This is a genomic window from Fictibacillus fluitans, from assembly GCF_030418125.1.
Classification (GTDB): Bacteria; Bacillota; Bacilli; order Bacillales; family Fictibacillaceae; genus Fictibacillus_C; species Fictibacillus_C fluitans.
This window is the reverse complement of record NZ_JAUHTR010000011.1, coordinates 1-57,671: the sequence shown is the minus strand read 5'-3', so window position 1 is coordinate 57,671 and position 57,671 is coordinate 1. Positions and strand designations below refer to the sequence as shown.

Here is a 57,671-nt window from a genome sequence, read left to right as displayed (position 1 = left end):
ACGTACATATCCACCCTGCTGTTGGCACCCGTATCACCTGAAGAACCTATAATCATGGGAACACCCTGCTCCCGTGCGGCCAGCAGCATGAGCTCCAAATCATGCTTTTGCCACTTATACATACTGACTGAGCGATCATCTCCAAGAGCTGAAGCTCCAATATCATCACTGCCGGAATCGCAGCAATAGTAATCAGGCTTAGTAGCCGCTGCAATCCGGAAGCTTTCTTCTTTAGTTGGCGCGAAGCCAAGATGGCCGTTCGGACAAAGAATTCTTAATTGTTTTTTCATAGAACCATTTCCTCCCCTTTATGTTATAACGTGTTATAACCAGTATAGGCACAGTGTACCCTCCACTTATTTTTTTGTCAATTCAGAAAATAAGATATATTTATAGAGGATATAAAAAATACCCGGCATCCACCGCAGGAACGGTTACATATGCCGGGTAATGAAAAACTTATATTTATCTCCTCGATAATAGGTTTCTTTATATTCAATAGGCGTTTTATCTTCATAAACAATGGAGGTAACACGGAACAAAGGAAACCCTTCCTGAACCTCAAGGATATTTGTCAGCGGATAGTGGGCTGCCTGCGCCTCGAAGGTCTGTTCCACGTGTGTGGGGTGCAAACCGATTTGCGGATCGAGTTTGTATAAGTCCAGCGTGGAAAAGGGTTTTTCCATCTGCAGAGCTTGTTCGGCGGCCTGCTTCATCTTTTCTCCTGCGGCAAACGGGAAGTAACTGTTATAGTAAACCACCGGGACACGATCCCCATACCCGATCAGCTCCAGCTTCCTTACTCTCTCCACTACATTAATATCCAGCAATCTTGATAATTGAAAATCACTGGTTATGATCTCTGACCCATACAATTTCGTCGAGGCAATCATCCCTTGCTGCTGCAGGGTGGATTGAAAGTCGTTAAAGGAACTGAGCTCCTGTTTAATTTTAGGATGGTTCACAAACGTTCCCACCCCATGCACCCGTTTGACAAGCCCTTCTTTTTCAGCCAGGTTGATGGCCTGCCGGACGGTAATGCGGCTTACTTTATACTGCTCGACCAACTCTCTTTCGGAAGGTATCTGGTCATCGGGCCGGAGTTCGCCTGCTTTTATTTTTTTATGGATTTCATTTTTTAACTGCTCATAAAGGGGAGCAGAATGATTTCTGTCCAGCATAAACAATCACCTTCTTCACTTGTTATGACCTATTATATCCATACGGCGTTCAGAAGAAAAGAATTAAAAATTCTGTACGTTATAGTCACTGTAATTAGGTGGATGTTATTTTCTGACACGGTATTTAGTATTATTCCTTCAGAAAGTATTTGATAATTGTAAAAACTTTGTTATACTCGATTCAAGTGTTATAACCAGTTGAATAAATGGTAATGACAATAAGTTGGAGGTGGTGTTATATGCTGGGAATTCCCGTTCCTATTCTTTATCTGATTGCTTTGCTGTTAGTTATAACTGTTCTGTTTGTATTTCTTAAGCGTCCGATGTATGAAGTCATGACAGTGGCATTTGTCTTTATCATCGCTATATCGGGCTCGTTTGGAATGTTCTGGGATGCTCTTCTTTTCCCCTCAACAAGTACGTTGTTCTATGCAATCTTTGCTTTTATGGTAGTTGCAGTCATTTTTGATTCCACAAAAGTGGTCAACAGTATAATTAAACTAATGCTCGCTCTCGTTGGAAGGTTCAGAGGTGGCGCAGGGTATGTAGCCTTGCTGGCAAGCACCTTTATGGCCTCCCTGTCCGGGACAGGCCCAGGTAACGTTGCGACAACAGGTGTATTTACCATTCCTATGATGAAACGCTCCAATTATCCCAAAGCCCTGGCTGCGACAACTGAAATGTCGGCAAGCATGCTTGGAAATATCATTCCTCCCTCAGGGATCGTCATTTTAACGTTTGGTATTTTAAACAACATATACCCAGATAAAATCTCACTAAGCAGTTGGATGGTCGCGGCCTACGGCATAGGTCTCTGGTTCTTCATCCAGCGCTGGCTGACCCTTTGGGCGCTCTGTAAGTATTACAAAGTACAACCGGTTCAAAAAGAAGAGCTTCCTACGTTTAAGAAAAGCTTCATCTCCGGCTGGCCGGCCTTGATTTTGCCGGCATTAATCTTCGTTCCGTTATTGGCGGATGCACAATTCAAAGAGTTTATCGTTGGGCGGATTGGTGAAACCGGCGCAGCCGCCTACTCCTCCTCCGTCTTAATGTTTACTCCTGCTTTGGCAGGAGCGTATGCCCTTGGGATCGGCCGAAAAGCACTTCCATCCAAGCGCATTAACTTTGATAACCTTTTTGCGATGTTCCGTTCTTCTCTCGTAAAAGTGGTTCCGATCGGCGTAACCATCTATATGGCCTATGCTATCTCACAGGTCTTTGTGGAACTGAAGATGGATTCCGTTGTCAGAGACTGGTTTGTGTCGTTTAATTTAAGTACAACCGCCCTGATCATCATCCTGCCGCTTTTCTTCATGGTACTCGGCATGGTTTTACCAGGATCAGCGCAAGTCGCCATTCTGGGCGGAGCAATGATTACAGTGTTCGGTACACTCGGCGGAAATCCGGTTTTGCTGGCAGCCATGCTGCCCGCCATGACAGGCGCGTTGGAAGGTATGACTCCTCCTCTAGCGCTTGGATTGTTTGTCGCAATGGGCATCGCCGGCTCGTCCTTTAGAGAAACCACAAAACTCGCAGTCATATGGGTTGTCCTTCATGTACTGCTCAGCATGATATTGCTGACGGGCATCTTGCCAATAATAGGTTTGTAAAAAAGGAGGCTTACTATGCTTACAAAGCTGATGGAAAAAATATATACGTGGTTAGCTTTTGCCACCATGCTAATGGGGATTGTCGCCGCAGCCATGTTTATCCTTTCATTGATCGTTGGAGGCGGATTCGGAGAAAGTGTTTCGGTATTTGCCGGTAAGTTCATGACTTGGGGAATCAGAATTGCTGCTTTGGCCATGGTGGCTGGCATCGTACAAATCTATGCCAACAAGCAGCATACGCTGACCATGAATGCAGAAAATACAGAAGAACCGGAAAAACAAGAGAAAACGGTAAATATAAAGCCGATAGGCAGAAAGGTGCTATAAAAGTGAATCAGGTCCGGCTTATTGGCATAACTGTTCATGCCGACGAGGGAAGAGACAACGACATTTATCCCGGCCATCCCCTCTTGTATGTTGAACGCGATACCATTGAATTATTAAGACGTGTCGGTCTGGAGCCTTATCTCATTCCCATCTATCGGGATGGGTCCTTGCCTTCGTTGAATTTTTTGGATGCGCTTTTATTCACAGGCGGGGGATTCCTTTCATTGCGCAAAGCCAACTCACGGCTCGCCTGTTTGCAATCCACCGGCTCCAGCCGTTATGAAGCGGATAAAAAATTAATTGAGTATGGTTTGGAACGAGGTTTGCCCATGATTGGTATTTGCAGAGGAGCACAAATGATCAATGAAGTTTTGGGAGGCACATTAGAAAATATTCCAGATGAAGGAACTGAACATCATCAGGAACGAAAGAAAGTTCCTCCTGAAGATCCTGTTCACAAGATCGAACTGCATGATGACAGCCGGTTCTATTCGCTCCTCCATCAAAAAACACTTTCTGTTAATTCGTTTCACCGCCAGCACATCAATCAGCTGGGCCGTGATTTAAAGATTTCCGCCCGATCACAGCCTGACCAGCTGATAGAAGTGTTCGAAGGCACGAATCATCCTTTTTTATTCGGGTTCCAATTCCATCCGGAAAAACTTTGGACAAAGCAGCCGATATGGATCAAATTTTTCGAAGAATTTGCCCAGGCCGCTTCAAGGACCGGCGATTATTGCATGAAGAACTAAAAAGCAGGACAGAGAAACCAGTTGTTTCTCTGTCCTGCTTTTCTATTACAATCACAACAAAAAATATCATTTCACTATTTTCTAAAACGTCACAGGTGGATATAATAGATTAGTGGGAAATACCAACTAATAACGAGTATTCGTTCAACGAAAGAGGTTAGGATTGTGAGTACTGCAGCAGTAAGAGCGACTAGAACAAGAGCATTAGTCATCAACGCACTTTTCATCGGTTTGACCTATGTGGCAACCGTGTTTATTAACATAAAGCTCCCCATCATGGGGAACGGTGGATTAATCCACCTGGGCAACGTACCGCTGTTTATCGCCGCCTTCGTGTTTGGCAGAAAAACAGGCGCCGTTGCGGGCGCCTTCGGAATGGGCTTATACGATTTGCTATCCCCTTGGACCATCTGGGCACCGTTCACCTTCGTGATTGTCGGAGCGATGGGCTATGTCGCGGGACTCATCTCTGAAAAGGTCCCCGGCAACAAAGTGCTGGTCAACACACTGGCAGTCGTCACCGCCCTTGTCATCAAAATCGTCGGCTACTATTTTGCCGAAGTCATTCTTTATCACAACTGGATCCAGCCGTTCGGCTCCATTCCAGGGAACTTCCTGCAGGTTGTGGTTGCCGGTATTATCGTGGTGCCGCTTGTAGCGAGAATTAAACAGAGATTGATATAGGATTTCGACGTAAATGAAACCCTGATGAACAATATCTTTAAAAACTGTTCATCAGGTTTTTTTTCTAAAATGGCTATATTATATTCTTTCGTTTACCTCATAAGCCGCACGTATTCCTGATTCAATGGCTCCCTCGATCCATCCATGAAAGGAAGATGTGTGTTCCCCTGCAAAATGTAATCTGCCTTCATGCTGATATATAAAGTCACCGAAATCATCTCTTTGACCTGGGGAAAACAGTGTAAAAGCACCAGCAGAGAATGGATTTTTACTCCAATTAAATGAAACAGCCTGCAAAAAATCTTTATAAACTACGTTGCCATAAACTTTTGCCAAATCCTTCAGCACATAATAAATGACATCATCCTTAGACAAGCTACTCCATAACATTGAATCATGTCCCCAGCTATAGCTGGCTAAAAGAACCGCCGGCCCCTCTCTTCCGATTCCGTGACTCGGTGTATAACTAAAGCGAGTCGTACGATCAGATACTGCATTCCCGACCTGGAGCTTCTCCCAAAAACGGTGTTTGTATTCAATCCCGACTTTTACCGCAGGAACACTTATGATTTCCCGAATGGCTTGCCACTTCTTAAAGGATATGGAATGGTACGGTTCAACGTCTATGAACTGGAATGCAGTGAAAGGAATCGTTGTAACCGCATAATCTCCTGAGAGAGTACCCCGCTCTCCCGTTACTAGATTTCTCGTTTGAAAACGAATGCTTCTATCGTCCTGTATAATCCTCTCTACTTTTTGATCATATACGATATGGGGACCAAGTTGATTGTAGAAAGAGGAAGGAAGATGGTCATTCCCCCCATCAATTTCATAAAAGACAGTATTTCCACTAAAAATCGGTAAAATAACATTAACAAAAATATCAACAAAAGATAATTCTTTAAATCCTTCGATACCAAGCATGATACTAATTAAGCGAATGGCATTCAGCGACAAAGAAGGGCCGATCGGATTATTTTTTAAATAGTCATCCATAGAGTATCTTCCAAATTTGTCTTTTAATATCTCTTGTTGTTTTGGTGAACTGCTTTTATAAAGGTCAATAAAAGGCTGGACTGCCGTTCGAAATAATTCGATCGCCGTCTTTCCTTTTTCCTCTTCTAAAACTGGAAAACCTAATATATCTGGATGTTGATCATAATATTCACGTGTAGTCCGTACGTTGTTAACAAAGATTATATCCCTCTTGGTCCTGTTTATAAACTTCGTTGTCCGGAGTTTGAAGCGACGTATGTATTCAAACACCAGAACATGTGTATCTGGGATTCGCATCGCTCCTACATCTAAATAATTCCCCTCGGTAAATGGCTTCCGAACCGTAAAAACACGTCCGCCTATCCGTTGATTCGCTTCAAGTACAGTCACTCGATGTCCTGCCTGTTTTAATAATGACGCGGTTACCAGACCTGACATCCCAGCTCCCGCGATTAGTATATCCTTTTGAGAGGCACTTTGTTTTAACCCATTTCTAATAATGGCGAGCATATCATCCGGATACTTAAGCGAAGAAAAATTCGTGGGAAATCGGCTCAAATCATTCTCCCCCTTTTTTTGATTTTATGAAAATCATTGGGAAGAAATGCAGATGGCTAAATCCGCTTGTAACGCGTATTGAGCAGAGAGTAATATTAGATAGATAGTAGTGAAAACACTAGAGCGGTACCTTTTGATGCCATTGATTCGTTTTAATTCAGCAAAGACCTGATGATCCATATATGCTTCCTTTTTATCTTAAAACAGCAAGGGCTTCCGCTGCTTTTTGCGCAAACGTCAGAGGCGGTTCAACTGATTGAAAGTGAATATAAAGGATGGTTGGTTTGGTAAACAGCCAATGATTGTGCAGCGCGCTGATGAAAATTCCTTTATTAACAAGCTGCTTTGTAAACTCCGTAATTTCTTCTTCCAAAACCACAACTTCTCCCAGGTTTAAAGCATTTCCTTCAAGATCTAGTGACTCAAATGAGAACCCGGCATGCAGCTCTCCCCTGCTTGGTCTTCCTTGAATGGTTACATGCAGATTTCTGGCTATGGAAACAGAACATATCCCGTTTTTCACCTTGGCTTTTTCATTAAATATTTTCCCATATTCGTTACAGAGACCATTGAAGTTCAGCATAGGGATAAAATCACCCTTTTTGATTTTACTTTATGCCCTGAATGATTCACACATGCTTCCTTCAAGCGTTATTTATATGACCTGCACAGTAGGCTAGTGTCATTCATATGGTGCTAAAAAGGTCTTTTTCTGAAAAGAGGTATATTTCATGAATTCGTGCTGTAGTTGTATCTGCTCCCAATTTGAAAAAGCACATAAAGGTCATACCTATCTGATCATATTGGAAGGAGCTCTTCTTCCTTTAAGCATTTTTCCCAACACCCCTCCAACCATCTTCACGTTTGTAAAGTTCCATCCTGGTTCCTGTTGTGTAGAACTTTCGTTCCCTTTACCTTCGGGTGACCAACGTCTGATCATTATAGACTGTAATGAGATTGCAGCTATCGTCACTTTTACTGGAACGTTTGGAGGTTAATAAAATGAAGCATAGCGCAAACGGATGTCTTTGCAGCTTTTTTGAAAAAGCGAAATTCGGTGATCTTTTTGTCCCCATTTTAAAAAGCCAATCGGTACCTGCTGGCTCTGTCCTTACATTTCTTTCATTTGATGAAAAAACACATTGTGTTTCCTTTAATTTCGATATAAGCGGATTAATACAGTTAGGGGTTCTTGATTGCAGTAAAATAGCAGGTGTCATTACTGGAGTAGCCCTTTCGGATTTCGCTTCAAGCAGATGGTTTTAGACCTCACTTTAAAGAATCCTATAAATCAGTTCCTGCTAGCTCAAAAAGAAGTTCTTACCTGAACTTCTTTTTTTATTTGTCACAAACACTGAGGTTGTTTCGTCTTGTAAGTGTAAAACAAAAAAGATTTATGGAGGGAACAACAATGGAAGAAAGAATTAGAATGGAAGACGTGGAGCCTGGCGCCTATCAGGCAATGTTTGCCTTAGAGAAATATATGGCCCGCACGAGCATTGACAAGAGCCTAAAAGAACTGATTAAAATCCGGGCATCCCAAATTAACGGCTGCGCATTCTGCCTGAACATGCATACAAAGGAAGCGCGCGAACTAGGTGAAACTGAACAGCGCATTTATGCATTAAATGCGTGGCGCGAAACTCCCTATTTTACGCCAGAAGAACGGGCAGTTCTTGCATTGACAGAAGCGGTCACCCTTGTCGCGGAATCTCATGTTCCAGATAATGTCTATGACGAAGCTGCACAATACTTTGATAAAAAACAACTGTCCGAAATCATTATGCAGATCGTCGTGATCAATTCATGGAACAGGCTCGCTGTTACGGCACGGAAAATGCCTGAATAAAAACAGGCTCGATGGGAATTGGTTTCGGGTTTGGCGCCGTTTAGACATCAACCATCCGAGTAAAAGTTGCTATAGAGGGTAATATACCACTATTAAACTTTTACGAGGTGATGGAAATGGCTAACATGGAACAAAAAGAAGCAGAAAAGGTAAGAGAGTTAATCAAAGACATAGACACAGCCATGCTGACCACGATAACGGAAGAAGGGCTTGTTTCCCGCCCCATGAAAACTCAAGAAGTAGAGTTTGACGGCGACCTGTGGTTTTTCACTAAAAAGGATACGAATAAATACGATGAAATTTTGCGCAATCCAGAGGTTAATGTGGCGTATGTGGATGATTCCTATCTTTCCATCCGGGGAAGAGCGGAAATCGTTGAGGACTTACACAAGAAAAAGGAATTGTGGGGCATCGCCTATGACAAAATTATGCAAACCACTTATGATGACCCCAACATTGTCTTAATCAAGATAAATGCCGAAGCCGCCGAGTATTGGGAAACCGGCAGTTTTACAAAGAGAGTAGCGTTTATGTTTAAACGGGTGACAGGACAAGATGCTGAATCGGCAGCTGTGAATGAAACGGTTGAATTGGATAAGTAGCAACAAAAAGAATGCCTGATTATGAGGCGATCCTTTTTGCTGTGTTGGGTGATATTGGCCCTGTAGAAAGGATTAGCGAATATTTACTCTGAGAAATCTTTGAGTTCTGTAAGGAGAATTAAAATAAAACACCCTCGAAATGTATTCGAGGGTGCTTTTGCATAGAAAGATAATTTAATAAGATTCCTATTAAAAACGGTCTATTTACTAGTACATTATTTAAGCACTCGACCCGCTGCAGGCCTCAAAATACTGGCACCTTTATATATTTGAACAGGTGCAAGAGAGTAGACAGGAAATTCAGCCAGTGTTTTGACAATATCATAATAATTGAATATACGATATCTAAAATCCTCACTCAATTTTATCCATGAGAAATTACCTTTGCCCATCCAAGCGCCATAAAGCTTCATACCTTGGGGATAAAGGATAGGTTGACTTAATTCGGCACCAGGACCACCAACTTTGGGAATATAGCGCCAGCCAAAGACATTGGAGTTAACAGAAGAGGACTTTATTTGCTCAAATTGCTGTTGACTAACTGGTTGTGGGTTAAACATTTCAAGATGCAAAAAAGTGTTTCCTTGAAGGCAGGCATTGGTGAAATACTTTCCTTGATAAATGTTTAGGTCTTCTATATCTGCGTAAATTTTAGGCTGACCACTTTGTTCTCTCCCACTAATAATTGGTTCAGCATTATTTTCCCAAATAACTAGAGGGAAAACTCCTTCTAGTTGGTCATGAGTACCACTAAAGCGGACGGGCACCTCAATTTGGATTAGGTTATAGCTGCCCCCAGTTAGGAAATCAACCTCCCGTAACTGAACGAATTTAATGTTAATTTCTGGTCTTAATGGTTGGAAACCCGCAGGTAAAAAGTTAGACAAGAGGTTTCCATTTGTAGTCAGAGTAAATACCATCGTTGTAACATCATTCGCAACAGCTATGGCATTTGGGTTATACTCACCCACACCGAAAAATGCAGGCATGAGATAGGATTTACTCTCTTCAAACACAAACATATTCACCCCTCCTAATTTTATGCAGTTTTATTTTTGTGGTACATCACCACACAACCTTAAAATGGGCGGTAAACACTTTATCCGGATCGTCCGTCTCTTCTACGTTGGGGATTTTAAAGCCATTTAAGACTCCGTATCCACGTGGTACATATAGAATAAAACCTAGAAGCCTTTTACCCATAGAAAGATCGTTAAAATAATTATTAATAGAATGAAGATTGCTTGTTTCATTACTGTTATTTGTATCTATTAAATCATGACCATATGGAATAGATGGTTGACCCGCATTCTCTTGATGATTATTTCCTATATAAGCTCCTGAATTTAACACTTTATCAGCATACTGAAAGGCGCTCCCATACAGAGATCCCGAGCTAATCGTTTTCAGGGATTGAGAACCATAGATGATATCTGTAATTGTTATATAAGTAGTTGTCTGCCAACTGGGCCACATCCCATTTCCATACATCATTCCTTGAATAAAGAGGTCATCTTTAACCGTTTCTGATTGTGATAATATAAACGCCTTACTCAATCTGCCATCAAGAAATGACTCTTTGTTAAAATCGTGACCTTGGGCATTCCAATCCCTGGTGTAATATTTGGTTTGAAGAGAACTTGCTAAAAAATTAGATTTAAATAGACCGTTTGTTTCATTAACAGCATTAAGGGAAAGAGCTTGCAACCACATTCTTGCCGTTTCATATCCTCTCCCTTTCTCATCGTAATCTAGAACTCCATCACGATTTTCATCAAAAGTATCCATTATTTTTTTAAAAATTGTAGAGCCAGTCAGTATATCGTTAGCTTTTGCATAACTTAGTGCAGCATTTTGTAAATCATGAAGAATTGTAGAGCGATTATAATAAAGAGTATCTGTGATTAACTCAAGGAAGTTTCCCTTATCTATTCTCCCGAGATGCCCTTTTAAAGAAGCCAATGGAGTTTTTGTTATGGTATCCCAGCCCACAACATAGTATCTTTGCTGGCCCACTCCTCTTGCCTCGGCATAACGGTATAGATCATATCTAAATAAAGGAGAATCGAATCCTATTTTGGTCTTTATATTTCTCCCCTTTATTTTAACTACAGGGGAGTATTGGACAAATTCAGTAGGCCAGTTATTTTCCTGCTGGAGTTTCAGTGCCCGATCCATATGGACCATTTTGAAACAGTATCTGGCACAAAAGAGATCTAATGCCACGCAATCCAAAGAAGTCCATATATAGCCTTCGGGTACTCGTACAGCGGTAGTATCATTATGGCTAAAATTAATCATATTGATTGCATCAACTATATGGAGCATAAAGACATGCTGGCTTTGCACTGTTCGAATAACGTCAGACTGGGTTCCAGAAAATCCATCAGTTTTTATAGCAATATATTTACCATTTTCGTCTTTGACGGGTAGGTAGGTCTTATCATCCATTTTCATAATCCATCGTGAATGCGGCAGTTTTACCTTTATACTCGGATTAGGAGTGTGGGGATTAGCATATTTTTGAGCAGAATAAAGACCAATACCAAGGTTTTTAATCGCATTGGTCATAAGATCTTGATTATGCATTTTAGGTTTAGGGATATTTACCAGAACGCAGCCAGGATAATCAATGCGATCGTGATGATTAGCTGGATCTCCACCAATGATTACTTTATGAAGTGAAATCTCATTAAAATTTCTTCCGCCAGGAACTGCTACCGTTCTATCTCTGACCTCGCCATTGTGAGTCTTGTTTAAGTCATAGACCATCAGTCGATCATCTGCTCTGCCTGGGGGGATAAACCTTCCAGCCACACTCTCTTCATACCCTTTCATAGGGTCATCCTTATGTGAAGGAGGATGATGGTGTGATAAATACTTACGAACAAAGAAAAAACCCCAGCCACCGTAGAAATCTCCACTTCTTCCTTCAATAGTGGCCTCGGTTGTAACCTTTTTTCCATAGGCAAGGGTAGATGCCTCAGCTTGTATAAAAGTACAAGTAGAAGCCTCACCAATAGCCATCTGGTAATAGTTTATGGGAAGATTATCGTGAAACCACCTCATTAATGCAGCTACGAGAGGCCATTCCGTAGTAATAGCTCCACCTGCCCCCTCACCATGCGTTTCATGATGTATGGCCGACGGATCGACTATGTTCGGTTTGAACAATAATTTTTTACCAGAAGATACTTCCTGTTGTAATACGCTGCTAAAAGATGTCTCTTTTTCCAGCCCTGCTAATGCATAATTAAGGTTGGTATAGATATAATCTATTTTTTCTACTATTTTTCCCCATGCTGAATAATCGTTTTGATTAATGAACTTTTGGAGTAAAATTGGGATTCCTCCATAAGCTCGAGTTACATCCATTCTCACACCTGAAATCGCGGATCCCTTAAAATCAACATTTTTAATTCCCAAGGGCGAGCCTACAATCGGAACTCTAGAGGTTACCATATGACTGACTTTCCCCTCCTTTTGAGCCATAATTTGAAGATGGACTAATTTTTACTTTCATCCGTCAAAAGCGTTTTACTACAAACCCTACTATTTTTGTTTTGATTTCTAAGTTCCCATATAAAATTCCCGTTAGAAATCACAATGAATTTTCCTTATTTACTAAGTACATATTATTTGGAATCGGTGTATTTAATTCCATTTAACGGAAATTTCAGTTAGTTATTTAAATATTAAATTGAATATCAATTATAGATAAAAATAAAAGCTTTATATCAAATATATACAAATTAAAAGTAGCGTTTCTGCAAGTTACAGAGACACTACTTTTGAATGTGGCAATTGATTTCTTCTTTACTCTTTATCCCCCTGCCTGTTACCGGCAAGCTGTTTGACCGTTTCGGTGCCAAGTGGCTTTCCGTAATAGGAATGGTAATTACGATCATCACCACCATTGGGTTTATTGATCTTTCGGGCTCCACGAGCTATACCTATCTGGTGCTCATGTTTACCGGCCGCCGAATTGGAATGGCACTGCTGTTAATGCCAATTCAAACAGCAGGACTCAATCAGCTTCCTGCCAAGTTACATGCCCACGGTACCGCGATCTCGAATACCATTAAACAAGTCGCCGGAGCGATCGGTACATCGTTGCTTGTTACGGTCATGACCAACCGTACGAAAACCCATTTTATAGAAATGGCAGCAGCCAGGCGCTGCAAAAGGAGAAACCCAGCAGCATATGATTATGGAAGCCTCCATTCAAGGAATTAATGATGCTTATCTTGTTATTGTAGGGATTGGCATTCTCGGACTGCTGCTTTCGTTCTTTATTAGAAGAACAGATCAGGTATCTGGGGAGAAAAGGAAGGTTGCTTTGAAGAAGGCTGTTGTGAAGGAAGCGTAATATATGTGAAAAAACAGGACTGCTCGTCCACCATGGTGCACAGTCCTGTTTCTGTTTAAGCCTTACTTTACAAGTAGATTGTAAGTGGAAACATAAGTCATTCTCCTCTTCTATCTTTCAAAACTAAATCTTGTGTAAAATATACCCACCTACCACTAGGTAACTTTAATCGATCTTCGTCATAACCAATCATATATTCAGCAACAGATTTATTTTTTCTTAAGTCTTTTTCCGAAATCGTTGCCAATTCCATTAATAAATTCGTTAGTGAATCCTTAGCATCATCATCCTCGATATATAAATAATTAAATAGTGCTCCATCATTTTCAAACAGTTTGATTGATTCCCAATCCTCTACATTAAGTTTGCATGAAAAACGGTTTAAAATCGTTTCAATTTCTTCTTTTGTAAAACCTAATGACTCAACGTTAAGATTTACCATGCAACTTCACCCTCAATATTATAATATTTATATACTTCAAAAAACTCTTTATTAAAGTGTTAACTTCATACTACTATTTCTTTGCGCAAATCGTTGAAGGATTTCATCATCTGTACTCTCTCGTTTCGGATCTTCTGAGAAACAAAAACTTATTGTATTATCCTTTATCAATTTGAATAATTGGGGTTTTAGTAATGCTGCCTTTTGGTTATTTTCAGAACTTCTTTGCTTTGCCGTTCCATCCTTTTTAATCCCATTTCTCTTTAAACCAAAACAGTAAGTACCCTTAGAGGAATCTGAATCTGTTTTATTTAAGTACTCAGTTATAGCATTCATTAATAATGCCGCTTTATTGCCAGTTAGTTTATTCGGAATAAAAGTAGAAAAATATTGTGTGAATTGTTGAATGATATCTCCCAAATTATCTGCATACTCAATTCCAAAAAATTCTCTAAATAATTTCATGTTAGGTATATAAATTTTATACAAATCCGCATATGTACAAAAACTTTCTTTCCTATCTCCTCTTTTTATAAACTCAAGCTTAACAATTGCATATTTACTTTCTTTCTTTTCTTCATCTGAATAAACTTTTACTAAAACTATGAATTCTTGCTTTTTATACTGGAATAGAAAGGCCTCAACAGCCCAATTCCTTTGCTTTAACTCATCTCTAAGGATTTTTAAGTTTTCTAAGGGAGCTTTTTGTCTACTCATAAATAACTTCCTTTCGAATCTTAAATTTTATAAATACTCAAGCGGGTAAAGAAACCGTTATATCGTTTATACGATTGATTCACCTTTTTCAAAGTCATAAAATAAAATCCCTTTATTTAACTAATATTCTGTATTATTATACCAAATATTTCATATGATAACAGTTTATCTCTCGTCTTACTGACGAATGTATTTTAATAAACTTTAAATTGCAAAAACCACCTCCTTAGCGGAAGTGGTTTAGTTTGCTATTAATTTAGTGGCTTTCAATCATTTTTATTTAGTCACCGGAGACACTGTAGATATTGTTCCCGCATCAGCCGGATGTACGCCATGGCGATAGAAATCGGCATGGATTGGATCCAGCGGCTTGCGTCCGAGGATGAGGTCGGCTGCCTTTTCGGCGAGCATCAATACCGGCGCATGGATATTGCCGTTTGTTACGTAAGGCATAGCGGATGCATCGACGACTCGCACGTTTTCGAGTCCGTGAACCTTCATCGTATTCGGATCAACTACTGCCATAGGATCTGAAGCTGGTCCCATTTTAGCTGTACAAGACGGGTGAAGAGCCGTTTCTGCATCTTCTCTTACCCAGTCCAAAATTTCCTCGTCTGTTTCGACACTAGGTCCAGGTGAGATTTCTCCTGTGTTGTAAGGCTTCATCGCTGGCTGCGACAAGATGTTACGCGTTACTCTTATGGCTTCTACCCACTCGCGCTTATCCTGGTCGGTAGAAAGATAGTTGTAAACCATGCTTGGATGCTCTTTCGGATCTGTTGAGCGAATCTTTAATGATCCGCGGGCATCCGAGTACATTGGTCCGACATGAACCTGGAATCCGTGGGCAGTTGCTGCTTTTTGTCCATCGTACCGTACTGCGACCGGAAGGAAGTGATACATTAAGTTCGGGTATTTGACGTCCTCGTTTGAACGGACAAATCCTCCGCCTTCGAAGTGGTTGGTCGCTGCCGGGCCTGTACGGTTAAGCATCCACTGCAATCCGATCCAAGGCATGCGCATTTTACTTAAGTTCGGCTGTTCGGAAACCGGAAGCGGACACGCGTGCTGAACATAAACTTCAAGGTGATCCTGAAGGTTTTCTCCCACTCCTGGAAGATTGACAACCGGTTTGATGCCAAGTGAGCTAAGGTGTTCGGCATTACCTACACCTGAGAGTTGAAGAAGCTGCGGCGTGTTGATCGCACCGCCTGAAAGGATAACTTCTCCTGCTTTCACTTGGTGCGTCTGACCGTTTCGCTGATAGGTTAAGCCTTTCGCTTTCCTGCCTTCGAAGTCAATGTTCTTAACGAAAGCCCGAGTCAATACGGTGAGGTTTTCACGCTTCATGGCCGGGTGAAGATAGGCGCGTGAAGCGGACAAGCGCTGGCCTTTGTACACATGCTTATCAAACGGTCCGAACCCCTCCTGGCGGAATCCGTTCACATCAGGCGTTCTTGAATAACCCGCTTCTACGGCTGAGTTAAAGAAGGCCTGGAATAAAGGGTTGGTGGCCGGACCGCGTTCCAATTTAATCGGACCATCGTGGCCGCGAAGATCATCGTCTGGTGATCCTAACGCATTTTCCAGCCGTTTGAAGTACGGAAGGCAGTGGGCAAAATCCCACGTGTCCATTCCTTCGTCGGCTCCCCAGCGCTCATAGTCCAGCGGATTTCCGCGCTGATAAATCATACCGTTGATAGAACTGGAACCTCCGAGCACTTTCCCCCGGGCATGCTTGATCCGCCGGCCGCCCATATGAGGCTCAGGGTCAGATTCATATTTCCAGTCGTACAGGCTTTTGCCTGCAGGAAACGGCAAGGCTGCCGGCATTTGAATTAACAGGTCCCATGAATAGTCACTGCGTCCTGCTTCTAAAACAAGTACTTTTTTTGTTCCATCTGCACTGAGACGGTCGCCGAGTACGGAACCCGCACTGCCGCCGCCAACAATTACAATGTCATATGTGTCAGTCATCGTTCGTTTCCTCCTTCATGTTTGAAATGGTTTCTTCTTCCTTTAACCGATTCAGTCGCTTAGAACCAGTTGATGGGTTCAGGCTTAAGATTTTGGAAGATATGCTTTGTTTCTGTATATTCTTCGATACCTAATTTACCGAGCTCGCGTCCAATACCGGACTGCTTATATCCACCCCATGGGGCGTGCGGGAAATACAGGTTGAAATCATTGATCCAAACGGTTCCCATGCGCATCTTGGCTGCACAGCGTTCCGCTTTTGCGATGTCTTTTGTCCAAACACCGCCGGCCAGTCCGTAGATGGAGTCATTCGAAAGCTTAACGGCTTCTTTTTCTGAAGAGAATTTCTCAACGGTAATGACCGGGCCAAATGCTTCTTCTTGAACAATCGTCATGTCTGTCGTACAGTCGGTGAAAATTGTAGGCAGATAGAAAAATCCTTTTTGCAGTTCTGGATCTTCCGGACGTTTGCCGCCAACGGCCAGTGTCGCGCCTTCGTTGATCCCTGTTTCTACATATTTTTCTACCTTCGCACGGTGTTCAGCTGAAATTAGCGGTCCCATTTGGGTACCTTCATTAAATCCGCTTCCGAGCTTGAATTTTTTCACTCGCTCTACAAGCGCTTGTACGAACTCATCGTGAATGCTTTCTTCTACAATCAGCCTTGTTCCCGCGGAACAGATTTGTCCTGCGTGGAAGAAAACTCCGTTTAACGCCTGGTCAACCGCAATGTCAAAATCAGCATCCGCAAAGATGATGTTCGGGTTTTTCCCGCCAAGCTCAAGTGCAAGCTTCTTCACATTCGAGCTTGCTGCCTGCATGATCTTCTTCCCGGTCACAATGCCGCCGGTAAATGAAATCAGGTCAACATCCTCGTTACTGGACAGCTCTGCACCAATCGTAGCGCCGGAACCAAGAACAAGGTTAACAACACCCGCAGGCACTCCCGCTTCTTCCATGAGTTGAAATGCCTTGATCGTCGTAAGCGGCGTAATTTCACTTGGCTTCATGATTAGGGTGTTTCCTGTGGCAAGCGCCGGAGCAAGCTTCCATGACGCTTGAAGCAAAGGATAGTTCCAAGGCGTGATTTGTCCGCACACACCCACTGGTTCGCGAACCACTCTGCTGATGGAGTTCGATACCGGAGAATCGATGAGCTCCCCGCCGTCTTTATCTGCAAGCTCTGCATAGTAACGGAATACGCCAGCGATGTCATCCATGTCTCCGCGGCTTTCTTCCATTGTTTTGCCCGTATCCAATGATTCCAGATAGGCAAGTTCTTCTTTATCTCTTTCAATCAATTCAGCAATCTTACGTACGACAGCCCCACGCTCTGTTGCCGGGGTGTCAGCCCATTCTCCGTTATCAAAGGCTTCCCGAGCCGCAGCGATCGCTGCTTTTGCGTCGGATTCGTCACCTTCTGGAACCGTTGCTATGATTTCCTGGTTATATGGATTCACAATATCCCGTGTATTTTCTGAGTCTTTGCCCACCCATTTACCATTAATGTAATGTTGTAGTTGTAGTTTCAAATCCAATCCTATCAACTCCGTTTTTAATTTATATTAATTTCGTTCAGAATTTATTTAACGTTCTTAACGTAACATGACTTTTTAGAGATGTCAAAGCCATCACAAGCATTACTTTTCTTACTAGTAAAAAGTAATTAAAAAGCTGACAGTGAGCGGGAAAGTAGACATTTAGAAGCTGGACACTGTACCATTAACTAGGTAAAAAAGATTTGATAAAGATTTAACTGAGTTATTTTTTATCGAAGGAGCGTTCCTATGAGTAAAGCCACCGAGAGACCCGACGTTAAAATAGAAGAAGCAAAAGATAAAGTGATTGGGGCCATTGCAGAAACAATGGATTTATACGGGGTGACACCCGCTGCCGCAAATCTATACGCAACGATGTACTTTGAAGATCAAATGACGCTTGACGAGATGCGTACGGAACTCGGCATGAGTAAACCGAGTATGAGCACCAGCGTCCGCCGGCTTCAGGAAATCGATATGGTCAAAAAAACATATACACGCGGTTCACGGAAACATACGTATACAGCGGAAAAGAATTTCTTCCGTTCCTTTATGGCGTTTTACTGCCAAATGTGGGAGCGCGAAGTGAAAATCAACTTGGATGCCATAAGAGAAGCACAGGAAGATTTCATAGAAGTCATTAAAGATTCCCACAGTACACCTGAGATTGTGGCAAAAGCAAAGAAATACTATGACCAGCTGGAAGAATCCAAAACCTACTATCACTGGCTGGATGACCTGGTTGAAAATATAAGAAGCGGTAAAATTTTCGAGTTCTTGCCGAAAGAGAAATAAAAAAGATGGCGAGCATTTGCTCACCATCTTTTCTTCTTTTAAACGAACGTTTAATTCGCCTTCTGCTGCAGCACCGGGCTCTTTTTCGTGTACCAGATAAATTTCCCCGTATATCCATAAATGATCGCAAGTGCAATAGAGACAAAGCTTAGCCACATGAATGGAAGATAGGAAAAGGTCGATATGCCGAGAATCCCAGCCATGAAAATTCCGTTGTCGGACCAGGGAATCATTCCGGAGGTTAACGTTCCACCCACCTCCGAATTTCGGGCTAATACCCTTCGGTCTATGTAAAACTTATCATAGTTCTCCTGCATGATCTTGGGCGTTAAGATTAACGATACATACATCGCACAGCCGAATACATTCGCCAGAAAAGCAACAATCAGGGTGGACAAAGTAATATTCCCCGCTGAAGTCAGCTTTTTCTGGAATTTTGACACAATCACTTTCAATACACCCAAGTGCTCTAGCAGCCCGCCAAATCCCAAGCCGAAAATAATAACAACGATCGAGCCAAGCATGCCTTCGATTCCCCCGCGGTTTAAAAGGCTGTCCATGAATTTAATGCCTGTATCAATGGAAAAACCACTGTATGCCGTGCCAAGTGCCTTTGAGAAATCCATTCCCTGGAAGACGGTAGCCCAAATGGTTCCCAGGAGCGCACCTGACGCAATAGTTGGCATGGAAGGCTGCTTCAGTGCGAGCATGAGAATGACCACAATCGCAGGAATCAGCATCCAAATGTGAATATCAAAGTTTTCAAGCAGTGCTTTCTTCAAGAATTCCACTTTTTCCAAGTCGGTATTTCTTCCGCCATAGATGAACCCTGAGATGGTAAAAAGAATGGCGGTGATGATGTAAGCCGGAATGTCTAAAACGAGCATGGCACGCACGTGTGCAATCACATCCACCTTCGACATGGAGGCGGCGAGCACCGTGCTGTCAGACAGCGGAGAAAGCTTGTCTCCGAAATAAGCACCAGAAAGTACAGCGCCTGCTACAAGCGGTAGAGGGAGTCCCATTCCTTCTCCAATCGCCATCATCGCAATTCCGGCCGTCCCGACTGTCCCCCATGACGTGCCTGTCGCCAATGAAGTCAACGAGCAAATAACAAGAGTCGCCAACAAGAAAATGCTTGGGTGAATAAATTCCAGGCCGTAGAAAATAATGGTCGGCACGATGCCTCCCGCAATCCACGTCCCGATCAGGGCACCCACAACAATCAGAATCAAAACGGCCTCAAGGCCATTCGAAATCCCTTTTGTAATGGCTCCCTGCAGCTGCTTATAGTCATATCCAAGTCTTGTTCCAAGGACAATAAAGATGAACCAGGAAATAAAGAGTGCCAGCTGTATCGGTAAATCAAACTTGACGGTAAAAGAAAAAACAATGGCCAAAAATAGTCCCAAAGTAAATATAATCTCTGTCATCGTTGGTAATCGTACATGCTTCACTCTTATGTCCTCCTTCAAATTAAAACGCTTACAAATTTGTGTAAACCACTTGTTTATCAAGTGATTTTATCAAGAAGAGCACCCCCGGCAATACCAGGATTGGTCATTTCATACGGATTTAAAATCAAGTCGAGCTCTTCCTCAGTCAGAACATCATACAGAAGGCAAAGCTCTCGTACCGATTTCCCTTTTAAAATGGCTTCCCGTGCAATTCGCGCACAAGCTTCGTATCCCAAATGCGGATTGACGGCGGTAATGATTCCCACGCTTTTTTCCACATATTCCTTCATCCGGTCTTCATTTGCCTCAATTCCGGACAGGCAATAATCGGTAAAGCTTCGGAATGCATTGTTCATAATGCTGATGGATTGAAGAAGGTTAAAGACCAGTACTGGCTCCATGACGTTTAATTCAAGCTGCCCCGCTTCTGATGCCGAGCAAATGGTAAGGTCGTTGCCGATCACCTGAAAGGCGACCTGATTAATCAGTTCCGGCATGACCGGGTTCACTTTTCCAGGCATAATGGATGATCCCGGCTGTCGCGACGGCAGGATCAATTCCCCAAGTCCCGCACGCGGACCGGAGGCCATCAACCGGATGTCATTTGCGATTTTGGACATGTTCATCATGCAGACCTTCAATGCCGCAGAAACTTCTGTGTAAGCATCTGTGTTCTGTGTCGCATCCACAAGATGATCCGCTCCGACAAGCGGCAATCCGCTGATTTCTGAAAGGTGGCCCACCACTTGTTTGATATACTGCGGGTCGGCATTTAGACCGGTCCCTACGGCGGTCGCTCCCATATTGACTTCGTAAAGATGCTCGCGCGTCTGTTTGATCCGCTTAATGTCGCGTTCCAACACGCGGCTGTAAGCTTCAAATTCCTGGCCAAGACGAATCGGAACGGCATCCTGCAGATGGGTTCGTCCCATTTTAATCACATGATCAAACTGTAACGCCTTCTTCCTGAAGACCTCCAGCATGTCATCCATTGTATACAGCAGCTTCTCCAGCAACTTGAGGGTTGAAATATGAATCGCTGTCGGAAATACATCGTTCGTTGACTGCGACATGTTCACATGAGTGTTCGGGCTGAGCTTTATATATTCACCCTTATCGTGGCCAAGCAGTTCAAGCGCTCGGTTGGCGATGACTTCATTTGCATTCATGTTCATGGAGGTACCGGCGCCGCCCTGGATCGGATCGACGATAAAGTACTCGTGCCATTGTCCTTCGAGAATTTCATCAGCCGCTTGAACAATCGGCTCACCCAGTCCTTTATAGAGACGGTGTACATCCATATTGGCCATTGCGGCAGCTTTTTTCACGATGGCCAGCGCATGAATCATCTCTTTATGAATTCTGTATCCGGTGATTTGAAAATTGTCTACAGCACGCAGCGTCTGTATTCCATAATATACGTCCGCAGGAATTTCCTTCTCACCGAGAAAGTCTTTTTCAATGCGGTATTCAATCTCGCTTTTAATCATTTTCCCTGCTCCTTATTGGTTCAAAGTGTAATATCGTCTGCGATGGGGGTTTCCATCAATTCTTTCACCTTTTGCGGATCCTGAGTCTTGCCCAATACCCACATCAGCTTGGGAACGATGGCCTCTGTATTCATATTCCGGGAACGGATAATAACATCCTGATTGACTTTACGCCCTACTTCATAAAGCTCCATGTCCTCCCCTTCTTCTAAACATTGTGTCGTGATAACAATGGGGATTCCACACGCAATCAGCTCGTTCAGTTTTTCCAGGATATTTCTTCCCTGAAACGGAATGCCACCGCTTCCATAACTTTCAATCACAATGCCCTGACACTGGTCTTTCAGGCAGTCAAAGAATTCCGGCTTAATTCCCGGGAATAACTTCACTAGCGAAACATCCGTGCAAAGAGAGGTATCCAGCTTCATTTTCTTGTTCTCTACTAAATAGAGAGGCTTGCTGTATTCAACATGTTCTTTATAAATAGAAGCGATATAAGGATAATTGATACTTTCAAACGAATCATAGCTCTTCGTTCTCAGCTTGATGGCCCTTGTCCCCTGTATGACCCTGCCGTCAAAAACGACATATACGCCGCCGATCTCCTCACAAGCAAAGCGAACCGCGTCCGCAATGTTTCGTTTGGCATCGGTTTTCTTAAAGGAAATAGGGATTTGAGAACCTGTAACGACCACTGGTTTTTCAAGATCCTGCAGCATATAGGAGAGCGCAGCTGATGTGTACGCCATGGTGTCTGTTCCGTGTGTGATCACAAAACCGTCGTACTCCTCGTAATGCTCATAGACCGCATTCGCCATTTCAACCCAATATTCCGGCTGCATATTCGTACTATCAATATTGATCAAAGCCTTACTATCAATCTGGCAGAGTAAATTGAATCCCGGCAGATGACGTAAAATGTCGTCGGCGTTCATCTCAGGAACCAGCCCATTCTCCCCTTCGAGCGAGGCAATCGTCCCGCCGGTCGTAAGCAGCATCAACTTCTTCAATATAACCCCTCCTATAACGCTTTCTTAATATCATAAAATTACAATTATCATAAAACTAATATACGCGTATCGCGTACTACATACGCAATTATAGTGCTGTTACCACTGTAAATCAAGCACAAATTACGCAATACGCGTACATTTTAATTTTATTTATGATATAATCAACATAGATCAAAGGGGAGTTAAAAGATGATATTAAATCGATTAACGACATTACGGAAGAGCAAAGGATGGTCGCTGCAATATGCGGCTGACCGGCTCGGGATTGCCAAAAGTACATATGCTGGCTACGAATCGGGGCATCGCCGCCCTTCATTGGAAGCCATTGCACAGATCGCTGATTTATTCGACACATCCACCGATTACATTCTGGGCAGAGTGAATCACCAGGATCCCCAGTCGGATGTGGATCCGTCTGTGCCTTTCATGGAATTAACGGATCTGTCTTATTTAAATCTGTCTGTCGATGGCCTTTCCCTTTCCAAGGAAGAAATGCAGCAGTTTATTGCGTTTATCAGGGCGAAGCGGCAATTAGAAGATAAGGCGACGTAAAAAACCACCTCCTAAAATTAGGAAGTGGTTTTTTGCTGTTTATATATATGAGTAAAAGCGTCTCTGATGCTTCGCTTAAATACTCCTCATTTGATAATGGCTCTAACTATTCGGCAGTCCTTACAGTGACTACTGCCAATTTTTAAATACTTTACTACTTAAGAACACGTGACTCGGCACTCTTCATTATCAGTGAGCCTGCTGACATGGAAACAGGCTTGGTTTCATATACAGGCAATGTAGCAAGCTGCTTAATGATGTTGTAATAATCAATATCATTCGTTAGCTGAGTCCGATATACCTGTGGAAGCAATGTCCACTGAAAATTCCCTTCCCCTATCCAGACCCCTGTCAGTTTCATACTCATTGGATATACAGTGGATTGGATGAGATCAGCTCCGGGACCCCCTACTTTGGGAATATAACGATATCCGAATTTATTTGCATTTTTCGCAGCTTCTTTTGCTTGCTCTAATTGCTGTTGACTTACTGGCTTGGGATTATTCATTTGTAAGCGTAGAAATGTGTTTCCCTGGTAGCTGGCATTAGTAAAATACGTATTTTCCGAGAAGTGAAGGTCTTGTATGTCAGCATAAATTTTAGGCTGACCATCTACTTCTCTTCCCCCAAGGATGGGGATTGTGTTATTTTCCCAAATGATAAGAGGAAACTGTGCTTCCAGTTGATCCTGTCTTCCACGAAAACGTGCGGGCACATTTACGCTTATTAAGTTATAACTCCCCCCGTATAAAAAATTGTCAATTCGCAACTGGTTGAAGGCAATGGATACTTCCGGCCTTACCAATTCGAATCCTTCCGGAAGAAAATCAGCTAACCACTTTCCGTCAGAGGTAAAACTGAAATCAAGACTTATACAATCGTTAATATAAGCATACGTTGTTTCAGGATCAATCCCCCCAAACCACGGGGGCATCCGATATGTTTTATTAGGATCCGGTCTGAACATGGCAACCTCCTTAGATTTCCATATCATTTATAGCCCAATGATGATCAATGTTACCATTCAAACCTAAATTGGACAGTTAAAATCTTAGCTGGGTCGTTCGTCTCCTCTACGTTAGGTATTTTTACTCCTTCCAACCTCCCATACCCGATTGGAACAAAAAATGTAAAGCCGAGGGGAGCAGCCCCCTTACTGACAGCTTGAAAATATTTATTGATGGACTCCGGTGGGCTAGTATGATAGCCAGAACCGGGATCAGGAACTTTGTTACCATACTCAATATCACTGGCGTCAAAAGTGTCTTGAGAGATACTTCCTGTATACGTACCTGCGTGCAGTACTTTATCTGCATATTGGAATATATTTCCGTATAATGAACCGAGACTAATGTTCTGAGGAGATTGAGAACCGTATATTGTATTTGTGTTTCTTATATAAACAACTGTCTGCCAGCTGGGCCACATCCCATTACCATAACTCATCCCCGAAATGAAGAGGTCTGCTTTTACGTCTTCAGACTTTGACAATAGATAGGCCTGCCCCAATCCCCCTTTGAGAGCTGACTCTCTCATAAAGTCATGACCCTGTCGGTTCCAGTTAACATTAGAATATTTCAACGATAGGCTGTTTTGAGTAAATCCCATTCGCAGGTCGCCATATGCCTGAGTTACAAAAAGATCGAGAGCATAAGCCTGTATGGCTAAGCTAGCTGTTTCATCTCCCCTTCCTTTCTCATCGTAATCTATTACCCCGTCAAAATTCTCGTCAAAGGTGTCAATCAGCTCTTTAAAAAGGGAAGTACCGGTCAGTTGATCACTGGCTTTAGCATAACTAAAAATACCCTTTTGAAAATCCTGTAGAATGGTATTTAGATTGTAATACATATTATCAGTTATGAGTTCAATGAATTTCGTATTATGAATTCTCCCCAGATGCCCTTGAACAGAAGCCATTGGCGTCCGTGTCAAGGTATCCCAGCCTACGACGTAGTACTTCTGCTGTCCAACCCCCCGTTTTTCAGCAAACCGGTACAAGTCATACCTGAACAGAGGTGAATCAAGTCCTGATTGTGTTACTATATTTTTTCCACTAATATGAGCTTCAGGAGAATGATGGATAAATTCCGTTGGCCACCGATTTTCATCCTGAAGCTTCCGGGCTTGATCCATGGGTACTGTTTTAAAACAGTATCTGGCACAGAAAAGATCGAGGGCTACACAGTCAAGAGAAGACCATACATAACCTTCAGGTACTCTGGTTGCTAAAGAATTAGCATTATGGCTTACATTCGTAATATTTAAACCATCAACGATATGAATCATCAGCACACCCTGGTTTTGTACTGCTCGAATTAGGTCAGACTGAACTCCTGAAAGTCCATCGGTATTAATAGCGACATATTTACCATTCTCGTCTCTGAAAGGTAAATTAGTATCAGGATCCATCTCTAATACCCAGGGTGAATGAGGTAATTTTTCCTTTAAACTCGGAACGGCAGTATACCAGGAATATTTCTGGGTTGGGTATAAGCCTATGCCAAGGTTCTTAATTGCATTTGTGATTAAATCTTGATCGTGCAATTTTGTTTTGGGAACATTTATCAAAACACATCCTGGATAGTCACTTAAATCTTGATTATCTTGAGGATCTCCACCCGCAATTATTTTATTCAGGGTAATTTCTTTAAAAACTGTCCCACCTGGTACCCGTACCGCTCTTCCTCTATTGGTCCCGTCATGAAGCTTGTTTAGATCATACACCATTAGCAGGCCTTGCGTTCTTCCAGGTGGAATAAATCTTCCTTCAACACTTTCCTCATAGCCCTTCATAGGGTCATCTTCGTGAGAAGCGGGATGACGCTCGGCAAGATACTTACGGACAAAGAAGAAGCCCCATCCACCAAAGAAATCTCCACTGCGTCCTTCGATAATGGCCTCAGTTGTAATCTTTTTGTTTTCAGCTTTGCTTAAAAAAGAAGATGAGACAAAAGTGCTTGTAGAACCTTCACCAATAGCCATCTGATGATAACTGATATGTAGGTTATCATGGAACCATCTCATTAAAGCAGCTATTAAAGTCCATTCTGTAACAATCTTTGCAGCAGGACCTTCACCATGTGTCTTGAAATCTATGACTATTGGATTGACTATATTGGGCTTAAACAATAATTTCTTTCCTGACCTAACCTGTGACTGTACCTTGTTACTAAAATCAGTTTCACTATTTAAGCCCCTCAAGGCGTAATTGAGATTAGAATAGATATAATCAATTTTATATGTGATCTGTTTCCAAGCCTCATTATCCTTGTCGTTTATAAATTTCTGAAGGAGTATCGGAATATCGCCGTAGGCTTGGAATACATCCATCCTCACACCTGAAATGGGAGAGCCATTAAAATCAACACTATTTATACCCAAGGGAGAACTGACAACTGGAACTCTTGCATATTTTCTGACCATTTCACCCTCCTGTTTATTCCATTTCCTGTAGCAAAGTTATATACGTCAAACGCATTCCTATTTTGATAGCATCTATAAAAGTGGTATATTTTTCCTTTAACACCTCCATGTATATATATTCAATCCAATTTACGTTAATAATTAAATATTTATTTAAATACAAAAAACGGTAAAAAGGGTTTACTTTACTCGCGTTTTGAAAGTATAGAACAAGTTACTTTAATTGGGTTAACGATACCGGCTTTAAACATGCTTGCGATCCACCAGTCCCAGCGTTGAAACTATCCCGGATTTCTTCGTTTTTCGAGCGCTAAACGATTGCATATATTTTAAAACCAGACGAATTGACTTGAGTAGCATAGGGTGAGTTTTTCCAAAGAAAAATCCTTAAAAAGACTTCCTTTCAACAGGGATAATCAACCCAATAATGCAGAAGAATGAATAGATAATAAACACCCATGAGTACGAACTCATACTAATCAACTTCCCTGCCATAGCTGATCCAATTGACTGCCCAACCCCTAACGCCAGAAAGGATAAGCTCACCCCCACATGAGGCACTAATGGAAAAATGCGAGTGGCCCAAACAATTAACAGACCAGTAACAAAAATATAGGAAATGCCAAACAGAAAACCAGATGAGTATACACTGTATAACGATGGAATGGTGATACTGATCACGGATATAGACAATAGTAAGAGGGCCAATCTGTAGGATAAGGTTAAGCCCCCTCTATTCATTATTCCTCCAGCTAAACCACCGACCGCCCCCGTCACACCCATTGTCACCCAAAAAATCACACTCTCATGATCACTCATGTTGTATTCAACTTTTAAAAAGCTTCTGGAAAACGTCCAATAGATTGATGAACCAAAACCAACGATGAACGATGAAAGTAATAAATACTTAGCTTTTTTAAAGATAGGACCACTTATTATCTTTTCATCATGCAATTCTGGTTTTTCATATGGGATTCTTATTGAATTCCATAAAAGTACGGCTAAAGAAATGATTGCAAATGATATAAAAGCGAATCTCCAGTGATCAGTGAACAGGATAGCGATCGGTCCGGATACTATAAGTCCAAAGCTGGTACCGGAATTCATCCAGGTATTTCCCCGGTCCTTGTCGTCCTTGTTTAATGATGTGGATGCGACTTGACTGTAGGCAGGCGATGCCCACCCGCTGCCAAGCCCTGCAATAAACGTACTCAGTGCAAGGGAAAGGAAATTCTGGGACAGCCCTATTCCGAATAATCCAATCACGGCACTTAATCCTGCGAATTGAATGACTCTTAGCTGGCCAAACCTTTTTATAAGATAGGAGGAGGTGAATAAAGCTAATGTATAAGCAATGTAGGCTGTTGAACCTGTAACACCCGCATTACTTTCTGTAAGATTTATGGATTGAGATATATTCGGTAAAAATAAACCAAAGCTAAACCTCGCAAATGCATAGGTTACTCCAATCATGGCGATACCCGGCAGGACGATTCTCCACATGTTCTCACTCCTCTTTTTGTGTAGAACGATCATTATATTTATTTAAGAAAAAAATAAGTAAGAAAAGATTACTCTTAGCTTACTCATGAAATAAATATTGAATGGTATCCAGTAATTCCTTTGAAACAGCCTCCGGTTCCAATACTTCTGATAGAGCAGTAGCTCCTTCAAACAGCATGGCTAAACGTGTAGCCTGGTTAACATTGAAGGCATTGTCTTGAAGGAAAGAAATTAAATTCTTTTTGTGTGCAATAACCGTGTCGCTAATTTCCTTATTTGTAGAAGAGTATTCTTCTTTCGCTCGCAGCATCATACATCCATTTGATCCATTTTCGAGAATCCAGTTCATATGGGCTTCGGTCAGGGATAGCGCTATGTTCTTATTTTCACTTATGCTTGTTTTCAAAAAGGAAAAGTACCTTTCCTCTCTCCTTTTTAACACTTCCAGTATTAAATCTTCCTTTGAATCAAAATGATTGTACATCGTCATTAAGGCAACATCTGATTCAGAGATGACCCGCTTCATTCCTATAGCATGAAAACCATTTTCATAAAATAAACGCTCAGCGTTTTCCAATAAGCTCTCTCTTTTTTTACTCAACAAGAATCACCTCCATAGATAGAATGGTCATTCTACTTTAACATTAAAATGAGGCTTCTTACAAATTGGGATCAATTATGAAGAGCATTAACCAGCAGTAATTTCAAAAGGTGACTATTTTGTTACTCCTGCTTTAGAGAAATTCTGAGATAATCATCTAAAGGAAGAATACTAGGAGGAAGCGCTATGTGGGAAGATTATACCTGGATGAATGAACCTGCGCATATTGATGCAAAAGAAGATTCTTTTACTTTTATAACAAATGGAGATACGGATTTTTGGAGAAATACGTATTATCAATTCAATAGAATGACGGGGCATGCATTACTAAAAGATGTTTCCAGCGGTCACTTTCAATGTTCCGGCACTTTCCGAATGAACCCTAAAAACACCTATGATCAGGTGGGAATTTTGATTTATGTGGATGAGGATACCTGGATAAAATGCTCTGTAGAGTATATTCCGGAAGGTCCCTCTCACCTTGGGGCAGTGGTCACCTCTTATGGTTACTCTGATTGGTCTTCACAAGATTATTCAAACCTGCACATCTCAGATGAAATAAAATTTGAAGTCACCTGTAATTCCAATGATGTGGAAATTTACTTTATTCATGAGTCAGGCAAAAAAGAGCAAATCAGAATTGCTCATCTTCATACCCCTAAAGGAACAGAGTCGATTAAAGTTGGCCCTTATGCCTGCAGCCCAAATGAGCTCAATGAAGGATTCAAGGCAGAGGTTCTGAGCTGGTCATTGGTATAGTTTTCAACAAAGAGCAAATAAAAAAAGGCCTTTCTCAGTTTAGTAAACTGATGAAAGACCTTTTCTATAGTTAGGTTAACGTTTTAGACGTTGACATAACAAGGTTTTGAAACCTTTATTACATCATGCCGCCCATGAAGTTTTATGCTGTAATATTTTTAACTAAAGAAGAAGAAAGTCCCGTCAAATCAGCATTATTTTTGCATCAAGTGTACTATCTTTAACCCTGATTCACCTCGTTTTATTGGACTTCGTTAGCAAAATGTTAGCATGTTGTTAGGAATTAATGTTTTGCATTTAACTCACGTCTCTTAAACAAAAGCGGTGCAAATTTTGCTTGCATCGCTTTTAAATTTCCACATGTGCAACACATGAGATGTTGGTGAGATATTAAAGGGGAAACAGGAGATATTACATTTTTCATCCCTCAACTTTTACATACTTCAGTAAAGTAGACTCTTTCATTAACTTGTACACATTGTATAGCACGTAACCATATTATATAGGAGATTCTCTATATAGAAATTAGGAAAGGAAGAATCCGATGAGGAAAGACAACTCCTGTATCTGTGAGTTTTTAAAAAACGTAAAACGAGGACAAGCGATTACAGTAATAACGAATCAAGGTGACTCAATTACGTTTATATTTATTAAAATTAAAGGAACCTGTGTGTTTGGGGAACTTTCTAATGGTGCGATAGTCGAGTTTGATTGCAACGATGTCGAAGCTATATTTTTCCCCCCTACACCTACCCCTCCTCCCGCAGGCTGCCTAGTATCCTTGTTTGTGGAAGCGGAAATTCAATGTGAAGACTTTATTAATGGAGAAGTCATTTGTAATGGCTCACCTGTCCCGTTCACACCTGTATTTCTAGCTTCGAGCCCAGGTTTGATTAATTTTGCTCAAAACCCTGTATTTACTAATGCCAATGGCCAATTTACGGTCAATGTAACTGTTCCTGCGCCGACACCCGAGACGCCAGTAACGGTATCTGCGGTTGCCGTCAATGGAACAGCCACAGGTGTTTCCACTACCATTGCTTCTTGTCCCTCTTCTTTATGTGTTCTTGATATTTTTGGACCCGAGGGAGGAACGTTCGATTGCGCTGGGCCGCTAAATGGCCGGCTCGTTTGTGATGGTGTTCCAGTTCCCGGGGTTCCAATCACCATTACACAGAATCCTCCAGGCACATTTATCATTGATCCTTCTTCAACATTTACAGATTCAGAAGGTAACTTTGAAAGTGGTATCAACCTTGCTCCAGGAACGTCTGGGACTGCGACAATAACGGTTCTTGCAGACGGATTTGCGAGTGACTCCATTACAGTTTCCGGAACCTGCACTCAATTGTGTGATATTACAGCAACGGTCACACCTGTTTCAGCTTGTACCTATACCATTTCTGGTTTTGTGACGTGTGGAGGAGTTGGACAAGAAGGGGATGTTGTTACCTTTACTACATTCCCGGGCATGGGAATGTCGATTCCACCTGCTACAACGGACGCAACAGGTTTCTATTCTTCAACATTTACTGTCCCTCCGGGAACATCCATTACATCCGTCTTAGTTACTGCAACCACACAAGAAGGCGGTCAAACCTTGACTACAGAAGTAGGTGCGGTAGTTAGCTGTCCTGCTCCAACCGAATGTCCTTGCAAATTCCAATTGGGCGTAGGTGGGTTTGGGGCTCCTGCAACAGCAAACGTCATAAACGGGGGTGTTCCTTCAACGATTTCCGGTACGATCAATGTATCTATTGTTCAATGTTATATTGGGGGTCCAGGATGTAATCCAGCTGTTAATAACTTCAGTATCACATTCTCGGGAGGCAGCTTTGTATTCAACTTGACACAAGGCCGAAGAATTCGATTCTCTTGTAATGACAGCATTAGTGTCCAATTTGAAGGAACTGCCCAAGCTACTGGAACATCTACACTCCAAGGTTTATTTGATGTCTTCCTAACCGCTACGATAAGCGGCAATACGATTACTTGGACGATTAATGCAACCAATGATGTGGGAGATTCCTTTAGTACTACATTTACATCTGCGGTCACACCACAAACATTTATTGGAGATTGTTCACAATTCTAAAATAGAAAAAAGAATGAGCACAAGCAACGCTCATTCTTTTCTTATTTAAGCTTTTTCAAGTCTTCTAATGCTTCTTCAAGATCAATATAATATTTAATTATTCCTGAGTCGTGTTCAACTATCTTATACTTCCTTTCTTTCTTAAGATAGCTGACAGAAATAGTGGATGAGTTTGCTTTGAATGTCCAGGTAACATTAGATTTTATATATTGCTCATTAGTTAACTCTAAAAGTTTTGCTTCAATTCCTATTTCATTCAATTCGCCACTCCTAAGCTTTGACTTACATCATGAAAGTTCCGAGTCTTTCTACGATAACACATATCTATAATGAGTGCTGTTACAATTAATTAACATTTACCATCTATATAACTCGCTAGACACAATAAAATGAACTTATTATAAATAATTAATACCAAATATTTTCTCCGATTCGGTATTGATAAAAAAAAGAACATACAAAAAGTAACCTAATCAGCTCTCACTGGTCGAGGTTACTTTTTGTTTGGGGTAATTAATTATTTGTGCTGTAGCCGTCCTTCTACCCAAGAGCTTTCGCTATTTCTGTATATTTTATACACAGATCCAGACAGAACACGCGTCCATTATTTTTTTAGATAAAAGCTTGCATTTTTATAATCAAAGGGTTGTGTTAATAACACAATAGAAATCCTAACAGGTCAGAGCCGCAATCTCTGTCAAAACGCTGTCCCATTGTAATTGTGACATAAAAACCTACTTTAACTATATAGTCTGTGGAAATGCCCTTAAACCACGATAAACAAAAGGTCAGGTGAGCTGAACCGATGCAGAAAATCAGCGTAGCAATCATGAGACAAGGTCTATCTTTCTGCTGTTTTCTGACTGGATTGCAAGCCTTAGGGAGTGGGAACGACTCCTTGCAGTAACGGTTCGGTTGGAGTTTCGATTGGTTAAGGCCAATGGTGCTTGTCATTATGTATGTGGGCGAAACTGCATATGCGTTTAGCAAATAACAAGTTGAAGGAATTCAGGTATTTAAACAGCAGCATCAGGACGTTTCCCAGCTTTTACACTAAAGCTATAACTTATGATGAACAATACAGCTTCCTCTGTCCAAGAGTCTTTATGATTCTTGAGACAGGGGTGGGTATTTTTCATAGTCGATAGCCCGCATATGCCTAAAGCTATATCCGTAATTGTGGAGTTAAACGACTATGGTTCTATCCTTTAATAATCCTGTGATAAATAAAAATCTAACTCCCAGTCCAGCTTACTAAGCAAGGACCTTAAATCTTTCAATTTCACCGTATTAGGATCGATCGAATTTAAAGTACTTTTATAAGAATTTGCCAACCCTGGATTAAATGAAGCTAATTCAAAAATCTTTATGTTTACTGTATTGTGTAGATCGACGACTTCTTGCTTCCTTTTATCGATTATCTTTTTAGCATCCCGTATTGCCTTAAAATACATAGAACTATTATCGAGCGCTTTTGCTTCCTTTAATTCAAAATACAAACTGTCTTTTTCATATGAACCTAAGTGAAAAAGATCTAGGCCTGTATCCATTAAAAGCTCTTCATTGTAAGTATCACTTACATCTGTCATTCCCTTTGCTACTTTTACCGATTCTTCCTCTGAACCTAGCTTGAAAAATTCATATGCTCTTCTAATAAATTCATCCGGATCATATATATAGCATAATTCCCCTTCGGTTTCTTTATGGAATTCTTGTAACAATTGTGGATGAGGAGCTATTTTATTTTTATTCTTATCAAGCAACCACCAATCACCTTTCTCACTGTCACCTGTTACTATAATTACATTTTTTCTTTTTTCCGAGGCCTCCATTAATATTTGTTTCCACACTAAAAAATCCCCATATACATCTTGATAAATTAATCCTAAATGATTTCTATTCCTATCCTTCTTTTCTTTTAAGTCTCCAAATCCAGGTGGAATCTTATTTTGAAACCTCAATTCTCCCTCTTTATATAGGTCATCCAACTCTTCTTGTGTTTCATAAGATGATCCAACACAGCTTTCTAATAAGTGAGCAATTTTCCTTGCTGTTTCATCCAATAAAGGATGGCTTTGTTTCTGCGATTCTATTTCTTTTTTTACAGTACTCAGGCTTTGTTCAAGCACTTCAAATATTTTCTCTAAATTCAAGTTAACGTGTCTATTGTATTTGTTATTAATATCGTTCTTTATATCACCAAATTTTTTGGTTAACATCGCGTTCATATTATTATATGTTTTATTTTGATTATGTATTTCTTCTTGTAATCGATGATGATACTCCATAGCAACTTGATATGGGACAAAAACTCTATCCTTTAATAGTTCTAATATATTTAGTAACTTACTTCTAATCTCATCTTCAGTTCTGAAAAAATTCAATAAGACATTTGTGTCAAAAACAAACAAGCAGTCACTCCACAATTCATCAAATTCTGCTTCTGTTGGCCTGTAATAACCTCTAAAAGACTGTATCAATATATTTCTCCTTTACATCCCAATATTTATAAATGTTTTTTCTAATTTCAAATAAGTGCATCTGGATATTATTAATTTAAGGTATCAATTATTTCAAATGCTTTCACCCATTTTTTATTTGTATCATTAACTTCCTCCAATATAGGTTTTTCTAGCTTTATAAAATGATAATCATTATCACGATCTAAAAAAATAATATTTTCCTTAATTATTGAGAAAAACATTTGCCCTTCAATTGATAAGTAATATTTAGATAAAAATCCAAACATTTGGGCTTTTAATTTACCAGAAGTTTCATTTTTAATAAAGGAATCCATTGCAAAGGGCACCTTATAGTTTGAAAATTCATTTACTAGATTTGAATAAACAGTATATAAAGCCAACATTTTTTTATTAGCATCCATTCCACTTCCACTAATCTCTTTAAAGTTATATAAACCAATTTCATTTAAATCAATATCATTAAAGTATCTCTCATATTTATTTGTTAATTCTTCATATCTTTTTTTCACTTGTGCCCTTTTCTCACTAACAGATTTCCTTTCTTTGTACATTTCCTTATTAATTGTCTTAATATCTGCAGTTTTTTTATTCTCCTCACCATATAGGTGCTGTTCGACGGAAATATATTGATTTATAATTTCATGGTTAACCCTATCTTCTATATAGGAATCTAATTCTTCATAATTCTTACTTTCCATCATAATGTTTTCCCATTCTGATATTTTATCCACCCTATTTTTTCTTTCAATTTCTTTTATTAGCTTCAAACTTTCTAACTCATCTAATTTCTTATTACAATACGAAATATTCTCTAGTATTTCATATTGATTGTTTCTTATCTTAAGTCTTGTGATTGATTGCTCTTGTGTTAATTTAGAATTACAATGAATACAAGTAAATTTTATTTCTTTAAATTTACCTTCGTAGGATCTCTTTAACTTAACTAATTCTTTAACTTCTCTCCTTACTTCATCCATCTGTGTCTCTATCTGAATTATTTCACTATCATATTTGAACACTTCTTTATTGTAAGAATTAATCTGCTTTAAATATTTATTTATTTTTTCATTTGGGTCATTACCATTTGCCTCAAAATTAATATTAGATGTAGGTTTGCTTATAGGCCTTAATAATTCCGAGTGCTCTTTTTCGAGAAGAGTAAGTGCAAAAATTTGCTTTTTTATATCACTAATCTCCATTTCATATTCGCTTTTCTGTATTTGTAATTCGAGTAATTTTTTATTTGAAATTTGAAAATAAATATCAAATATATTTTTAACTACATTATTATATCTCGAAAATGAATCAGAGGACTTTGAATACACATAACCATTCCATGATTTATCCTGGTCAATATAAAATGGTAGTAGGACTTCACTAGCATATATGTCAGACAGTTTTTTGGTCTTTTTGTCTTTAATTTTTATAAAAATATTTAAAAACTTTTGCAGCCACATTGAAAATTCTTTTTCAGAAAGGATCTCTTTAGCATCATCAACATAAAACAAATTTTTATGTCTAGTGATTAAATGTACCCTATCACCGTTTTTTATCTCCATTTGAAAAACCATATTATTGGTTTTCCAATTACTTGGCCAAATTTTAATGCTATAACCTAAACAATGATATATAGATTTTATTAAACTTGATTTGCCAATTGTATTTTCCTCACTCACAATGATGTTAGCATTCGGTTTAAAATCGAACTTATTAATTCTCTTTTCCATATAATCATAAATAATAATATGGTTAATAATCATAATTTTCGTCTCCTAATTCACATAAACTCTCAATTGCAATTGCTATTAATAAATTTTTATTAACTTCTGTAAACGTAAAACTCTTTACCATGTGATCAATTACATTTTTATTTGAAAGCCCTTCCAAATCTTCGCATTCCTCTATAAACTGCTCTAATAATTCCTTCATTTCCTCCTTAAGACTGCTTTGATTTAACTGGATTTTTAGTCTTTCTTTTTTAATGACTGATTTTAATAGCAAGTTGTAACCCAGTGAATCTAGTACTTCATCAAATCTGTTCATAGCTTTACAGGTAATCAAGACTTCTGAGAAATATTTAGTATCCATAAATTTTGATTCTTTATGACTTTCTTCATGAATTATTTCTTGTGCTTTTTGGTCAATTGTTAAAGATAATTCAGCTATGATGCTTCTACCCCTACTATTATCAACCGCAATATTTATCTTATTTAAACAACCAATTAAATACCTTTCCGCTTCATTAAGATCTTCATGAATGGGCGAAATATAGAAATAAAAATTTTCAACTTTGTTCACTAAGTCTGCGGGAAGAGCCTTAATTATTAGGGCTTTTGCTTCTTTGCTTAATTCAAATAACTCAGAACATAGTGAACCGGGTTTCTTAATCTTTAACTGTTTTTTATCTGTTGCGCCAAAATCTTTTACTATTAATTTAAATCTATCTTTTTCAGTACCTGAATTCAGATTTTTTTCGAGGATAGACGATGAGTAAATAACGACACTTTTTCCATCAGATCCTTTTTTTACTTTTTTATCCTTTTTTGTGATTGATTTAAATGTATGTTTTTGTTTCTTTACTTGAATATAAGCATTGTAGCCCTCATAGCTAACGACAATATCATCCTCAGCTTCAACATATATTTTAAAGTTCTTTTTTTTATAATTATTTATTGCTAACAAAATTACATTAGCCTTTTGAAAATTAAAACCTTTAATTGCTTCTGCACCACCATTATCAAATTCGGCTTCTGTACCTTCTGACATATACATACTTCCCTTCTAAAAAGGTTATGTATTCTACAATGACTAAAATACTATAATTTTCATAATTTTACCATGTTAAAGCGATAGTATATAGATAAAAATTTTATTTATTATTTTTATTGACATTTCTCTCATAATGGTTATGTTACCTCTGCGGTAGACGAACTACCGAACATAATTCACAAGATCTTGGAGGTTAGCTTCATTATGAGAGTAACAATAAAACATCACCATCCACCTATCCGAACCAGTACCCAAGCCCGCTTACACAAGTTAAAAAATAGAGGATATGCACTATGAAAAAGCCCATCACTAAAATCAAACAAATAGAACTATCTGTAGCAGTCGATCACCTTTCCCCATTCATCTATGACAGCTTTAAAGACTACCAAGAAAAAAGGAGGAGCCGTGTTGGACGATCAGCAACATAAGCAAATGTTCCCTGGAGAAAAAACAGGCTTTATTCAGGTTTTAATAAAAGAAGACCCTACGAAAGACTCCATTCAGTTGGAATTCAACCTCTTCGATGATCCATTAACTAATTCACAAAGAAGTATATAAACAAACACCTCCCGTCAATGATATTAATCGGGAGGTGATTCTTTGAGAAAACTTGTTCAGTTAAAAACCGCATCACATGATAATTCTGTAACAAACAAATGGGTTCAGCACTTGGTACAACGATTGATTGTAAACCAGTTAAACCTCTCTCCTTTGTTGCAGGCAAAAGTACTACGAGAAACTTCCAAATTATACGAGAAGGAGACTACTAGAAAGTGAACCATGAAAAAAAACATGTATTTTTTCGGCGTGTCAGCACTACCGGCCAGAGTTTAACGATGCAGCAGTCGGCTGATTTGAAATACCGAGATAAACTGTTACGCCATCAAGTATTATTAATTGAAGAAAGTGCAATATCGGCTAATAAAAAAAGCACTGATGAACGTCCTGAAATGCAGCGTCTAATCTCATTAATCAAAAACAATAGAGTGGACACCCTTTATGCTTTTGACCGAACACGACTTTTTCGTGATACCTTTGAAGGCATGGAATTTACAGATCTTTGCTTAAAACATCAAGTTAAGATCGTTTATACGTCTGAGGGCAACGGTCATATTCAATCCACACAGGACATCTTTTTAGAAAGTTTTTTAGGGATGTTCAGTGACATGGAAGGTAAGAACATTGCCAGAAGAACTCATGAAGCGAATAAGAGATACCCTCCTAAAAAGCTTGGTTATACAAAAATCAAGGAGAAAAAATCGTATATCCCGGATGAGAAAAAAGAGACCATTCTCAAATCTTATTTTGCGGAAGTAAATGAGATTACTGACATGGAGCACTTATGCACCATACTCAATCGGTATCAGAAAGAATTGAAATGCAGTGCGGAGCGCCTCATTTCGATAGCACAGGATCCCTTTTATGCTGGATTTGATTTGGAAAACGGGGAGAATAGACTTCCACATGTGACCCCCTATATGACACTTCAGCGGCATAAAAAGCTGCAAGAGGAAAAGGGACATCTCTTCACAACCTACAAAAAGCGTTTAGAAAAACAAAAATCCCAGGATACCTTTGCACCTATTTGTGGGTTATGTAAAAAACCTATGCTGTACCGAATATCAGTCATTGAAAACAAAAGCAATTACAGCTGCTCTCGTAAACACGAACGTGTGCTGATGCAATTTGATGATTTAAGTAGGATCATTCAACAATTGCTACAAGAGACCATCAAGAATCTAAACTTTAAGAAGCTGCTTTATGATTCAACCCTCTTTTTTAGAAACTATAAAAAGAAGTTAGTAATGGAAGCTAAAGCAATTGATCACCAAATCAAAAAGTATATGGAAAACCTTATTCTTTCCACGAATGGTTATTCTCCACATTGGAAGGATGACTTGGCTTACAAGAAGCTGAAGCGGTCAAAAGAAGAAAGGGAATTACTTCTGAAGGGGCTGGATGAAGCTAATGAGTATATGGCCAATCAAAAAAATATGAGGGAGAAACTTGAAACACTGCTTACGGATCGACTGAAGGAAAATTCACCTTGGCTTTTTTCCTTATTTGTCAGAAACATTGTAATCTATCCCAACTCACTGGATGTTGAGGTTTCAAATTTTGATTATTTAACAGACCTGCAAAAGGAATTTGTTTATGAAGTCGGTGAAGTCTCATGAATCTAGCTTTTGGTTATGTGCGTCGTTCCTCATATAAACAACAAGAAAACAACAGTGTAGAAATCCAGAAAGCTTATATTCAGGAGTTCGCCAAAAGAAAGAACTTATCTGTCCCAGAAGAATTCATCTATGTAGAAGATGTTACAAGCGCCTATGCAAAACGCGCAAAACAAAGAAAGGAATTAATGCGTCTTAAAAACATGATGATTGAAAGAGGAATCGATAAAGTGATCTTCTATGAAGAGTCAAGAATGGACCGCACCGGTTATAGTTTTGTCCTAGACTTCTACCGTCCGCTACAGGATCACTTTCCAAACCTTGAAGTTTACTCCACGACCTCTGATACCCCTTTTGATCCTTCTGACTTTCGAACCAAAATCACCCTTCTCTTGTACAGGCAGGAATCAGAAATTAAGTCTGAAAGAGCTATTGCCTCTTTGACATCTTTTCTAAATAACGAAGAAAAACTGCGACCCGGATCTAAATGCCCTTATGGATATGAACTCGTAAACAAAATGCTGCTCCCTAACGAGGATGCCGATATTGTTACCTTTATCTACTACATGCAAAGCTGGGGATTATCAATGCTGAAAATTGCTGCTGTCCTTAATGAAGCTTCAATTCCCTCTCCTTCAGGAAAGATGTGGCGACCAAGTTCAATCGAAGCCATCTTGAAGAATAAAGTATATACCGGAACATTGACTTGGAACGTTCATAAAGGAAAAGAACCAAAGCAATACGAATTCAATGACTTTAATGAACCATTGGTTGATGACTTTTTAATCAAACTTATTAATGCTAACACTAAGCTACAAAAGAAATATGGAAGACTCGACACTCCTTTTACCTTCTTGAATAAGCTTTTTTGCCGGCATTGCAATGAGAAACTCCTTACCCAAAATGGCTCCACCACTCGAGAAGGAAAAAAATATGACTATCAATACTACGTCTGCAAACCATGTAACTATAAATTAGACAAAACTGCAGTTCATAATGCTTTACTCCCTATTGTGTTAAATCATATAGAAACTACAGTGTCTGGTGCCGGGGTCAAACATATTGCACTAGACTACTTAGATCAAACCAACAGGTCCATTGAAAAAAATATCGAAAAAGCAGAAGAACGTATTGACATTTTGATTTCAAAGGGTTCTATTGCAGAAGAACAAAACGACAACGAATATAATTCGCTAGTAAAATCTTATCATCAACAGGAAGCTAACTTTCTGGAAGAGTGCGTTAATAAGCAGCAAGTTCTTGATGAACTGCGTGAAGCCGTACAACAAGATTTGATTTTTAGTCGGTTTAAAAGCACCTTGTCATCCCGATTAGGTGAAACAGAAACCCGTCTTTTCATACTTTACTTTGTTGATCAGGTAATGATTTCTCCTGGCGAAGAAGCTAAAGTACTGTTCACCGATAACATGCTTGAAATATTCGATCTATGTCTGACTGGTCAAAGTACCGAATAGTATTTGATGAGTTTGGATGCAATATCGAAAGTAGTTTTTTCACTAAAAGCAAATCCATAATGAGTTAACAAACGCCCTGTAAGCAGGGCTTTTCTTAAACTATTGTTCGGTAATTCATCCACATTGGTATACCAATATGGATAAAAAACAGAAAAACATTATAAGTATGGACAAAGTACAGAAATATATACAAAGCCAATTTGGAGGAGTTTACTTTGAATAAAACAAAACAATATTTAACTTGGGGATCTCTACCTGATGCTTTAACAGCGGCTCACATTGCCGAGTTCCTATGCATCTCAAGAAAAACGGTCTACGAACTATTCAAACTGGATGTAGAGCACGGTGGCATCCCTAACTTTGAGATCGGTGCTTCAAAACGTGTAGAGAAGGCAGACTTGGAAATATGGATTGCAGCTCAAAAGAAAAAGAAAAGTTCGACCCACGCAGTTTAAATGTAGCAAAAGCTATTAAATAGACCCAACGTATTTGCTACGTATGCAGTGGAAATAATAGATAACCATTGCAAAATCATTTCACCAAGAAAAGAGGTCTAAAGAAAATGAAAGGACATTTTTACCGAAGAGGCTGCACTTGCAATAAAAAACGTTGCACTTGTGGATCTACTTGGAGCTTCGTAATCGACATCGGGAGAGATCCCTCTACCGGCAGAAGGAAGCAAAAGACGAAGGGAGGATTTCAAACTAAGCAAGAAGCTGAAAAAGCTGCTACCGAATTCATCTACGAACTTAATCAAGGAGTTTATGTACATGAGGCGAGTGTTATATTTAAAGATTTCGCAAATGAATGGCTTAGTATGTACAGTGAGAAGAACAGCGTTAAGCCCGGGACTATTCGTATTAGGCAGCATGAAATAAACAAGTTGCTGCCATACTTCTCTCTCTTAAAGCTCAAGGACATCAAAGCTAAAAGGTATCAAGATGCTTTAAATGCTTTAAAAGAGAAAGGGTATGCTGACAACACGTTAGATGGTGTACACCGCACGGGCAGAATGATTTTCAAGAAGGCCATTGAGATGCGGATGATTAAAAGTGATCCAACGGAATTCGCTTACCTGAAGAAAGACAGAAAAACCATTGAGGAATTAGAGGAACAAGAAATCCCTAAATATATGGAGAAGGAGGATCTCGCTTTACTTTTGAAAACAGCTGCTCAAAAAGGTTTAGATTTAGATTATCTAATCTTTCTTACCCTTTCCTACACAGGGATGCGTGCTGGTGAGCTGGTGGCTCTAAAATGGAAAGACATTGACTTCGAGGAACACACCATTTATATCACGAAAACGTATTACAATCCGACGAACAACACGCTGGAATATCAATTAGTACCGCCCAAGACCAGAAAATCTAAAAGGACCATTGTAGTAGATAAAGAAGTAATTTCCACCCTCAAAACGCACATGCTAGAACAGAAAAAAGTTAAGGAATACTTTGGTGAATCATATTTCGACGAAGGATTCATTTTTGCCAAGAAAGAAAAACAACCTGGCTATCCTATTTTCGTCAAGACTGTAGAAAACAGAATGGCACGGCTGCTAAAGTTGGCTGGCTTAAATTCAGAACTCACTCCTCACTCTTTGCGCCATACACATACATCATTGTTAGCGGAAGCAAAAGTAGGCTTGGAAGAGATTATGGATCGGTTAGGCCACTGTGACGATGCCACAACGAAAAACGTCTATCTCCATGTAACAAAAGAAATGAAAAAAGAGGCTTCTCATAAGTTTGCACAACTCATGAGAAACCTCTAATTTTAGGAGAGAAATGTTAGCAAGATGTTAGCATTGCACTCCACACTTTCCTCAAACCCTCATATATCAAGGGGTTTGGGCGATAATTACATCATGCCGCCCATTCCGCCCATTCCCATGCCGCCCATGTCAGGCATGCCTGCGCCACCAGCGTTTTCTTCTGGTTTGTCAGCGATTACTGCTTCTGTTGTTAAGAACATAGCAGATACGGATGCTGCGTTTTGAAGTGCAGAACGTGTTACTTTAGTTGGGTCAACGATACCGGCTTCGAACATGTTTACCCATTCGCCAGTCGCTGCGTTAAAACCAACGCCGATTTCTTCGTTTTTCAAGCGCTCAACGATAACAGATCCTTCAAGACCTGCGTTGTGTGCGATTTGACGGATTGGCTCTTCCAATGCACGAAGAACAAGTTTCACACCAGTAGATTCGTCCCCAACGGTTTCAAGAGAAGAAAGGGCACGAACCACGTTTACAAGCGCAGTACCACCACCGGATACGATGCCTTCTTCTACTGCTGCACGAGTAGAGTTAAGGGCATCTTCAATGCGAAGCTTACGCTCTTTAAGCTCAGTTTCAGTAGCTGCACCAACTTTGATAACCGCTACGCCGCCTGCAAGCTTAGCCAAACGCTCTTGAAGTTTTTCTTTATCGAACTCGGAAGTTGTTTCTTCCAATTGAGCACGGATTTGAGTTACGCGGCCTGCAATTTTGGAAGACTCGCCAGCACCTTCAACGATGGTTGTATTTTCTTTTGTAACAACCACTTTAGAAGCTGTTCCAAGCTGTCCAATATTCGCAGTCTTAAGGTCAAGACCAAGTTCTTCAGTGATTACTTCACCGCCAGTAAGGATCGCGATGTCTTCAAGCATAGCTTTACGACGGTCACCGAATCCTGGAGCTTTAACCGCTACAGCGTTGAATGTTCCGCGAAGTTTGTTTACTACTAATGTAGCAAGAGCTTCACCTTCAACATCTTCAGCAATTAATAGCAATGGCTTGCCTTGTTGTACCACTTGTTCTAGTACAGGAAGGATTTCCTGGATGTTTGTAATCTTCTTGTCAGTGATCAAGATGTATGGATTTTCAAGAACTGCTTCCATCTTGTCAGAGTTGGTTACCATGTATGGAGATGCATATCCACGGTCGAACTGCATACCTTCAACCACTTCAAGCTCAGTCGTGAATCCTTTAGATTCTTCGATGGTGATAACACCGTCGTTACCTACGCGCTCCATTGCTTCAGCGATCAATTGGCCAACTTCTTCGTCAGCAGCAGAGATGGCAGCAACTTGTGCGATAGACTCTTTGCCTTCGATTGGCTTGGAGATCTTTTGAAGCTCTTGAACGGCTACTGCAGTTGCTTTTTCGATTCCTTTGCGAAGAACCATTGGGTTAGCGCCGGAAGTTACGTTTTTCAATCCTTCACGGATCATTGCTTGAGCAAGAACAGTCGCTGTTGTAGTTCCGTCACCGGCAACATCGTTTGTTTTGCTTGCTACTTCAGCAACAAGCTTTGCACCCATGTTTTCGAAAGCATCTTCAAGCTCAATTTCTTTTGCGATAGTTACACCATCGTTTGTAATAAGAGGTGAACCGAATTTCTTCTCAAGAACCACGTTGCGTCCTTTTGGTCCAAGTGTTACTTTTACTGCGTTTGCTAGTGCATCCACACCGCGAAGCATTGCGCGACGAGCGTCTTCACTGAACTTAATGTCTTTAGCCATGTGTAAAACCCTCCTATTTTTTAGTTAACGTTTTTGGTTAAAGCTACACTATGTAGCTATTCATTTTGTAGTTTTCTTTAGATTAGCCGATTACAGCCAATACATCAGTTTCGCGAAGGATAAGATACTCTTTACCTTGATACTTCACTTCAGTTCCTGCGTATTTTGAAAAGATAATAGAATCTCCTTGAGAGACTTCTAGTGCTACGCGTTCTCCTTGCTCAGTTACGCGGCCTGTTCCTACTGCAACGACTTTGCCTTCTTGCGGCTTTTCCTTTGCAGAGTCTGGTAAAACGATCCCGCTTGCAGTCTTTTCTTCACCTTCTACAAGCTCAATCACAATACGATCACCTAGTGGCTTTAACAAGTGAAACACCCTCCTCAAAATATTAGAAAGTTTTATATTATTAGCACTCTGATTTACTGAGTGCTAACTCCATTTCCTATATTAAATAATTTTTTTCCACATTGCAAGCATCACCTTAAAAATTCCCAAAAAATTTCTGAAAGGGGTATCATGCCATGTTTTCAAGCAATCTATGTTAGAATAAATAGATACATGGGCATGCTGAAAACATGACCAACTGAACTTGACTAAAGGAGAAATTCTACATTGACGAAGCGCTATTTATGGATCGTACTGACTTATATCCTGATGCAGCTTTCGGGCTATATCGGCTACCCGATCATGAACTCGATGAACGTTCCGCGGGAACAATGGGCCGGCCTTTGGGGGACCATCAGCTTTCTTGTTGCCCTCGTGATTGTGCTCTTGCTGCTCATTCCTGACATGAAAGACCCGGCGCTTCGGGGCGGCCGCGTTTCAGGGGCATCGGCAGTCAAGTGGGCCATCGGGGGAATTTTCCTAGCCTACGGTGCACAGATTGTTGCCGGTATCATTGAAATCAACGTGTTTGGCATCAAGCAGGGATCGGAAAATACCGAGATGCTTGTCAAGATTGCCAAGGCCACTCCCTACTTTATGATTGTTACCTCGATCGCAGGACCGATTTTAGAAGAAATAATTTTCCGTAAGATAATTTTTGGCAGTCTGTATAGGCGATTTAACTTTGTGATTGCTGCTATCATTAGTTCCCTAATTTTCGCAGCCGTTCATTTCGATTTTACCCACCTGCTCGTTTATACAGCCATGGGCTTTGTCTTTGCTTTTTTGTATGTAAAAACAAAACGGTTGCTCGTTCCCATTGTCGCCCATGTTTCAATGAATACACTCGTGATGCTTGTTCAGGTGATATTCGCTGACAAGATCAATGACTTACAGGATAAGGCCGAGAAAATGCAGATGATTATTGGGGGACTTTTCTAATGAAAACATCACCATTTTTTATGGGCGGGTTGTACACGGTTATGGGTATTCTATTTACCTGGCTCGCCATCCACTATTCAACGGAATACGGCGTTACCGGGATCTGGACACTCATTACCATGCTTGTGGCCACATTTGATTTCGCCAATGCGATCAAATACTTCCGGCTGCACCGCCACATAAAAAAATACAAGAAGTAAAAGAAATCCGGCTGGACGTTCATGTCTCAGCCGGATTTTTTTATGATCATGTTCCGCAAAATGTCTGGTAGTTTATGGCTTCGGATGGAGGCGGCGGTGCACTGTATTCCTCCTGCTCATCCGAATAGGCAAATGGATTTTTCATTACAGATACTAATTTCTCCATCACGCTCAAATCTCCTTCTTCTGCTGCCAAAAGAGCTTCTTCCACCCGGTGATTTCGCGGAATGATGGCTGGGTTGTGCTTGCACATCAGGTCTTTCGACTCTTTGTCAGATTCCGGCTGCCTTGTGCGCCGTTCCTGCCAGCGTTTCTCCCATTCCTGAAAATCCTGATAGACAAACAGGGAGAATTTACGGTCATCAAGGGTGAGAGCGCGGAACGTGTTCGTATAATCCGCTTTCTCTTTGTTCATGATTTTCAGCAGATCGAGAATCAAGGCTTCATCCGCTTCCTCTTCATTAAACAAACCGAGCTTACACCTCATACCCTTCACCCAGGCGATATTAAACGCGAGCGGATAGTCCGAAAGCACGTCCTGCGCCAGCTCAATCGCCTTCTCCTGATTATCATGAAACAAGGGCAGAAGAGCTTCCGCAAAGCGGGTAATATTCCATCCCGCGATTGGCGGCTGGTTCCCATACGCATAACGGCCCTGCACATCGATCGAACTGAAGACAGTCGCCGGATTGTACGTATCCATAAACGCACAAGGACCGTAGTCAATCGTTTCACCGCTGATCGTCATGTTGTCGGTATTCATCACCCCGTGGATAAATCCGATCATCTGCCATTTGGCAATAAGGGCTGCCTGGCGCTTCTGCACTTCCCGAAGCAGGGAGATATACGGATTTTTATCCTTTTTAATCTCCGGATAGTGGCGTTCAATCGCGTAATCGGCCAATGCCTGCAAGTTTTCCTTTTCGGTAAAATTGGCACCGTATTCAAACGTTCCCACCCGAAGATGGCTCGCCGCCACACGTGTCATAACCGCTCCTGTCAATTGGGTTTCACGGTAAACCGGCTCCCCTGTCGTAACAACCGCCAGGCTGCGGGTCGTCGGGATGCCAAGCCCGTGCATCGCTTCAGAAATAATGTATTCACGCAGCATCGGCCCGAGCGCCGCCCGTCCATCTCCTCCACGGGAGTAAGGCGTCCTACCAGAACCCTTCAGCTGGATATCAAACCGCTCTCCGTCAGGCGTGATCTGTTCACCGATCATCAGAGCGCGTCCGTCCCCAAGCATCGTAAAGTTTCCAAACTGATGCCCGGCGTACGCTTGAGCGAGAGGCACCGATCCTTCAGGAACCTCATTTCCGGCAAAAACCTTAACCCCTTCCCCGCTTTCAAGCGCCCTGGCGTTCAACCCAAGAGACTCCGCCAGCGAATGGTTCAGAACAATCATTTCAGGTGATTCCACAGGGTTGACCTGGATGAGGGAAAAAAATGCTTTCGGCAATTCGGCGTAACTGTTTTCCAACTTCCAGCCAGCAGCATTTACTTTTTCTTGTGTCATCGTATCGCCTTCTCTTCTTCTGGTTTGTCTTTCATTATCAGTAAACTCGCTCCATGTGTCCATTCATAAGGGTCATTTTCTAAGTATTCCCTTTTCAATCATGATCGACACCCGGGAGTGGTTGATTTCCGTTCCAGGCTGCTCGCTTTCCTAGGGGCGGGCGGTGAGCCTGTAGTCTCACCTGTCCCGCTCTTCCCTTAGGAGTCTCGCACCTTCCACTCCAATCAACTATCAATGAAGATTTTCTCGTCCGGAATGTCTCTAATCAACACTTCTAAACAAAAAAACACACCCCTTAGTCGAGATGTGTTTCCTTCAGCTCCAGATCAAGTCTGGCTTCTTCTTCCGCTTTCAGCCTCTTTTTGTAGGCATTGGCCGAGATCATGATGCTGATTTCGTAGAGAATGATCAGCGGAACGGTAATGGTTAGGTGTGAAATCAATTCAGGCGGGCTGATGATCCCGGCAATCACAAGAATGCCGAAATACGAAAACTTTCTGATCTTCCGCAAGAACATTGGTGTAATCAGACCGAGCCTCGTCAGGAACATGATGAGGACCGGGAACTGAAACAGCAGCCCGAACGGCAGGACAAGCCCGAATAAAAAGGAAAAGTATTCGTTGATCCCATACTCCCCTTCAACGTTCAGGGAATCCGCAATGTTCGCCATGAAGTGAACCACCATGGGAAAAAGAATGAAATAGGCAAAGCTCAAGCCCGCTGCGAACAATAGAAACGAAATGGGTATGTACGACAGCGTAACCTTTCTTTCATTCTCAAAAAGACCCGGACCGATGAAGGCCCATATCTGGTAGAGTCCTACCGGAAGCGTGAGCAGAAGTGCAATGATAAAGGAAAAATCAAAATACACTTTCAGCGGGTCTGTCAGATTGAAGGCGTTCATTTGAATGTCTTGTGCCACAGGATCACTTTGCAAGTATATAATGACGGGTTTGGCAAAAAAGAGACCTACAACCATGAAGACAAAAAAGAAAGCCGCCGTAATGATGATGCGGTTTCTTAATTCACCCAGATGATCATAGACCGACATGTTTTTTTCTGTCATGATGTTCATCCTAACTGCTACTTCTGTTCGTGCGTTTTAGAAGACTCTTTCTCTTTCTTATCATCATCGTCCATGAGCCCCTGCGTCGCATTCTTGAACTCTCTTAATGTTCTTCCTGCTGCACGTCCGAGTTCCGGAAGTTTTTTCGGTCCAAACATGACTAATGCTGCCGCTGCAATCACAATCGCGCTGCCTGTTCCAATCATCCCAGTTCCTCCTTCAAGTAATTTGAACTTCTATATTTCATCTGACGGATAATGCTTCATAAAATAAATCAATGACTGCAATTCCACAGCCAGATCAATATGGTGCACCCTGATGTCAGGAGGCAATGTCAGGCGAGCCGGCGTGAAGTTTAAGAGGCCTTTGATCCCTGCATCCGCCAGCTTGTCCGCCGTATGCTGGGCTACACCGACCGGCACGGTCAGAATGGCGACTTCCACATCAATTTCCCTAAGCTCTTCTACCATATTGTCGATTGAATGAATAGGAACCCCCGCTACTTCCTTGCCAACCTTGTCCGGATCCACATCAAATGCGACCTGGATGACCGTATTGTTGTTTTTAATAAAGTTGTAGTGAAGGAAAGCGGTACCCAAATTCCCGACACCAATCAAGGCAACCTTCGTCACTTCATCCTGATTAAGCGTTTTCCGGAAAAAGGATAGCAGGTAGTTCACGTTATAGCCGTATCCCTTTTTCCCGAGTGCGCCAAAATAGGAAAAATCCCTTCGGATGGTTGCTGAATCTACTTTTACTGCTTCGCTGAGCTCTGCCGAGGAAACACGCTGCTTTCCGGAAATGGAAAGGTTCTTTAAAAAGCGGTAATACAGCGGCAGTCTCTTCGCGGTTGCTTGCGGTATCTTTATCTGTTCTTGAGTCATCTTGTAGCCTCCACAATTCAGAAAGCTTATCTATAGTTTATCATATTTTTTACTTGGAACGTTGAAAATCCCCGTTTTTTCCCCCGGTTTTGCTTTGAAGATAAGTCGGTCCAATGACCATCCCCTTATCGACCGCCTTGCACATGTCATATATGGTCAGCGCGACAGCACTTCCCGCCGTCAAGGCTTCCATTTCAACTCCCGTATTGCCCTTTGTCTTCACCGCTGCTTCAATATGCAGACGGTATCCCTCGTCCTCTTTTTCCCACTGAAAAGAAATGTCCACACCCGTAAGAGCGAGCGGATGACACATCGGGATCCAGTCAGAGGTTTTTTTGGCTGCCATAATGCCCGCCACCTGTGCCACAGCGAGCACATCTCCTTTTTTGAAAGAGCCTTCGGTGATCTTGGTGTAAATTTCCGGATTCACAAAAATGGAGCTGTGGGCCACAGCCGTGCGGACCGTTACATCCTTTTCCGATATATCTACCATTTTTGCTCGTCCCTGTTCGTTAAAATGCGTAAAAGATCCCATATCCTACTCCTTCTTCCTAAAATATACACTATCTTACAATAGAATGTCTTTGCTTCTGCTCTTTAATATATAACAATATGTTGAACATTGATTAGTTGCCCGGCTTTGCTTTTGTAGGCTACACTAAGAGTAGACAGATTACAGCAAAACAGGCGTAACCCCGTGCATTTTTTGTCGATTGCACCCCGTCTGTTTCCTGATGTTTCGTCGACAGGAATTTGAGGTGACGTACAGTGATTATTTTACAAGTGAATGACTTAGCAAAATCGTTTGGGGCTGACCCTATTTTATCGAATATTAAGCTCGAAGTCCAAACACGCGACAGAATTGCCCTCGTCGGAAGAAACGGAGCGGGCAAATCCACGCTGTTGAAAATCATAACCGGTGACCTGTCCTATGACTCCGGACAGCTCATTATGCCAAAAGGTGTGAAGGTGGGCTATCTCGCACAGGACACGGGTCTCGAATCAAGCCTCTCCATCTGGGATGAAATGCTTAGTGTGTTCGAACCCCTGAGAAAAATGGAAAAACAGCTGAGAAGCATGGAAAGCCGCATGGGTGACCCTGCGCTGATTGAAGACGAAAACAGCTACAATAAGCTGTTGAAAGAATACGACGAGCTGCAGATCACGTTTAAGGAATTGGGCGGCTATCAGTATGAAGCGGAAATCCGCACCGTCCTCCACGGGTTCCAATTCGCAGACTTTGATCCCGCCACAGCTGTCTCTACATTAAGCGGCGGACAGAAGACAAGGCTCGCACTGGCGAAGCTGCTCCTGACCAAGCCGGACCTCTTGATTCTTGATGAACCTACCAACCATCTGGACATCGAGACGCTCTCCTGGCTCGAGCAGTACCTGCAGTCGTATCCCGGTGCCATCCTGCTCGTATCCCATGACCGTTACTTCCTGGACAAAATCGTAACGGGAGTCTATGAAATTACCCGGCACCGTTCATACAAATATAAAGGTAACTACACGCAGTTTCTGGAACAGAAGGCCGAACGTCTCGCTCTCGACATGAAGGCGTACGAAAAGCAGCAGGGTGAAATCGCCAAGCTGCAGGACTTTGTCCAGAAAAACCTCGTCCGTGCCTCGACCACCAAACGCGCACAGAGCCGCAGAAAGCAGCTTGAGCGCATGGAAGTGATGGACAAGCCGCTCGGTGATGAGAAATCCGCTTCCTTCATGTTTGATATTGAACGGCAGAGCGGAAATGATGTGCTGAAGCTTGAACAAGTGGCGACCGGCTATGAGGACGGCGTGCCGCTGATCAAGAACATCAATTACGATGTATCCCGCCAGGATGCCGTTGCGCTTGTCGGTCCGAACGGCATCGGCAAGTCCACCCTGCTGAAGGCCATTTTAAAACAGCTTCCGCTTCTTGAAGGCAATATCAGGTACGGAGCCAACGTGAAGATCGGCCACTACGACCAGGAGCAGGCCAACCTGAACTCCAGGAAAACCCTTCTGAATGAGCTTTGGGATGAATATCCGGACAAAACGGAAAAAGAGATTCGCACCATTCTCGGGAACTTCCTCTTCAGCGGCGACGATGTACTGAAGTTCGTCAACGAGCTGAGCGGCGGCCAGAAAGCAAGGCTTGCCCTTGCCAAGCTGATGATGCAAAAAGCCAACCTGCTCCTTCTGGATGAGCCGACGAACCACCTGGATCTCGACAGCAAGGAAGTCCTCGAGCAGGCACTGATAAACTATCCGGGAACCATTGTCTTTGTTTCCCATGACCGTTACTTTATCAACAGAATCGCCACCAAGGTCGCCGAGCTGTCCCGCACCCAGATCACCAGCTATCTTGGGGACTACGATTACTTTGTGGATAAGAAACGAGAAACAAAAGAACGGGAAGAGTTCCTGAAAAAAAGCCAGGCATCTTCTGACCCTGTTAAAAAGGATGAACCAGAGGCAGGCAGCTACCGGCAGGATAAAGCCGCCAAGCGGGAAGACCGGAAGCGCCTGAGACGGATTGAAGAAATTGAAGCCCTTCTGGAAACCCTGGAAGCACGCCAGGCTGAGCATGAAGAAGCCTTGTGCGATCCGGAAATCTTTCAGGATTATGAAAAAACCCAGGAACACAATCAGCAGATTGAAGTATTGAGCAGCGAAATGGAACAGCTGATGGAAGAATGGGAACAATTACAGGAAGAGAATTAAAAGCAATGGCCATGTGCCATTGCTTTAATTTTTAAACAATTCACAGTATCCACAGACTTATACACATGAAAAAAGGATAAAAATCCCCAATTCACAGAGTTATGCACATTATCCACAAGTGTATTGCCAGTTATCCACAGTATTTTATACACAGAGAAAATATAAGGTTTTTCTGCTTTCATTTTATTTACACACATATTTGCCTACCCTGTGGATAACTTTGTCCACATCCACAATTTTGCCTGCAAGGAAAAAAGAGCACAAAAAATCCCTCCTCATCTGTTCATGAGAAGGGATTTTTATTTGATTATTGAGCTTCCAAGTCGAGTCCCGGCACGCCATTAAGCGCCCAGTCGGCTCTTTGGCCTTTTTGATACGCCACACTTCCCGCAGCGCCAATCATCGCTGCATTATCTGTGCATAAGTAAAGCGGCGGAATGACAAGCTCTTGGGGAAGATCCGAGAAACGCTCCTCAAGCGTCTTGCGCAATCCCTGGTTCGCCGCTACACCACCGGCCAGCAGCACCTGTTTCACATCATACTCCCGTGCAGCCCGCGCTGTCTTTTCCACAAGCACCTCGACGACGGAAGCCTGAAAGCTTGCGGCTAAATCTTCCGGTCTTATCGTTTCTCCGCGCTGGGCAGCATTATGAACCGTATTGATCACAGCCGATTTCAGCCCGCTGAAGCTGAAATCGTATGAATCCGGCTCAAGCCAAGCTCTTGGCAGCTTCAGCACGGGCTCGCCATTCTGTGCGAGTTTATCGATATGCGGACCTCCCGGATACGGAAGGTTTAGCGTACGGGCAACCTTGTCGTAGGCTTCTCCCGCTGCGTCATCCCGCGTCTCTCCGATCACCTCAAAGGATCCATGCTCTTTCATCAGAACAAGCTCGGTATGCCCGCCGGAAACCACAAGGGCCAAAAGCGGAAACTTCATTTCGGTAATCAGGCGGTTGGCATAAATATGACCGGCAATATGATGCACCGGCACCAATGGCAGTCCGTGCGCAAACGCCAGCGCCTTGGCTGCGTTCACTCCGATCAAAAGCGCTCCGACTAGCCCGGGACCTTCTGTTACCGCAACGGCGGTCACATCGTCCATCGTCAGCCCTGCCTGCTGCAGTGCTTCCTCCGTCACAACCGTCATCTGTTCCACATGATGGCGAGATGCCACCTCCGGAACGACCCCGCCAAACCGTTTATGGCTTTCAATCTGTGAAGCCACCACGTTTGCGAGTATCTCGGTTCCGTTTTTGATCAGCGCGACCGCTGTTTCGTCACAGCTCGTTTCAATTGATAATATGATTTCATCCTGTTTCATTAAAGCATCACCCACATAACCAACGCGTCTTCCCCGTTGTCGCTGTAATAATTTTTTCGAATACCGCCATCGTGGAAACCCAGCTTGCGGTATAAATTCTGTGCCACATAATTAGTCACTCGTACTTCAAGACTTAACCTTGCCGCACCGTACCTTCCGGCCATATGCATCGCCTCGCGCATGATCGCTTCCCCGAGCTTCCTGCCCCGGTATTCGGGCCGGATGGCCACATTGGTGATATGCGCATCATCAATGATTACCCATACTCCGCAATAGCCAACCGTCCTCCTGTCCGCTTCGATCAGCAGATAGTAGGCAAATTGATTATGCACGATCTCGTTGTAAAACGCCTCCTGTGTCCAGGGCAGCGTAAAGGAAGCATGTTCAATCTCTATGATGTCCTGAAGATCATGAACCGTTGCCAACCTGTATGTGAACGTCTCCTCCATGTTTCGCACCTACTTTTTCTGAGCTGCCAGCCAATTGGCTTCCGCTTCTGCAAGTTGAAGGTAACTCGGCACAAAATGGTGAACCTCTTCCGGCTCGCGTTCCATACCGATTCTCCCCAATTCGGACGGTCGTGGGTTGTGGTCCGCGGCGCTTCCAAACACCGCCTGATCACCAAGCTCTTCCCCAATCCGTTCCCTGTGCATATCCAGGTCATTTCCGAGAAAAAGAACCCGTTGATCCAGCTTTTTCAGCTCGTTTAGCCAGTTGTCCCGCAGCACGAGACGATCTTCTTTTACGGTTTGGAACTGTCCGTCTTTATTGCCATAAAGCCCTGTATACAGCTGGGTGCGTCTGGCATCAAACAGAGGACAGACATACCCGCCAAAGTACTTGCCGTTTTGCGCCACCACTTCAAGGCTTGAAACCCCGGCAAGTTCTTTTTTCAGCGTCCAGGCCATCGTTTTGGCGATTGTTACGCCGATTCTTACACCGGTATAGGATCCCGGCCCTTTAGCTGTAATAATCCGGTCGAGCTCAGCAGGCTTGACGTTTGCTTCTTTCATTACATCGTGAATCGCCGGCATCACCCGTACAGAATGATTCTTTTTCAGATTAGTAATATATTCACCGACCACTTTTTCGCCATCCATCACCGCAATTCCCATTACGAGGTTGGAGGTGTCGATCGCAAGAGCTTTCATTTTTCTAACTCCCTACATACCTTAATAAAACGATCACCGGCAGGAGTGAATTTCAGTTCCCTTGTCTCATCTCCCGTACGCCGGATATCAATATTCAACAATTCTTCCGGAAGACGGTCGGCAATGAACTGCGCCCATTCCACCACCGTCACTCCTTCGCCTTCAAAATACTCCTCAAACCCGAGATCCTCATCACTGTTTTCGAGCCGGTATACATCCATATGATAAAAAGGCACACGCCCTTTGTATTCTTTAATAATCGTGAAGGTTGGCGAATTAACGACCCGTTTGACCCCGAGACCCTTGGCAAGGCCCTTGGTAAACGTTGTTTTGCCCGCACCCAAATCTCCTTCAAGTGTCAGAACGTCGCCCGCCTGAAGCAGGGCTCCGAGCTTTTCCGCCAGCTCCGCGGTTTCTTCCGGGGAGGCTGTGGTAAGTATTAATTGTTCCATTTGCTGCACCTCAATTATGAAAATGGTTGTATCCAGCTTTCAGCAGCGGTTCCACCTGTGATCCCCGTTTAAGCCGCACGCCGGGCTCCCCGCTGGAAACCTCGCCGATGACGGTTAGCGTATACCCCGTCTTCTCGCATGCGGACGCTGCCTGAGAAAAGTCGTCTGGAGACATCGTCCCGATCAGCTTATAATCCTCTCCGCCGTAAAAGATCCATTGATCCTGCTGATCTTCGGGGTACATTCGGAGCACGGAACTCCTCGAGAGCTTGCCATGAAAAAGGGTAAGCACTACACCACTCGCTTCAGCAATCTCATTTGCTTCGCTCGCCACACCGTCACTGATGTCATTCAGCGCCACCCGTTTGCCCGAAGCTGCCAAAATCCGTCCTGGTCCTACATGAGGCTCGGGCAGCTGGTGCGCTTTGACGAGTTGTGCTTCTTCAGCAGTAAACTCACCTTTCACGGATCGTTCCAGCAAAAGCGACAAACCGCCTGCGGATTCACCAACTGTTCCGGATAAAAACACTACGTCACCCGGCTTGGCATTGCTTCTCAGCAGTTTTCTGCCCGGTTCTACTTGTCCCATGACCGTGACAGATAAAACGAGCGGTCCTTTGGTCGAAACCGTATCCCCGCCAATCAGATCCATCTCATACGCTTCAGCCAGGTCAGCCATCCCTTTATAAACCTGGGAAAGCCCCTCTTCCTTCCATGTGGACGGAATCGCTATGGAAACAAGATAGTAAAGCGGAACACCGCCCATGGCCGCAATATCACTGATGTTGGCAGCCAGCGCCTTGTACCCCACATGATAAGGAGCCATCGTCTGGTTCGTAAAATGTATCCCTTCCACCATCGTGTCCAGGCATACAATCTGGTCCCAGGCTGAACCTCGAACCAGGGCGGCATCATCACCTATTCCCTGAATAACGGACGACTGGCGGTAGCCAGCCGGACTGATTGATTTAATCCACTCAAACTCATCCCGCATTGTATGTACCTGTCCTTTGCGAATTCGATTTGGGCTTATTGATAAAACCTTTTTTCTTATGAAAAAACCCTATGATTTTTTTATTAAAAAAAAATCCTTAGGCATTGGAAATCCTAAGGGTTATGTGTCTGTTATTAGTTTATCTTATTTTACCGAAAAAACCTATTTTTACATAAAAAAACACGAAACAAGTTGTTTCGTTTACGTTTGAAAAATGGCGGACCCGACCGGGATCGAACCGGCGATCTCCTGCGTGACAGGCAGGCATGTTAACCGCTACACCACGAGTCCATTGTTATATTTCTTGACTGTGATGTCAGAAATTAAAATTGGTTGCGGGGACAGGATTTGAACCTGCGACCTTTGGGTTATGAGCCCAACGAGCTACCAGACTGCTCCACCCCGCGATGATATTAAGTACTAATGGATGATGTTACTCACCATAGCTTGTTTCACTTGTTTTTCGTATGTCCAATTCGACAATAATAAATATACCATGTAATTAAATCTTATGCAACCCTTTCTTTAAGGAAGTTGCACGCCAACGTAATCGCTGGCGCACAACTGATTCTTATTATGCCACTTTTGTTTCATCTTTATTCTTTTTATGAAGCCCTTTTCCATAATAAAAGGCGACAAGTCCAATAATCCAAATTGGACCGACGATGAGTGCAATCCGTGTATCTTTAAAGTAACCCATGATTCCGATCACCATCAGCAAGAAAGCTAAAGCAACATACGAACCGTATGGCCAGAATGGCGTCTTGAACTTCAATTCTTTAAGCTCGTCCGCTGACAATGACTTTCTGAACTTCATTTGGGAAAGCAGAATCGTTGCCCATGTCCAGATGGCGCCAAATGTAGAAATACTTGTAATCCATACAAAAACGGATGACCCCGGAAATAAGTAATTAAGCGCTACTCCAATAAGCAGGGCCCCTGCTGAGAGAAGAATGGCCTTTGAAGGAACACCGTTGGAGCTGACCTTTTTCAGCCCTTTAGGTGCCTGCTCCTGCTGTGCCAGGTTAAACAGCATACGTCCCGTGCTGAAAATACCACTGTTACAGCTGGACAGAGCAGCCGTTAACACGACAAAGTTAATAATACCTGCTGCTTGAGCGATACCAATTTTCTCAAATGTAAGCACAAACGGACTTCCTGTTGTCCCGATTTCATTCCATGGATAAATGGACATGATAACAAATAAAGCACCTACATAAAATAATAAAATTCTCCAGAACACGGTGTTAATGGCCCGTGCCAATACTTTTTTCGGGTTCTTGACTTCTCCGGCAGTTATACCGATCATCTCAATCCCCAGGAAGGCGAACATGACCATCTGCATGGACATCAGTATGCCTTTAAACCCGTTTGGCGCGAACCCTCCATGTGTCCAGAGGTTGCTGATCCCTGTTGCAATTCCGTGATTTCCGAATCCGAAGATAATAATACCCAAACCAGAAACAATCAATGCAATAATGGCAACAATCTTAATCATGGCGAACCAGAATTCGAATTCACCATATGCTTTTGCGGTAATCAAGTTCACAGCAGCCATTATAACGAGGGCTGCAAGTGCCCAAATCCAATTCGGCACGTTCGGGAACCACATTTCCATATAAATCCCCACTGCCGTAATTTCGGCCATACAGGTAACAACCCACAGGAACCAGTAATTCCACCCGGTGATATAACCGGAGAGCGGTCCTAGGTTATCCTTTGCATAACGGCTGAAAGAGCCGGCAACCGGATTATGAATCGCCATCTCCCCAAGTGCACGCATAATAAGAAACATAACAGCTCCTGCAATGGTATAGGCTACAAGAATAGCCGGTCCTGCGAGCTTAATCGCACTGGCAGACCCCAAAAATAACCCGACACCAATTGCGGCGCCAAGTGACATTAGCGTAATATGCCTTGATTCCAATCCACGATGAAGTTCCTCTTGTTGCTTCATTTCATGATGTCCTCCCTGATGTCAAATTAAAGCGCTTTCATGCTTAATTCTATCATATTATATGTAATTCGACAAACCCAGCCATTTAATGAGGATATGGTTCTACCCCTTGATAAATAAAGGTTTTGTTCACATCCACCTTCATAAGTATACGCTTATCGGTCAAAAAGAAAATTGAATATAGTAGCTCCCCTTTTATGTCTGATCAGGTGTATCTGAGAAGAGATTTTGAATATTAGTAAGGAACTAATTAGAGGATGTTCAGTATATTTCTTCTCTTGATCTAGGTGTTTTGAAAAGAAAAAGGACTAATTAGGGGTTTTTGGGTGTGGCTGGAGCTGGGTATGCGGGCTGATTCAGGGCTTTGGGGCACTGTTTGTCCCCCTGGCGCTGCGCTACTTGCGG

53 protein-coding genes, 2 tRNA genes and 1 pseudogene (1 of these 56 running past the window's edge) are annotated in these 57,671 nt (G+C 42.0%); 20 read left to right on the top strand and 36 right to left on the bottom strand.

The genetic code is table 11. The annotated features are described in order from the left end of the window. Both QYB97_RS18265 and QYB97_RS18260 read right to left on the bottom strand, forming a co-directional pair. On the bottom strand, positions 1-290 hold the 5' portion of the coding sequence (locus QYB97_RS18265) for an acyclic terpene utilization AtuA family protein (RefSeq protein WP_301167457.1). Its footprint begins 1,090 nt before the window's first position; the window shows 290 of its 1,380 coding nt (coding positions 1-290); the start codon lies at positions 288-290; its stop codon lies off the left edge, out of view. A 144-nt stretch (positions 291-434) separates the two neighbouring features. Further along, positions 435-1,181 (bottom strand): GntR family transcriptional regulator, encoded by a 747-nt coding sequence (locus tag QYB97_RS18260; RefSeq protein WP_301167456.1) that lies wholly within the window; start codon positions 1,179-1,181, stop codon positions 435-437. Positions 1,182-1,420: 239 nt separating this feature from the next. Here QYB97_RS18260 and QYB97_RS18255 point away from each other — a divergent pair, with 239 nt between their 5' ends. The 4 genes from QYB97_RS18255 (at position 1,421) to QYB97_RS18240 (ending at position 4,554) form a co-directional block, all read left to right on the top strand. Continuing rightward, a complete protein-coding gene (locus tag QYB97_RS18255; RefSeq protein ID WP_301167455.1) occupies positions 1,421-2,791 on the top strand; it encodes a TRAP transporter large permease subunit in 1,371 nt (456 codons plus the stop codon). A 15-nt stretch (positions 2,792-2,806) separates the two neighbouring features. Next, entirely contained in the window at positions 2,807-3,118 is a 312-nt protein-coding gene (locus QYB97_RS18250; RefSeq protein WP_301167454.1) for a hypothetical protein, read from the top strand. A 2-nt stretch (positions 3,119-3,120) separates the two neighbouring features. Further along, on the top strand, positions 3,121-3,870 hold the full coding sequence (locus QYB97_RS18245) for a gamma-glutamyl-gamma-aminobutyrate hydrolase family protein (RefSeq protein ID WP_301167453.1): 750 nt from the start codon (positions 3,121-3,123) through the stop codon (positions 3,868-3,870). Positions 3,871-4,032: 162 nt separating this feature from the next. Further along, positions 4,033-4,554, top strand: coding sequence for an ECF transporter S component (locus tag QYB97_RS18240; RefSeq protein ID WP_301167512.1), 522 nt, complete (start codon positions 4,033-4,035; stop codon positions 4,552-4,554). 78 nt (positions 4,555-4,632) lie between these two features. Here QYB97_RS18240 and QYB97_RS18235 read toward each other — a convergent pair whose 3' ends face one another. Together QYB97_RS18235 and QYB97_RS18230 are read right to left on the bottom strand one after the other, a co-directional pair. Next, positions 4,633-6,108, bottom strand: coding sequence for a flavin monoamine oxidase family protein (locus QYB97_RS18235; protein WP_301167452.1), 1,476 nt, complete (start codon positions 6,106-6,108; stop codon positions 4,633-4,635). A 193-nt stretch (positions 6,109-6,301) separates the two neighbouring features. Further along, entirely contained in the window at positions 6,302-6,691 is a 390-nt protein-coding gene (locus QYB97_RS18230) for a DUF1259 domain-containing protein (protein ID WP_301167451.1), read from the bottom strand. Positions 6,692-7,110: 419 nt separating this feature from the next. On the opposite strand from QYB97_RS18230, the gene QYB97_RS18225 reads away from it, so the two are divergent. The 3 genes from QYB97_RS18225 (at position 7,111) to QYB97_RS18215 (ending at position 8,559) form a co-directional block, all read left to right on the top strand. Next, positions 7,111-7,374 (top strand): hypothetical protein, encoded by a 264-nt coding sequence (locus tag QYB97_RS18225; protein WP_301167450.1) that lies wholly within the window; start codon positions 7,111-7,113, stop codon positions 7,372-7,374. A 145-nt stretch (positions 7,375-7,519) separates the two neighbouring features. Continuing rightward, entirely contained in the window at positions 7,520-7,957 is a 438-nt protein-coding gene (locus QYB97_RS18220) for a carboxymuconolactone decarboxylase family protein (RefSeq protein WP_301167449.1), read from the top strand. A 116-nt stretch (positions 7,958-8,073) separates the two neighbouring features. Continuing rightward, on the top strand, positions 8,074-8,559 hold the full coding sequence (locus QYB97_RS18215) for a pyridoxamine 5'-phosphate oxidase family protein (protein WP_301167448.1): 486 nt from the start codon (positions 8,074-8,076) through the stop codon (positions 8,557-8,559). Positions 8,560-8,774: 215 nt separating this feature from the next. Here the strand turns inward: QYB97_RS18215 and QYB97_RS18210 are convergent, their stop codons facing one another. Together QYB97_RS18210 and QYB97_RS18205 are read right to left on the bottom strand one after the other, a co-directional pair. Next, the gene (locus QYB97_RS18210) at positions 8,775-9,581 is read right to left on the bottom strand and encodes an acetoacetate decarboxylase family protein (RefSeq protein WP_301167447.1); all 807 of its coding nucleotides are present in this window, start codon (positions 9,579-9,581) and stop codon (positions 8,775-8,777) included. Between the two features lie 43 nt (positions 9,582-9,624). After that, positions 9,625-12,021 carry a DUF362 domain-containing protein gene (locus QYB97_RS18205; RefSeq protein ID WP_301167446.1) on the bottom strand — a complete coding sequence of 799 codons (2,397 nt, stop codon included), beginning with the start codon at positions 12,019-12,021 and terminating at the stop codon, positions 9,625-9,627. A 348-nt stretch (positions 12,022-12,369) separates the two neighbouring features. On the opposite strand from QYB97_RS18205, the pseudogene QYB97_RS18200 reads away from it, so the two are divergent. Further along, positions 12,370-12,928: pseudogene (locus QYB97_RS18200) on the top strand (MFS transporter); the annotation flags it as partial. Positions 12,929-13,025: 97 nt separating this feature from the next. Here the strand turns inward: QYB97_RS18200 and QYB97_RS18195 are convergent. From QYB97_RS18195 to betB, 4 genes are all read right to left on the bottom strand, one after another. After that, on the bottom strand, positions 13,026-13,370 hold the full coding sequence (locus QYB97_RS18195; protein WP_301167445.1) for a hypothetical protein: 345 nt from the start codon (positions 13,368-13,370) through the stop codon (positions 13,026-13,028). A gap of 51 nt (positions 13,371-13,421) precedes the next feature. Next, complete coding sequence (locus tag QYB97_RS18190; protein ID WP_301167444.1) at positions 13,422-14,087, bottom strand: DUF6037 family protein; 666 nt, start codon at positions 14,085-14,087, stop codon at positions 13,422-13,424. Between the two features lie 276 nt (positions 14,088-14,363). Beyond that, positions 14,364-16,064, bottom strand: a complete 1,701-nt coding sequence (betA, locus tag QYB97_RS18185) for a choline dehydrogenase (RefSeq protein ID WP_301167443.1) — start codon at positions 16,062-16,064, stop codon at positions 14,364-14,366. Positions 16,065-16,123: 59 nt separating this feature from the next. Next, positions 16,124-17,596 carry a betaine-aldehyde dehydrogenase gene (gene betB, locus QYB97_RS18180; RefSeq protein ID WP_301167511.1) on the bottom strand — a complete coding sequence of 491 codons (1,473 nt, stop codon included), beginning with the start codon at positions 17,594-17,596 and terminating at the stop codon, positions 16,124-16,126. A 255-nt stretch (positions 17,597-17,851) separates the two neighbouring features. Here betB and cudC point away from each other — a divergent pair, with 255 nt between their 5' ends. Further along, positions 17,852-18,397, top strand: a complete 546-nt coding sequence (gene cudC, locus QYB97_RS18175) for a choline uptake/conversion transcriptional regulator CudC (protein ID WP_301167442.1) — start codon at positions 17,852-17,854, stop codon at positions 18,395-18,397. Positions 18,398-18,447: 50 nt separating this feature from the next. Here the strand turns inward: cudC and nhaC are convergent, their stop codons facing one another. From nhaC to QYB97_RS18160, 3 genes are read right to left on the bottom strand one after another with little or no spacing between them, the layout of a single operon-like run. Then, positions 18,448-19,854, bottom strand: a complete 1,407-nt coding sequence (gene nhaC, locus QYB97_RS18170) for a Na+/H+ antiporter NhaC (protein WP_301167441.1) — start codon at positions 19,852-19,854, stop codon at positions 18,448-18,450. Positions 19,855-19,910: 56 nt separating this feature from the next. Continuing rightward, positions 19,911-21,344, bottom strand: a complete 1,434-nt coding sequence (aspA, locus tag QYB97_RS18165) for an aspartate ammonia-lyase (protein ID WP_301167440.1) — start codon at positions 21,342-21,344, stop codon at positions 19,911-19,913. A 20-nt stretch (positions 21,345-21,364) separates the two neighbouring features. Further along, positions 21,365-22,354 carry an asparaginase gene (locus QYB97_RS18160; protein ID WP_301167439.1) on the bottom strand — a complete coding sequence of 330 codons (990 nt, stop codon included), beginning with the start codon at positions 22,352-22,354 and terminating at the stop codon, positions 21,365-21,367. Positions 22,355-22,546: 192 nt separating this feature from the next. Between QYB97_RS18160 and QYB97_RS18155 the strand changes: the two genes are divergently transcribed. Further along, positions 22,547-22,909 carry a helix-turn-helix domain-containing protein gene (locus QYB97_RS18155; RefSeq protein ID WP_301167438.1) on the top strand — a complete coding sequence of 121 codons (363 nt, stop codon included), beginning with the start codon at positions 22,547-22,549 and terminating at the stop codon, positions 22,907-22,909. Between the two features lie 154 nt (positions 22,910-23,063). Here the strand turns inward: QYB97_RS18155 and QYB97_RS18150 are convergent, their stop codons facing one another. The 4 genes from QYB97_RS18150 to QYB97_RS18135 form a co-directional block, all read right to left on the bottom strand. Then, entirely contained in the window at positions 23,064-23,876 is an 813-nt protein-coding gene (locus QYB97_RS18150; RefSeq protein WP_301167437.1) for an acetoacetate decarboxylase family protein, read from the bottom strand. Between the two features lie 50 nt (positions 23,877-23,926). Next, a complete protein-coding gene (locus QYB97_RS18145; RefSeq protein ID WP_301167436.1) occupies positions 23,927-26,332 on the bottom strand; it encodes a DUF362 domain-containing protein in 2,406 nt (801 codons plus the stop codon). Between the two features lie 387 nt (positions 26,333-26,719). Continuing rightward, entirely contained in the window at positions 26,720-27,835 is a 1,116-nt protein-coding gene (locus QYB97_RS18140; protein ID WP_301167435.1) for an MFS transporter, read from the bottom strand. Positions 27,836-27,914: 79 nt separating this feature from the next. Continuing rightward, on the bottom strand, positions 27,915-28,439 hold the full coding sequence (locus QYB97_RS18135) for a TetR/AcrR family transcriptional regulator (RefSeq protein WP_301167434.1): 525 nt from the start codon (positions 28,437-28,439) through the stop codon (positions 27,915-27,917). Positions 28,440-28,622: 183 nt separating this feature from the next. Between QYB97_RS18135 and QYB97_RS18130 the strand changes: the two genes are divergently transcribed. Together QYB97_RS18130 and QYB97_RS18125 are read left to right on the top strand one after the other, a co-directional pair. Further along, a complete protein-coding gene (locus tag QYB97_RS18130; protein WP_301167433.1) occupies positions 28,623-29,195 on the top strand; it encodes a DUF1349 domain-containing protein in 573 nt (190 codons plus the stop codon). Between the two features lie 544 nt (positions 29,196-29,739). Continuing rightward, positions 29,740-31,290, top strand: a complete 1,551-nt coding sequence (locus QYB97_RS18125) for a transthyretin-like family protein (protein WP_301167432.1) — start codon at positions 29,740-29,742, stop codon at positions 31,288-31,290. A gap of 41 nt (positions 31,291-31,331) precedes the next feature. Here the strand turns inward: QYB97_RS18125 and QYB97_RS18120 are convergent, their stop codons facing one another. From QYB97_RS18120 to QYB97_RS18105, 4 genes are all read right to left on the bottom strand, one after another. After that, entirely contained in the window at positions 31,332-31,550 is a 219-nt protein-coding gene (locus QYB97_RS18120; RefSeq protein ID WP_301167431.1) for a hypothetical protein, read from the bottom strand. A 948-nt stretch (positions 31,551-32,498) separates the two neighbouring features. Beyond that, entirely contained in the window at positions 32,499-33,770 is a 1,272-nt protein-coding gene (locus QYB97_RS18115; RefSeq protein WP_301167430.1) for a PIN domain-containing protein, read from the bottom strand. 71 nt (positions 33,771-33,841) lie between these two features. Beyond that, positions 33,842-35,533 carry a hypothetical protein gene (locus QYB97_RS18110; protein ID WP_301167429.1) on the bottom strand — a complete coding sequence of 564 codons (1,692 nt, stop codon included), beginning with the start codon at positions 35,531-35,533 and terminating at the stop codon, positions 33,842-33,844. Beyond that, the gene (locus tag QYB97_RS18105; protein WP_301167428.1) at positions 35,523-36,539 is read right to left on the bottom strand and encodes a dsDNA nuclease domain-containing protein; all 1,017 of its coding nucleotides are present in this window, start codon (positions 36,537-36,539) and stop codon (positions 35,523-35,525) included. Before QYB97_RS18105 ends, QYB97_RS18110 begins: the two co-directional genes overlap by 11 nt. Positions 36,540-36,950: 411 nt before the next feature. Here QYB97_RS18105 and QYB97_RS18100 point away from each other — a divergent pair, with 411 nt between their 5' ends. From QYB97_RS18100 to QYB97_RS18080, 5 genes are all read left to right on the top strand, one after another. Beyond that, complete coding sequence (locus QYB97_RS18100) at positions 36,951-37,100, top strand: hypothetical protein (RefSeq protein ID WP_301167427.1); 150 nt, start codon at positions 36,951-36,953, stop codon at positions 37,098-37,100. Positions 37,101-37,315: 215 nt separating this feature from the next. Then, entirely contained in the window at positions 37,316-38,719 is a 1,404-nt protein-coding gene (locus QYB97_RS18095) for a recombinase family protein (RefSeq protein WP_301167426.1), read from the top strand. After that, entirely contained in the window at positions 38,716-40,191 is a 1,476-nt protein-coding gene (locus QYB97_RS18090) for a recombinase family protein (RefSeq protein ID WP_301167425.1), read from the top strand. The genes QYB97_RS18095 and QYB97_RS18090 overlap by 4 nt, the downstream gene beginning before the upstream one ends. Before the next feature lie 215 nt (positions 40,192-40,406). Further along, positions 40,407-40,646, top strand: coding sequence for a helix-turn-helix domain-containing protein (locus QYB97_RS18085; RefSeq protein ID WP_301167424.1), 240 nt, complete (start codon positions 40,407-40,409; stop codon positions 40,644-40,646). Positions 40,647-40,753: 107 nt separating this feature from the next. Continuing rightward, the gene (locus QYB97_RS18080) at positions 40,754-41,962 is read left to right on the top strand and encodes a site-specific integrase (protein WP_301167423.1); all 1,209 of its coding nucleotides are present in this window, start codon (positions 40,754-40,756) and stop codon (positions 41,960-41,962) included. An 86-nt stretch (positions 41,963-42,048) separates the two neighbouring features. Here QYB97_RS18080 and groL read toward each other — a convergent pair whose 3' ends face one another. Together groL and groES are read right to left on the bottom strand one after the other, a co-directional pair. Next, on the bottom strand, positions 42,049-43,689 hold the full coding sequence (groL, locus tag QYB97_RS18075; protein WP_301167422.1) for a chaperonin GroEL: 1,641 nt from the start codon (positions 43,687-43,689) through the stop codon (positions 42,049-42,051). Positions 43,690-43,771: 82 nt separating this feature from the next. After that, on the bottom strand, positions 43,772-44,056 hold the full coding sequence (gene groES / locus QYB97_RS18070) for a co-chaperone GroES (RefSeq protein ID WP_061975437.1): 285 nt from the start codon (positions 44,054-44,056) through the stop codon (positions 43,772-43,774). 246 nt (positions 44,057-44,302) lie between these two features. Between groES and QYB97_RS18065 the strand changes: the two genes are divergently transcribed. Further along, on the top strand, positions 44,303-45,016 hold the full coding sequence (locus tag QYB97_RS18065; protein WP_301167421.1) for a CPBP family intramembrane glutamic endopeptidase: 714 nt from the start codon (positions 44,303-44,305) through the stop codon (positions 45,014-45,016). Beyond that, positions 45,016-45,216 carry a DUF4305 domain-containing protein gene (locus QYB97_RS18060; protein ID WP_301167420.1) on the top strand — a complete coding sequence of 67 codons (201 nt, stop codon included), beginning with the start codon at positions 45,016-45,018 and terminating at the stop codon, positions 45,214-45,216. Before QYB97_RS18065 ends, QYB97_RS18060 begins: the two co-directional genes overlap by 1 nt. 46 nt (positions 45,217-45,262) lie before the next feature. On the opposite strand, the gene QYB97_RS18055 is transcribed toward QYB97_RS18060, so the two are convergent. The 5 genes from QYB97_RS18055 to moaC form a co-directional block, all read right to left on the bottom strand. Continuing rightward, a complete protein-coding gene (locus QYB97_RS18055; protein ID WP_301167419.1) occupies positions 45,263-46,732 on the bottom strand; it encodes a protein adenylyltransferase SelO in 1,470 nt (489 codons plus the stop codon). Between the two features lie 295 nt (positions 46,733-47,027). Next, positions 47,028-47,798 carry a twin-arginine translocase subunit TatC gene (gene tatC, locus QYB97_RS18050; protein WP_301167418.1) on the bottom strand — a complete coding sequence of 257 codons (771 nt, stop codon included), beginning with the start codon at positions 47,796-47,798 and terminating at the stop codon, positions 47,028-47,030. A 17-nt stretch (positions 47,799-47,815) separates the two neighbouring features. Beyond that, a complete protein-coding gene (locus QYB97_RS18045; protein ID WP_061975425.1) occupies positions 47,816-48,004 on the bottom strand; it encodes a twin-arginine translocase TatA/TatE family subunit in 189 nt (62 codons plus the stop codon). 30 nt (positions 48,005-48,034) lie between these two features. Next, positions 48,035-48,682, bottom strand: a complete 648-nt coding sequence (locus QYB97_RS18040; protein ID WP_301167417.1) for a redox-sensing transcriptional repressor Rex — start codon at positions 48,680-48,682, stop codon at positions 48,035-48,037. A 49-nt stretch (positions 48,683-48,731) separates the two neighbouring features. Next, on the bottom strand, positions 48,732-49,217 hold the full coding sequence (gene moaC / locus QYB97_RS18035) for a cyclic pyranopterin monophosphate synthase MoaC (RefSeq protein ID WP_301167416.1): 486 nt from the start codon (positions 49,215-49,217) through the stop codon (positions 48,732-48,734). 233 nt (positions 49,218-49,450) lie between these two features. Between moaC and QYB97_RS18030 the strand changes: the two genes are divergently transcribed. Next, the gene (locus QYB97_RS18030) at positions 49,451-51,388 is read left to right on the top strand and encodes an ABC-F family ATP-binding cassette domain-containing protein (protein ID WP_301167415.1); all 1,938 of its coding nucleotides are present in this window, start codon (positions 49,451-49,453) and stop codon (positions 51,386-51,388) included. A 307-nt stretch (positions 51,389-51,695) separates the two neighbouring features. On the opposite strand, the gene tsaD is transcribed toward QYB97_RS18030, so the two are convergent. The 8 genes from tsaD to QYB97_RS17990 all read right to left on the bottom strand — a co-directional run bounded on the left by tsaD (position 51,696) and on the right by QYB97_RS17990 (position 57,266). Next, on the bottom strand, positions 51,696-52,712 hold the full coding sequence (gene tsaD / locus QYB97_RS18025; protein ID WP_301167414.1) for a tRNA (adenosine(37)-N6)-threonylcarbamoyltransferase complex transferase subunit TsaD: 1,017 nt from the start codon (positions 52,710-52,712) through the stop codon (positions 51,696-51,698). Then, on the bottom strand, positions 52,712-53,161 hold the full coding sequence (gene rimI / locus QYB97_RS18020; protein ID WP_301167413.1) for a ribosomal protein S18-alanine N-acetyltransferase: 450 nt from the start codon (positions 53,159-53,161) through the stop codon (positions 52,712-52,714). The genes tsaD and rimI overlap by 1 nt, the downstream gene beginning before the upstream one ends. A gap of 9 nt (positions 53,162-53,170) precedes the next feature. Further along, entirely contained in the window at positions 53,171-53,863 is a 693-nt protein-coding gene (gene tsaB, locus QYB97_RS18015) for a tRNA (adenosine(37)-N6)-threonylcarbamoyltransferase complex dimerization subunit type 1 TsaB (RefSeq protein ID WP_301167412.1), read from the bottom strand. Continuing rightward, on the bottom strand, positions 53,860-54,315 hold the full coding sequence (tsaE, locus tag QYB97_RS18010) for a tRNA (adenosine(37)-N6)-threonylcarbamoyltransferase complex ATPase subunit type 1 TsaE (protein ID WP_301167411.1): 456 nt from the start codon (positions 54,313-54,315) through the stop codon (positions 53,860-53,862). Before tsaE ends, tsaB begins: the two co-directional genes overlap by 4 nt. A gap of 10 nt (positions 54,316-54,325) precedes the next feature. Continuing rightward, the gene (thiL, locus tag QYB97_RS18005; RefSeq protein ID WP_301167410.1) at positions 54,326-55,309 is read right to left on the bottom strand and encodes a thiamine-phosphate kinase; all 984 of its coding nucleotides are present in this window, start codon (positions 55,307-55,309) and stop codon (positions 54,326-54,328) included. Between the two features lie 215 nt (positions 55,310-55,524). Further along, a tRNA-Asp gene (locus QYB97_RS18000) sits at positions 55,525-55,600 on the bottom strand. A gap of 39 nt (positions 55,601-55,639) precedes the next feature. After that, a tRNA-Met gene (locus tag QYB97_RS17995) sits at positions 55,640-55,716 on the bottom strand. 167 nt (positions 55,717-55,883) lie between these two features. After that, positions 55,884-57,266 carry an amino acid permease gene (locus QYB97_RS17990; RefSeq protein ID WP_301167409.1) on the bottom strand — a complete coding sequence of 461 codons (1,383 nt, stop codon included), beginning with the start codon at positions 57,264-57,266 and terminating at the stop codon, positions 55,884-55,886. Positions 57,267-57,671: the final 405 nt, after the last annotated feature.

Bases quoted from the DNA above. Each gene is read 5' to 3' on its own strand.
- QYB97_RS18260 (WP_301167456.1), bottom strand. From the start codon at position 1,181: ATGCTGGACAGAAATCATTCTGCTCCCCTTTATGAGCAGTTAAAAAAT.
- QYB97_RS18255 (WP_301167455.1), top strand. From the start codon at position 1,421: ATGCTGGGAATTCCCGTTCCTATTCTTTATCTGATTGCTTTGCTGTTA.
- QYB97_RS18250 (WP_301167454.1), top strand. From the start codon at position 2,807: ATGCTTACAAAGCTGATGGAAAAAATATATACGTGGTTAGCTTTTGCC.
- QYB97_RS18230 (WP_301167451.1), bottom strand. From the start codon at position 6,691: ATGCTGAACTTCAATGGTCTCTGTAACGAATATGGGAAAATATTTAAT.
- QYB97_RS18225 (WP_301167450.1), top strand. From the start codon at position 7,111: ATGAAGCATAGCGCAAACGGATGTCTTTGCAGCTTTTTTGAAAAAGCG.
- QYB97_RS18220 (WP_301167449.1), top strand. From the start codon at position 7,520: ATGGAAGAAAGAATTAGAATGGAAGACGTGGAGCCTGGCGCCTATCAG.
- QYB97_RS18215 (WP_301167448.1), top strand. From the start codon at position 8,074: ATGGCTAACATGGAACAAAAAGAAGCAGAAAAGGTAAGAGAGTTAATC.
- QYB97_RS18210 (WP_301167447.1), bottom strand. From the start codon at position 9,581: ATGTTTGTGTTTGAAGAGAGTAAATCCTATCTCATGCCTGCATTTTTC.
- QYB97_RS18205 (WP_301167446.1), bottom strand. From the start codon at position 12,021: ATGGTAACCTCTAGAGTTCCGATTGTAGGCTCGCCCTTGGGAATTAAA.
- QYB97_RS18195 (WP_301167445.1), bottom strand. From the start codon at position 13,370: ATGGTAAATCTTAACGTTGAGTCATTAGGTTTTACAAAAGAAGAAATT.
- QYB97_RS18190 (WP_301167444.1), bottom strand. From the start codon at position 14,087: ATGAGTAGACAAAAAGCTCCCTTAGAAAACTTAAAAATCCTTAGAGAT.
- betA (WP_301167443.1), bottom strand. From the start codon at position 16,064: ATGACTGACACATATGACATTGTAATTGTTGGCGGCGGCAGTGCGGGT.
- cudC (WP_301167442.1), top strand. From the start codon at position 17,852: ATGAGTAAAGCCACCGAGAGACCCGACGTTAAAATAGAAGAAGCAAAA.
- aspA (WP_301167440.1), bottom strand. From the start codon at position 21,344: ATGATTAAAAGCGAGATTGAATACCGCATTGAAAAAGACTTTCTCGGT.
- QYB97_RS18155 (WP_301167438.1), top strand. From the start codon at position 22,547: ATGATATTAAATCGATTAACGACATTACGGAAGAGCAAAGGATGGTCG.
- QYB97_RS18150 (WP_301167437.1), bottom strand. From the start codon at position 23,876: ATGTTCAGACCGGATCCTAATAAAACATATCGGATGCCCCCGTGGTTT.
- QYB97_RS18145 (WP_301167436.1), bottom strand. From the start codon at position 26,332: ATGGTCAGAAAATATGCAAGAGTTCCAGTTGTCAGTTCTCCCTTGGGT.
- QYB97_RS18140 (WP_301167435.1), bottom strand. From the start codon at position 27,835: ATGTGGAGAATCGTCCTGCCGGGTATCGCCATGATTGGAGTAACCTAT.
- QYB97_RS18130 (WP_301167433.1), top strand. From the start codon at position 28,623: ATGTGGGAAGATTATACCTGGATGAATGAACCTGCGCATATTGATGCA.
- QYB97_RS18125 (WP_301167432.1), top strand. From the start codon at position 29,740: ATGAGGAAAGACAACTCCTGTATCTGTGAGTTTTTAAAAAACGTAAAA.
- QYB97_RS18110 (WP_301167429.1), bottom strand. From the start codon at position 35,533: ATGATTATTAACCATATTATTATTTATGATTATATGGAAAAGAGAATT.
- QYB97_RS18105 (WP_301167428.1), bottom strand. From the start codon at position 36,539: ATGTCAGAAGGTACAGAAGCCGAATTTGATAATGGTGGTGCAGAAGCA.
- QYB97_RS18090 (WP_301167425.1), top strand. From the start codon at position 38,716: ATGAATCTAGCTTTTGGTTATGTGCGTCGTTCCTCATATAAACAACAA.
- QYB97_RS18080 (WP_301167423.1), top strand. From the start codon at position 40,754: ATGAAAGGACATTTTTACCGAAGAGGCTGCACTTGCAATAAAAAACGT.
- groL (WP_301167422.1), bottom strand. From the start codon at position 43,689: ATGGCTAAAGACATTAAGTTCAGTGAAGACGCTCGTCGCGCAATGCTT.
- QYB97_RS18060 (WP_301167420.1), top strand. From the start codon at position 45,016: ATGAAAACATCACCATTTTTTATGGGCGGGTTGTACACGGTTATGGGT.
- QYB97_RS18055 (WP_301167419.1), bottom strand. From the start codon at position 46,732: ATGACACAAGAAAAAGTAAATGCTGCTGGCTGGAAGTTGGAAAACAGT.
- tatC (WP_301167418.1), bottom strand. From the start codon at position 47,798: ATGACAGAAAAAAACATGTCGGTCTATGATCATCTGGGTGAATTAAGA.
- QYB97_RS18045 (WP_061975425.1), bottom strand. From the start codon at position 48,004: ATGATTGGAACAGGCAGCGCGATTGTGATTGCAGCGGCAGCATTAGTC.
- QYB97_RS18040 (WP_301167417.1), bottom strand. From the start codon at position 48,682: ATGACTCAAGAACAGATAAAGATACCGCAAGCAACCGCGAAGAGACTG.
- moaC (WP_301167416.1), bottom strand. From the start codon at position 49,217: ATGGGATCTTTTACGCATTTTAACGAACAGGGACGAGCAAAAATGGTA.
- tsaD (WP_301167414.1), bottom strand. From the start codon at position 52,712: ATGAAACAGGATGAAATCATATTATCAATTGAAACGAGCTGTGACGAA.
- rimI (WP_301167413.1), bottom strand. From the start codon at position 53,161: ATGGAGGAGACGTTCACATACAGGTTGGCAACGGTTCATGATCTTCAG.
- tsaB (WP_301167412.1), bottom strand. From the start codon at position 53,863: ATGAAAGCTCTTGCGATCGACACCTCCAACCTCGTAATGGGAATTGCG.
- tsaE (WP_301167411.1), bottom strand. From the start codon at position 54,315: ATGGAACAATTAATACTTACCACAGCCTCCCCGGAAGAAACCGCGGAG.
- thiL (WP_301167410.1), bottom strand. From the start codon at position 55,309: ATGCGGGATGAGTTTGAGTGGATTAAATCAATCAGTCCGGCTGGCTAC.
- QYB97_RS17990 (WP_301167409.1), bottom strand. From the start codon at position 57,266: ATGAAGCAACAAGAGGAACTTCATCGTGGATTGGAATCAAGGCATATT.